The organism is Nostoc mirabile CHAB5784 (assembly GCF_020829645.1).
Lineage (GTDB): Bacteria > Cyanobacteriota > Cyanobacteriia > Cyanobacteriales > Nostocaceae > Nostoc > Nostoc mirabile.
The window spans coordinates 57,672-115,342 of sequence record NZ_JAIVFS010000005.1 but is presented as its reverse complement, the minus strand read 5'-3'; the positions used below and the strand labels follow the sequence as shown (position 1 = coordinate 115,342).

Here is a 57,671-nt window from a genome sequence, read left to right as displayed (position 1 = left end):
GCCCTTGGCGTCTCCCCTTGGGAGAAGACTCGCTAACGCTTCTCTACGAGACGCTACGCGAACGCTATCGGCGTCGCATTGTAAATCTCTGCTGCTAATTGGCGATCGCTTTCTGTAAAAATCTCTGCTGGAAGGGATCAGGCAGGTTTCTTAAGCAGGTTGATCTGGTTGCATCTGTAACTTTGTTAGAGCCAGAACTGCTAATGTATTATTAAACTATGGAATAGAGGTAGAAGATTCATTGATTCAGTTAGAGTTGAAAAAACATGGTGGCAATAGTTGATATTGGAACCCTAATTGTGAGGACACCTCAAATTTCTGGAGGACGCCCTTGCATTGTTGGTACGCGCATGACGGTTCAAAACATTGTAATGGATTCTCAAGCAGGCTTATCTCCTCAAGATATTGTGACAGAGTATCCACACTTATCCCTAGCACAAGTTTATGCAGCGCTTGCCTATTACTATGCTAATCAGGAAGCAATGGATAGAGAAATTGCTTTATATCAAGCAGAATGTAACACGCTGGAAACGAAGTGGATGTCAGGTAATTTTGCATGAGTCAAATTCGTTTCTATTTAGATGAAGATGCTGGCAAGAAATCTTTAGCTAATGGCTTACGCAATGCAGAGATTGATGTAATGACAACGGCTGAAGCAGATAGATTAGGAGCATCTGATGATAACCAATTAATCTGGGCAATGGAACAGAGGCGCGTTATTTATAGTTTCAATGTTGGTGATTTTTGTCGATTGCATAAAGCTTATCTCGAACAGCAACAAAAGCATTCAGGTATTGTACTTGCTGCCAAGCAGAGCTATTCAATTGGAGGACAGTTGCGAGGATTGTTGAAGTTGGTAGAAAGTATGGAAGCCGAGGATATGGCAAATCAATTAGTGTTTCTAAAAAAATATATTGAAAATTTTTAACCTGCTAACTTTTAACTGCATCGCACAGGATCATAGCTCTAGCCATTGTTGCCGATACTTGTTGAGTAGGAGTTGCTGATAGTTGCTGACTGGTTCAGGTGGAGATACGTCTAGGCAATCCACAGCCTCAAACCATTGTGACCATTTTCCCACAAGCGTTTCATCAGGCTAACTGTCAGCAATTTTAACTTGATGTTTCTGGATAACAAAATCAATGAAATCGGTCACTTCTTGCAGAAGTGGTTCGGAAAGTTGCTGCAATTTTGCGTTAGCGAAGCTCGCCGTTGGCGAAGCCTCTCGTAGAGAAGGCATCGTAGTTTCACGAATAGTCATGATAATTGCCTTTTTCCGTCCTCTTCATTTTTACTCAAAAATGTAAGAATGCCTGCTGGTTAGCGATCTGTCTTTACTAATGACTTGAGGATCTAACGTTACGCGGCGTTGATTATGCTGATTCTAGATGAGTGACCGGAATTTGTTCGGTTCTTTCAGGGGGTTTCGCTCCAGTTGCAACAGCATGAACCGCATGAAGAATATCGGCAGAATAGTACCGATTGCCACAGGTATCACAAACACCTATCGTCACATCTTCGAGGATGACAAATCCATCTCTATGTTTAAATGCCTCGCGCTTTACAATTCGAGGTTGAACAGTTCCTTCGCAATACTCACATCTATATCCATACATAATGCTAGCCTTGAGCTTCAGTGACTTCATAAACAGTGATAATCAAATAACGTCCGTTGCTTGCAAAACGCCCAACAATCCCAACAGGCGTTTGTTGATCTAATGCAGTTCCTACTACTATATATTTTGTTCCTCTTGGGTCATCTTTTTCAACTCGGATGACTTGACCTCTCAGAACCGCCTCTTCCACATCTAAAATCGTTAGCATATCCTCAGCCATTTCTTCCATTGCATGGGCTGACATATCATATTGGCGGAGTCTAATCTTTTCTCTTATGCGGTCAATATCACTGCGAGGCACTTGTTTGTTCAGATAACATTCAGCTAATCATACCAAGTCTTAAGTACAAAAAATTATACCTTGGTTAAGAGATAAACTAAATCAATTTGATAATAAAGATTAAGGTATTGCACTGTTAAGGATTGTATTAGTCATTTCTATAAAAATATATAAATTGTAGATTGTCAATACTTCCGTAACATACCAATTCTTGTCCAGCCAACCACTATTTTTTTTCCTGATGTAAAGTTTTCCTGCTGAAATATCTATACTTTTAATGTCTAACCAAGGTAGAGTAGCATTTTTAACTTTAATTCCCTTTTTGCTAATTGTTATTTCTCCAAAAACAACCTCTTTTCCTAGAGCATAATTAAACTTTAGGCTAGGCATCAGGTGTTTAAAAAGCTCATAATTTAAATATTTACCTAATTCATCGTTAGCAATTATTTCATCAATAATTGTTATTTTTTTATCTTTAGTTTCAATAATATATTCATAAGTTGTTCGACCATTAGGAATTACGTAGTATAAATAATACTTAGCAGCATACTGCCATAGTGCAACAATATCACTAAAATTTATAACTATTATTTTATTGCTGGACTGATACACTAATCCACTGTAATATATGAATAAACGGTATTTTAATATATTTATAACTCTGTATGCCAAAACACCAGACACTATGAGACATCCTAACGCTATAATGAGGCTGAAACTTCCTTGCGGCAACCCAACTATAAATAATGGAAAGACACCGAATACAAAACCAAACCAAATAAAACATAAGGTAATATTAATAGTCGTACTAAGTTTTCTAGAAAATTTTGGTCTAAATTCTTTGACCAACTTTCCTAATATAGGATGATTTAAGTGTTGCTTACTCTGGCTCATGTTTAATATACATCAAATATTATTAGACTTGTATTTATTGTTATACCCATTTTAAAAATGATTATTACAGACCTAGCAAACAAAAAAGCCCACATCAGTGGGCTTTCTAAATCAATTAGATTATAGCTTTACTTACCGTTTCGCCAACTTCTTCGACATCTTCCGCAGACGAATCGATTGGGGTGTAACTTCCACCAATTCATCGGGGCCGATATATTCCAAAGCACGCTCTAAGCTCATGTCTATCGGTGCTTGCAGTTGCACCAATTCATCGCCACCAGCCGCCCGGTGGTTGGTCAACTGCTTGGTCTTACAGATATTTAGTTCCAAATCTTGGGAACGATTGTGTTCTCCCACAATCATACCTCTGTAAACCTTTGTACCTGGAACAATAAAGAATGCTCCTCTATCTTCGGCATTCCTCATAGCGTAGAAGGTAGAAACACCTTCTTCAAAGGAGATTAAAACGCCTTTGTTACGGGCTTCAATATCACCACTGATTTGACGGTAGTCTAAGAAGCTGTGGTTCATGATGCCTTCGCCACGAGTCATCCGCATGAATTCACCCCGGAAACCAATCAATCCACGGGCGGGAATGACAAACTCTAGCTGGGTGCGATCGCCACTACCTGGTTGCATATCTTGCATTTCGCCTTTGCGTTGTCCCAGGCGTTCAATACAGCTACCCACTCCATCAGCAGGAATGTCTAACACCAAGAGTTCGTAAGGTTCGCAAGGTTGACCGTTGATTTCGCGGTAAATTACCTGTGGCTGAGATACCTGAAACTCGAAGCCTTCCCGACGCATGGTTTCAATTAAGATACCCAAGTGGAGTTCTCCACGACCGGAAACGAGGAATTTATCAGGAGAATCGGTTTCTTCGACACGCAAAGCAACGTTGGTTTCGAGTTCGCGGAATAGGCGATCGCGTATTTGTCTTGATGTCACCAATTTGCCTTCTTGACCAGCAAAGGGCGAATCATTCACCCAGAAGGCCATTTGCAACGTTGGTTCATCCACTTTAATTAGTGGTAAAGCTTGCGGTTCATTGGGGTCAGTAATCGTTTCGCCAATATAAGCATCAGCGAAACCAGCCACCGCAACAATATAACCTGCGGTTGCTTCTTCCATCTCTACGCGCTTCAGTCCATCAAAGCCCATCAACTTGGTAATTTTCCCCTTGACAATAGTGCCATTTTCTGTTACTAAAGCAGCTTGTTGTCCTGAGCGGATAGTACCGTTGTGAATTCTGCCAATCACAATCCGTCCCAGATATTCAGAATAATCTAGGGTTGTAACTTGCAATTGCAGAGGCTTATTGCTGTCGCCTACTGGTGGTGGAACGTGTTGCAGAATCGCGTTAAACAGGGGTTGCATATCTACCGATTCTGCTTCCAAGCTTTCCTTAGCGAAACCTCCCATACCGGAGGCAAACAGATAGGTAAAATCACACTGGTCTTCATCTGCTCCTAATTCCAAGAACAGATCCAAAACTTTATCGACAGCAACGTGGGGGTCAGTTTGACCACGATCAATTTTGTTGATTACAACGATGGGGCGCAGCCCTTTTTCTAAAGCTTTTTTGAGTACAAAGCGTGTTTGGGGCATGGGGCCTTCATTGGCATCGACAATCAGAAGACATCCGTCAACCATGCCGAGTACGCGTTCAACTTCGCCACCAAAGTCAGCGTGTCCAGGAGTATCAACAATATTGATTAGTGTTTCTTTGTAGCGAACTGCTGTATTTTTGGACAGGATAGTAATACCCCGTTCCCGTTCTAGGGCGTTGGAGTCCATAACGCAATCCGGAACGTCTTCGCCTTCGCGGAAAATGCCGGATTGTTTGAGGAGTGCATCAACCAGGGTGGTTTTGCCGTGGTCAACGTGGGCGATAATGGCGACGTTGCGAATTGGGAGCGTCATAGAAGCTTTTGGTGAACTTTAGAGGGGGTTTATAAGATTTACATTTGAATGCTAGGCTGTTTTAACAGAATTGGAAATGATCGGCAAATTCTGTAAAGAACCTTTAACAATTCTAGCGTAATCGTCACAATTGCGGTGAGGTTTGTAAACCCGGCATAAGACAGAAAGTTAGGCAGGCTGAATCATGTGCTTAATGTTGAATTATTTACCCGAGCTACTTAGAAAAGTTAACTCAGGTAGTTGAAGAGTGGGTAAATGTATGGTTAAAACTTCTAAGATATCTTTTCTTGCGTAAATTGCTCTAATTTAACCGATAATTGACACCAGTATTTTGGAACTTTGAATAATCGCTTAAGCATTAGGACAGCAATTTCAAGGTGGTAAATACAGGTCTTAAAAATTGCATTTTCCATCCCGATTTTTAACTATATTTTAAGCTTGATTTATTTCTTAACCGGATAAAAACTTACATAGATATTTGTGTGGCAGTGGATTTCGGTATTCCCCCAAAAACCTTGATTTTATAAGCATTACAGCCTTTTGCTCTTTCCTCTTTGTTTGAGAGGGCTAGTATGATAAGATACTTACGTCTAATATCAAACGAAGAGGATGCTTATATGTTTGGTAATTGGTCTTGGCGTAGAGTCTTAAAAACTTTTGGTGGGTTGGCTGTTGGCATTGCAAGTATTAGTACAGTTAACTACTTAACCACTAACCATCTAGCTTTAGCGACATCAAATTCTTCTAAACTCCAGAACAGCAATCAGTTAAGTATTAGCAAAGCCAAAAGTAGCCCAGAAAATATACTAGTTGCTCAAAATCCAGTTCTCTCAAGTCCTATTACTCGAACAATTAATGGTGCAGAAGTTACGGCATATGCGTTTTACCGTTACTATAATCCATCAATTGTTGACCATTTCTATACAGTTAATTTTGCTGAACTAGGAAATGGTAATGGCGGATATATCTCCGAAGGAATTGCCGCCTATATTTCTACACAACAATACCCTGGAACTATTCCTCTATATCGAGCTTATAGTGGATCAGCTACTGATCATTTTTATACCACGAGTCTTAGTGAATTGGTTGCTGCTGGTGGCTTAGGCTATGTCTATGAAGGTGTTGCAGGTTATATCTATTCTATACCTGTTACAGGTACTATTCCTCTATATAGATATTATAGTTCAGCAGGTACAGACCACTTCTACACTACTAATTTTGGTGAGTTGGGTGGTGGTAGAAATGGGTATGTGTTTGAAGGTATTGCTGGTTACGTTATTCCTAGCTAAGGCGTGACTGTGCCAATTATTATATGTTGAATTAAGATTTTGGCTTCAAAATTTTAATTCAACAAATACTAGTTTATAGTTTCGAGCCTTGAAAAAGGAATCAGACAGAAAAATATAATATAAAACTAGCATTTAAACTTTATCTATCGGGGGATGGAATACAGATTTAAATATTATCTATCTAAAAGTAGAAGAGCAGAAATTGTAACGAAAATTTATGTTTATCTATCTTGAGTTGTGAAGGCGATCGCTCAAAAGAAAGATGAAATATCGCCAACCCCTATGTCAAGGTTATATCAAGTAATAATGATGAACACTTTGCCGAGGAGAACACGGATGGTAGCTACTTTAGATGATACGAAACGCAATGCTATTGCTGTAAAACTTGCAAGTCTTAAAGCCCTCCAACAGTTGGTCATCGAAAATGAGCAATCACTTTTGACGCAAGGACTAGATGCAGAAATTGCTGATCGCATCCGAAATTTCATAAATGATGATCAAAAAAACCTTGGTATTCTTGAAACTGTAATTGGTCAGTATGGGATTCAGGCTGAACCCAAAAAAAATGTTACAGAATTCATCGAAAAAGCTGGCGAATTGTTCAAAGGTTCTGAATTGAGCCTATATGAAAAAGTATCTCAGCATGAATTGCTGAAACATCAACTAGTAACGAGTGGGTTGATAATTCACAAGGCTGCTCAAAAAGTTGGTGCTGATGTTTTGTTAGCGATCGCACCTTTGAATACCATTAACTTTGAGAACCGCGCTCACCAAGAACAACTCAAAGGCATTCTGGAAATTCTGGGTGTCCGTGAACTAACTGGACAAGATGCAGATCAAGGAATTTGGGCACGTGTTCAAGACGCTTTGGCTGCGGTAAGTGGTGTAGTAGGTAGCGCTGTCACCCAAACCAGTGACAAAAAGGATCTAAATATCCAAGATGTTATCCGCCTCGATCACAACAAGGTAAATACCTTGTTCACCGAACTGCTGCAAAGCAACGATCCGCAGAAGATCCAAGAGTACTTCGGTCAAATTTATAAGGATTTAACTGCCCATTCTGAAGCTGAAGAGGAAGTAGTCTATCCAAGAGTGCGTGCTTTCTATGGTCAAGATAATACCCAAGAACTGTATGACGAACAAGCTCATGCAAAGCAGGCATTAGAGGAAATCAAGGCCATTAGCCCATCTTCACCCCAATTCAAAGAGAAAGTTAAACAGCTATTGAATGAACTTGGCGATCATATTCGTCAAGAAGAAAGCACACTATTCGCTGCCATTCGCAATAACTTGACTACTGAGCAAACTGAGCAATGGGCTACCGAATTCAAAGCCGCTAAGACCCGAATTCAAGAGAAATTGGGCGTTGTTACTGAATCGAATGTGTAGGATGCTTTCGAGCATTTCTATATCCACTAAAAAAGGTTAGTTAAACAAAAACTCCCAGCGCTGATGTGCTGGGAGTTTTTGTTTAAAAATTTTGCTGACAGTATTTATAAGCTGTGTATGCCATAGTTACAACGCCGGTGATAATGGCAGATTCATCAACTTCAAACTGGGGATGGTGTAAGGGGTGGTTAATCATTCTTTCTTTATAGCCGACACCCAAGCGAAACATGGAACCAGGGACGTGTTGCAAATACATAGAAAAATCTTCAGCACCAAGAGAAGGTTCGGGTAAGACTTGAACGCGATCGCTACTCCAAGCTTCTTCTGCGGCTGATTGTAACAATTGCGTTAGGGTATAATCATTTTGGACACCGGGTACACCCTGGCGATAATTGACTTGATATTTTGCCCCATAGGTATGGCAAACATTAGCTACAATGTTTTCAATCCAGTTTGGGAGATGGGCACGGGTTTCGGGATGGAGCGATCGCACCGTTCCCAATAACTGCACTTTATCAGCAATTATATTCGGCGCTCTACCACCATTAATCTTCCCTATGCTCAATACGACAGGACGCAAGGGATTTTGTGTCCGGCTGATGGCTTGTTGCAGTGCAGTAATGACTTGGCAAGCAATCCAAATTGCATCAATCGCCTCATGGGGACGCGCCCCGTGCCCAGATTCTCCCATAATCAGAATTTCTAAATCATCAGCTGCGGCTGTCAATGCCCCGTAACGCACACCAATAGATCCTGCGGGTATAGAAGGAAAAACATGAACCCCTAATACAGCCGAGACATTTTCCAGCGCCCCATCTTTCACCATCCAGCTTGCCCCTTGGGCAATTTCCTCGGCTGGCTGAAATAAAAACCGCACTTTTCCACCCAACTCCTGTGCCAATTGGGACAGCACCATTGCCGTTCCTAACCCCACTGTGGTATGGACATCGTGACCACAAGCGTGCATAACACCCTCTGCGCGAGAGGCATATTCTAAATTAGTGTTCTCCTGAATTGGCAAGGCATCCATATCGGTGCGAATTGCCAATAAACGGCCATTTTGGCTAGTGCCTTGGAGTTCTCCAATTACGCCCGTTTTGCCAACTCCTTCTTGTACGTGCAAACCACTGGAAGACAAAACACCAGCGACAAATGCTGCTGTTTGGTACTCCTGACCGCTCAGTTCTGGGTGAGAGTGAATGTGGCGGCGAATTTCAATTAAGCGGGGCGCTAGTTTTGTTGCTAAGTCTTTAATATGGGTAAGCATGGATTTAATTAATCTATAGGCTTTTTTCCCATGATAAAGAACTGTTAACAAACAAAATGCTTTTGCTATACAAGGATAAGTCAAGCAAGAAGCAAAGGGGCAGGGGAGGATAAGGGAGATGAGGGAGAAATAATCAATGCCCCATTCCCTACTCCCCATTCCCTACTCCCCAATTTATTTTGAGTAGCAGGTTGTGCCTAGAGTATTTTCGGGTTTAAACTCATTACATTCTCTAGGATTTTGACGCTCTAACGACCAGCCATAGGGCTTGTCGGAGGTGACGACACCATTAGCTAGAGTTGTTAGTCGGAAGTTAGCCCCCCGAAAATTGGTAAACAGCAATTTGGCGTCTTTTAAGTTTGCTGCTTCCAAATTGGCGCTGATGAAACCGGCATTAGACAGATCGGCATTTTCCAGAGATGCTGATTTCAAATTGGCTCCTGTTAAGGAAGCACCACTGAGATTGACCCAATTTAGAATCGCACCTTCTAAATTTGCACCAGTGAGATCGGCATTCGTGAGATTAGCTTGAGATAATGTAGCACCACTCAAGTCAGCCCCTCGCAAATTTGCTCCAGTTAGATTAAATTTAGTTAGGTCAGCACCACTCAAATTACACCTGGGACAGGTACTTGTTGCCTTCAACTGATCCAAATCTAGCTGATTTGATGCCACGGCTTGCTCTGCAAACCCAAAACAAGCTAACAGAGCAACGGTAGCGACAATCTTGAGTTTCATATTTTTTACAGATATCCACAAAAATGACAAGTGACGCATACTGCGTACTGTCATACTTACATATACCGCCTCTCTAAGGAACAACAAGGATGAAGCATTGATTAAGAAGCTGTAAAAATACTATAAATTCTAATGGTAAGACTATTCAAATCGAAATATAGGCTATAAAATCGATTCGTAAGCAACTATACCGAACCTCTTATAGACTACCACATATGTGATCCCCCTAGCTCGATGAAAAACACGACTAGGGGGATCTTGTTTTTGGATATTGGGAGAAGAGAAGGCTTTAGGCTGCGCTGTGGCTATCGCTACGCTAACGCCAGTTCCTTTATACCCAGGAATCCATCCACTGGACTAGCTCACCGCTTTGCGTCTACGTTAAAAAAATTGACTTTGACAAAGATTTTAGCTTTTATCTGAGCCTCTGAAGTTTATTTATGGGCGGGCGATGATGCTAATCGAGAATGCTGCAAGATATCAGTTTTTGTGGACTTTGATATTATTCTTTATTCTAGTTGCAAATGGCTGTTTAGCAGGACAATAAAATGTTACATTTTCATTGCATTTACAGACAATTGATTTTTTGGAGAAATAGTTATCTTGGTAAAAGAGTATCATATTGTACAAAAATTATTGATATTGCCTAGAAGTATTAACTTGCCTGAAAAAGTTTAGACAAAATGCCAGCATTCCAGAAATTTGATTGCTATATTAGATTAGATCACTATTCTGGCAAGGATTGAAAAGCTGTGCGGGATGATTTACAGGGCTTGGAAATTAGTCAGTATGAACTGCAAAATCTGACTAATTTACCTGTCAATGATCAACTCTTAATCATTACAAATTCCCTGAAAAAATTAGCAGTTTTATACATTCAAAAACTTAAAAGCTCGGAAGGAGCAACTGTAATTTTTATTGGGTTTGCTACATTTGTTTTTGGCTATCTTTTATTTGATATATTTATAAAAATATTTGTAGCATGGATATCAATTCCATCCTGGCTATTATTAATAATATTAGTCCTATGGATTGGCGGTTTTACACAAACTATCTTATATTTAATATGGAAAAGTAGAATTAAAATTGTCAAAATTAACATGACAAATTCTCTGCAAATCCTGTTAGCCGATGTTGAAAGATATAATATTGTTATTAAAGCAATAGATATCAATGACCAAATAGAAGAAGCTGGTAATCCAGAAGTGCTTATAAAGGAAAGAGCAAGTGTTATCGAAGCTCTAAAACTGACCAAATCAGATTTAGTTCGCGCTTTAAAGACAGAAAGAATTTTGAGAGAAAATAAGAGCTTTATCCTTAGTAATACAGAATTATTCGTCAACAATTTAGCAACTTTAACAGCCATGCAAGTAAATGAACAGGCTACTGAGCATGGAAGGTTACTTAATGAAGCATTACAGATTGCATTAGATGTGCAACACGAAATGAAAAGATTACAGACTCAGCGTTAAGGTAATTCGTAATTCGTAATTCGTAATTCGTAATGAGGCTCTCTACGAGACGCTGCGCTCAGGTAATTAAGTTTTGTAATGGAGATTTAGAAAGCACTCCTGAATTCACTCAGTACTCAGTAAGAGTTGGAAAAAGCGTAGATGCTGCCTATAAGTCCATAGACGCTGCTGGGTGGGTTGACTTCCAACCTACTCGCCAGATATCCTCAATGGCTTTTTCCATAATCCTTCCCACGGTTGCGATCGCCGGTCTAACATAAAGAATATACAAAAAAGCGATCGCTTATCGGCATGGATTGGAAAGAAGTCAGAGGCAACTGGGTAATCATTCCCCGAAATCCCATAGGTATCATCCATTTTTTAGGAGGTGCATTTGTCGCCACTGCACCGCACATCACTTATCGCTGGTTACTCGAACAATTGGCAAGTAAAGGTTATGTTGTAATTGCTACGCCTTTCGTTAACACCTTGGATCATACTGCGATCGCAAAATCTGTGCTGCTAAACTTTGACCGTACCCTCGAACGTCTACAAGATTCTGGGGCATTACGCAAGCTTTACTACCCCATCTACGGCATTGGGCACAGTATGGGCTGTAAACTTCACTTGCTGATTGGTAGCCTCTTTAAAGTAGAACGCGCAGGCAATATTTTAATATCCTTCAACAACTACGCCGCTAAAGAAGCTATCCCCTTAGTAGAACAATTCAATTCTACTTTGAAAATCGAGTTTACCCCCTCACCATTGGAAACCAACCAGCTTGTCCAAGAGCGTTACGACATCAGGCGCAATTTATTAATAAAATTTAGCAATGATACCATTGACCAATCCGCAGCTTTAACCAAAATCTTACAACAACGCTTTGATGAGATGGTGACAACACAAACGTTACCAGGAACTCATACAACACCTCTAGGTCAAGACATTAAATGGCAAACTGGAACATCTTTCACCCCCTTTGATGCCTTAGGGCAATGGTTCAAACAAGAAGCATACCGCGACTTGAACCAGCTAAAAAATACCATCCTCTTGTGGGTGAACCCTCTTGCACCCCCATAATGTTTTATGACTATTAAAAATTCATCAATTCGACGGCAAAATAGAAATGAGTTAGTAGGATCTCTTTATTAGAACTACTAACTCATTAGCCCAGATCCTATTTTATTATCTATTTTTACAAAGAAAGGCAGGGGGCAGAAGGCAGGAGGCTCAGTTGGAAGAAAACACTCATTTGCTGGGTTATTGCCCAGTCAAAAAAAAGAATTGCATCGATAGCGCAGCGTAAAGCCAACTCTTAGAGAGGCTCCGCCAACGGCATGGCAACGCTATGAGCGAGTCATCCAGCGTCGCAGAAAGTGCCGTAAGATACAAAGTGCCCAGGCGAGTGTCTCCGCCTCCGCTCCTTGTTACAATCCTATGTTTTTAAACATGGGTTCCTCCTGCCTACTAAAAGCAATTTATTAATTAGTATTTACTACATTTTTTATGTTTCAAATATTAGTAATTGATGATGATTATTCAATAAAAATACTTCTGAAAAGGATGTTGGAAAAACAGGGTTATGAGGTAGTGACTGCCAGTAGCGGTGAGGAAGGGATAGAAAAAGCAGTGGCTTACCGTCCAGCACTAATTATTTGTGATTGGATCATGCCAGGGTTAACTGGTTTGGAAGTCTGCCACCACATTAAGAAAGATCCCAAATTTTCCACCACATTCTTTATTTTATTAACATCTTTAGATTCGGTTGCCGATTGTGTTAAAGGTCTAGATGCTGGTGCTGATGATTTTATTTCTAAACCTATCGAGCATAATGAATTACAAGCACGGGTAAGAGCGGGATTACGTCTGCATCAGTTGAGTAGAGATTTGCAGGCTCAAAAGTTGCTTTTAGAATCAGAAATGTCAGAAGCCGCAGAATATGTGCGATCGCTCCTGCCTCTTCCCATGACTGAACCCTTCAATATAAATTTCCGATTCATTCCCTCGCGGCAACTCGGCGGTGACTGCTTCGACTACTATTGGCTTGATGACGATTGTCTGGCAATTTACTTACTCGATACCGCCGGACATGGACTCAAAGCTACTCTTCCCTCTGTTTCAGTGCTAAATCTGCTGCGTTCCCGTGCGCTCAAAAGCCTAAATTATTATCAACCTAGCGATGTGTTGAAGGCTTTGAATGATACCTTTCAGATGAATTATCAAAATGACAAATACTTTACGATTTGGTATGGAGTTTACAACCGAACCAACGGCCAGTTAATTTATGCTAGTGCAGGTCATCCACCATCTGTTTTAGTAACTGGCACATCTCCAAGAAAGTCTGAAGTTCAACTCTTGAAAACCCCCGGTATGCCAGTTGGGATGTTTCCAGAAGCAAAATATGTTGATGGGTTTTACAATATTGAAAAATTCAGTACCCTTTACATTTTTAGTGATGGTGCTTATGAAATCACTAAATCAGATGGCACACTTTGGAGTTTGGATGCTTTTATTCAGCTATTAGTTAGCTTACAAAATCCGGTTGATTGCCAACTCGATCAGGTACTGAGTTATTTAATCGCTCTGAACTCCAAAGATGCTTTTGATGATGATTTATCTATCTTGCAAATTAAGTTTGATTAATTAAGTCTTTGAGACTAAAACTTGGTTAAATGCGTCTTGGCTAGGAAATATTTCAAACACTTTATCCATATTAGTCAGTTCAAATAATATCCGGACTTGCTCATTAATTGAGCATAGAACAAGCTTACTATCCGCTGCCCGCAAGGTTTTAAAAGCTAACACTAAAGCTCCCAAACCGGAACTATCCATAAATGTTACATCTTGAAAATCAACTAACACAATTTTTGTACCCAATTTTAAACTTTCAGTAATATTTTGTCGAAAATCTTGTGAAGTTGTAGCGTTTAAATTCCCGGTGAGCTTAATAATTTTCACTTGTTCTATCATAATTATGTCATGCTGATTTTTGTAAATGATGCTCTGATTTTGCTATTATATACCCATCATAGAAAATTTAAAAAGGCTTACAAAAAAATAATACTTTACTGCTGAATATTTATTGATAAGTAATACCAGAATAAGGGAAGATAAACTATAAATATTTTTATTTGATTATTTATCAAAAACTAATCTTTATTTAACTAAATATTGCCTGATTACTAGCAAATGACCAAGTAAAAGGAAACGAAATACATCTTATGTTTGGAGTCCAATATTGAACTACAAGCAAAATTTCTAGCTTTTCGGATAATTTGCCAAAAATTTTTTAAAACCTGAAATTTGTCCAATAAACATTATCAAAATAGTCGTCATTGCTGGGTAAAAACTTTTAATATCAATATAATGGTAATTTGCATTTTCATTTATTTATGTCCGATTACTTACATAATTGCAATAATTCCTATCTAGATTAAGAATCTCTACCAAAAAAATTTGCTTTCAGCAGCGCCAGGGTCAGCCCCAACTCTTGGAGACGCTATTCCCGTTCGCCTGTGTAGTAGCGAATTATATTCGCCTAATACTTTTCAAACAACCTCTAAGATACGGCATTCCTCCGTGAAGTTAGAGAAAGACGAAAATTTGCCTTCTAACTCTCTCTAAGAGGACTTACTTTAGCTCGATAAAGCAGCTTCTCACCTTGAAGGTAGCCAGTGTAGCGCACCTTGACTATTTCTCCAGGTTGTGCAGTTGCCTCCATTAATTGGTGCAGTTGGGGGTCATAAGGTAATTCTGCTCCTACGGGTGCGATCGCTTCCACTCCCCACGCCTGTAAAAGCTTTTCTAGAGGTTTTTGCACCAATGGTACTATTTTGACTGCTGCTAGCTGGGGATTTTCCTGCGCTTTCTGTGCTGCTGTTGGCCATTGCAATAATAAAGACTCCAGCAGTTGCAAACTTGACTGCTGGAGTTCTTGTAGTAATATCTCTCGCTGTTGTTCTATTTGTTGCTGCGATCGCTGGTACTCTTTTCTTAAATCTGCAATTTCTTCTAATAATTCCTGAGTAGGCGCTGCTTTCTCTGGTAACAACTCTACGGTTGAAAAAGTTGCGATTAATTCATTCAATGAAATTTGTAGCACTGGCGACAGCTTAAGCAGTATATCTACCCGCATCTGCTCAAGCTTTCCTTGGCGTAACCGCAAAAGCTGACGCTCTGAGACGCCAGCAGCGCGACTCAGCGCTTTGAAACTAGGAATCCCCGCCTGTTGCATTAAATCTTGCAACTTTTGGGAATTGGGCATTGAGAATTGGGAATTGGGCATTGGTATTGGGAATTGGGTATTGGGAATTGGGGATTGGGCACTTGTACTGAGCGACTTGTGCCGAGCGAACGCGAATAGCGTCTCCAAGAGTTGCCGAGGTAAGCCGAAGTATTGGGCATTGATTATTCTCTTATGCTCCCCCTGCCTCCCCTGCTCCCTACTCCCCATTCCCCATTCCCCAATACTATTCTTCCAGTAAACTTCTCAACATCCAAGCTGTCTTTTCGTGTACTTGCATCCGTTGAGTTAATAAATCGGCGGTAGGTTCGTCGTTAACTTCCTCTACCACGGGGAAAATAGAGCGTGCAGTTCGGACTACGGCTTCTTGTCCTTCCACTAGTAAACCGATCATTTCCACAGCTTTAGGAACGCCGGGAGTTTCTGGAATCGAACTCAGTTTGGCATATTCGCTGTAGGTTCCTGGCGCAGGATAGCCAAGCGCTCTAATCCTCTCGGCAATTAAATCAACTGCTAAAGCTAATTCTGTATACTGGGTCTCAAACATCAAATGCAATGTTTGGAACATCGGCCCCGTTACATTCCAATGGAAGTTATGAGTTTTCAGATAAAGTGTATAAGTGTCAGCCAACAGGCGAGATAAACCCTCGGCAATTTTAGCCCTACTCGCCTCGTCAATGCCTATATTTACATTTTTGACTGTTACTTTCGATGACATAATTTTCTCCTAATTAGGTTATATGTAATTGGGGATTGGGAATTGGGCATGGGGCATTGGAGAAGAGGAGGCAGGAGTTCTTCAATTTTGAATTTTGTTAGCGTAGCGTAAAGCCTTCTCTTCTTAGGCTGCGCCAACGGCATGGCAACGCTATGAGCGAGTCCGCGTACCCCTGCGGGGAAGCAAGCTAGCAAGAGCGTCTCGTAGAGAGCGTCATTTTGAATTTTGAATTGATTTCTCCCCACTCCCATTCTCTATGCCAAGTGCATCTTTAAAACGCTGCGGGGTGCTTTACGGACTCTGGCTAAAACGGTTTGTTTGCCTAAACGCTGGCAAGCCTCATACCGATGGCAACCAGAAAAGCCATAATATTGTCCATCTACTTCTAGGACATCTATAGGTTCTTGCTGCCCAATTTCCGCAATCGATTCCATTAAGGCTTGCACTTTATTTGGATCGTTTGCACGGGGTAAGGGCCGTTTTATCTGATTTAATGGAATTTCTTGGACTCTAACCATAAGGAGTTTATCCAACTAGTTCTGTTTTGTGTCTCTAAATAAATCATAGTCATTATGACTACGTTTTGCAACTACTTTGGGCAAAACTGCTAATGGTATCATTGGAGCACTCATGCGACAAAAAAACCGCACTACAAAGCAATTAAAAAATCAGCTCCAACACTGCATTAAGGGGCAGAAGACGCTCTCTATGAGACGCTGCACTTCGACAAAGCTCAGTGACCACGCAACGAACGATTACTCGCGATCGCAACTCTTAGAGACGCTGCGTGTAGCTTGCTTAAGAGTAGGGGTACGTTATCAGATAGCCATGAAATTTTCGCTTTGGCGTTTTTCCCACACTCTACTGGCCACATTTTGTCTATTGGGACTAACTGCTGCATCAGGGCCTGAAAGTAACATCCAGGGTATGGAACTGAAAATTGGGATTGTGCAGCGATTTGGCTCACAACCCACAGCCAAGCTGCAACTAGAACCCACAAAAGGCGATCGCTTAAAGCTAAAATTTCTTACGGGCAACAAGCAGCAAACCCTGGTTACCAAGAACCCTGTGAAGCTGGAAACAGTCATGCAGGCTTTACCCCAGCCAGCAGTCGAAGAAGTGATAGTTTTAGGCACATACCGCACCTTTGAAACTGCAGAAGACAGTGCTAATAAATGGCGTTCTCAAGGAATGGAAGTGGAAATAGCCCAGCCAGAACGTTGGCAGGTTTGGGCAAAACGAGATGTTTATAGCACTCCTTTACTGCGACGCTTGCTATTGCAAAACATCCAAGCTTCTACCAAAGAAAAAGTATATCTTGATACTAAGATTTTAAAACAAGTGCCGCGAGTTAGTTGGGTGGTGGATGGTAACCGCTATAGCCCGAATGATTTGGAAATTAGCACTGAGAAAAACTTGATTCGGGTGAATAAAAGCGAAAAACAAGAGTTTGCTCGTCTTTATGCCGGACGACTGAATTTGCAGCCTAATGCTTATGGCACATACACTCTAGTTAACCAAGTACCTTTAGAAACTTATTTGCGTGGGGTTGTGCCTTATGAAATAGGCACAAATGCACCAACAGCAGCGCTGGAAGCCCAAGCAATTCTCGCTCGGACTTATGCTTTAAGAAATTTACGCAGGTTTGCCGCAGATAACTATCAGTTGTGTGCTGATACTCACTGCCAAGTTTATTATGGGCTGAATGGAGCGGCGGCCAAAACAGACCGAGCGATCGCCTCAACCAGGGGTAAGGTAGTAACCTATAAAAACGAACTAGTAGACGCCCTTTATTCTTCCACGACTGGCGGCGTTACTGCCTCCTTCAGCGATGTCTGGAATGGCGATGATCGTCCCTATCTGCGCCCTGTACTGGATGCCGCGACTAATTTTTGGAACTTATCTAAGCAGAGTTTAGCAGATGAAAAGAACTTCCAAAAATTTATTAATACGCAACAAGGATTTAATGAAAGCAAGTGGGATATGTTTCGTTGGCACAAGGAAACCTCTTTAGAGGATATTACCAAGGACTTGCAGAAATTTTTGCAGGTAAAAAACAGTCCCTATGCCAAATTTAAGACAATTCAGGCTATGGCAGTAGTGAAGCGAAGCCAGAGTGGGCGTATCCTTGAACTTGCCGTTAAAACTGATAACAGCACCTTTGTTCTCCACAAAGACGAAGTTCGTAGTGCCTTTGCTGCTCCTAGAAGTACGCTATTTTACATAGAACCTTTAAACAAAGGAAAATCCGAACTGTGGGGATACGCCTTTATTGGTGGTGGATTAGGACATGGAGTCGGCTTGAGTCAAACTGGCGCTCAAAATTTAGCTAAATTAGGTTGGTCGAGTCAGAAAATTCTGCAATTTTACTATCCTGGTACTCAGATTCAGATTTTCAGCAAAGAGACTAAACTTTAAGCTAATCGGAAAATTCCATACTTAAAAAATCAAGCAGGAACACAGTAAATTTTGTGTTCCTGCTCAACACTAAATTAGGCTTTTTGTCAAAGTCGCTTTATAGACACGGCATTGAAAGGGCGTTGACAATAGATGCGATGCTTCTATTGTTTCAACATCACTAACTCTTGCAAGAGGTTTATTGTTGAGGGGCCTAACTCTTAGTAGAGTTCTTCTTCTTTGTGAGTTTGGATTGTCAGATCAGAAGTTGGGTAAGCGACACAGGTCAGTACATATCCAGCTTCTATTTGATCGTCATCTAAGAATGACTGGTCACTCTGATCAACAGTACCCGATACGAGTTTACCTGCACAGGTCGAGCAAGCACCAGCGCGGCAAGAGTAAGGCAGGTCAATACCTTGTTCTTCAGCAGCGTCTAGAATATATTCATCATCAGGAACTTCAATTGTTGTGTTAAGTCCTTCAGCCTCGTTGACTAGTGTCACTTTATAGGTTGGCATTGACTAATCCTCTCTTTTGCAAACGGTAGTATAAGTTATGTTTAGGCAAAGGTCACGGCTGTTCTGTGGGATTAGCCGTTGGTTCAAATTTGCTTCAATTCTGATACTACGAGAAAAATTAAACTATGTAACTGGAAATTGAACCCGATTAGTAATGAAATTTAGTTGCTTAATCCTGATAAGTTTTATTTATATTATTTCCTGCCCTAGTCAGGCTGTAATTAGAAAAAGTTATCTGAATCGATAAGAAATATGAATAGGATTAATGCCACTTGTATTTTGTAGGACTTACGCAGAAGAAATCCCCACTTCCCTTAAAAAGTAGGGCTGTTTCATTCGATCAGGTAGAGATTTTCTCAATTAGGACTTACGCAAAAAGTTCTAAAAAGCTTAATTGATCGAACCGCCATCTCTACGAGAGGCTTCCCAATACGGTTCGGATAAGACTCGATCCCCCCAACCCACGCCAGTCGCTCCACTTGGGGAGACCCCAAGACCGCGCTGGCTCCCCTTAAAAAAGGCTTGCTCAGAATGGCTCTATTTCCCCCAATTTATCGGGGGACTAAGGGGGATCTTTAAGGACTATGCACCTTAACCGAACCGTATTGAGAGGCTTCCGCCAACGCGCAGCGTCTCGTAGAGAAAAATCGTAGAGTTTGCGTAAGTCCTATCAATATCATGAGCAAGAAATAAGCATTGAGTTGGTAATTAAAAAAATACCGTAGCAACTCCGTAAATTTAAGTGTGTTGGCGTAGCCTCTGGTAGAAAAGCCTTGCTGTATCCCTACTCTTAAGCAAGCTACGCATAGCAAAGGCGCAACAGAAGGCGATGGCTGCGCCAACGTCTTCATTCTTTTGTAGTTATAGTTTTGAAAACCCGCCCTAGTACCAATGTTGTAGAGTCTAGACTGGTGAAGTTATTCGATTTTCCATGAAGAGAGAATCTCACCACTAGAAGCGTGAAAGAATCAAAAACAGAACTAGTGAGGATCATGTATAATTCAGAAGCAGCTTTGGAAAAAGCAAAAGTGCGTGTAGGTTTGGTGGGTACTGGGTATGCGGCAAAGTTTAGAACTGAGGCATTGCTCCATAATGAGGGAATGCGATCGCAGTTAATCGCAGCTGTTGGTCATACCGCAGAAACAACAGAAACCTTTGCCAAACAATACCAGATTGAAGCGTTGAGTTCTTGGCAAAAGCTAGTAGAGCGTGAAGATATAGACCTGGTGGTGATTTCTACTATCAATCGAGATCATGGTGTGATCGCTCGTGCAGCACTTACCAACGGCAAACATGTAATTGTAGAGTATCCTCTTTCGTTGGATGTAGTCGAAGCTGAAGAACTGATTGCCTTAGCCAAAGCACAACAAAAACTCCTGCACGTTGAACATCTGGAACTTTTGGGTGGTTTGCATCAAGCTTTGAAGCAAAACTTAGCCAAAATTGGTGAAGTGTTTTATGTTCGCTACAGCACCATCAATCCCCAGAATCCTGCACCCCGCAAATGGACTTATAACCATGAGCTTTTCGGCTTCCCTTTAATTGGTGCGCTGTCCCGCTTACATCGTCTCACCGATTTATTTGGTAAAGTATTGACTGTTAACTGTCACCAGCGATATTGGGAAATAGAACCAGAATATTACCAAACTTGTTTTTGCATTAGTCAACTGTACTTTACTAGCGGACTTTTAGCCCAAGTAGTCTATGGTAAAGGCGAAACTATTTGGCAATCAGAACGCAAGTTTGAAGTTCACGGTGAAAAAGGTGGTTTAATTTTTGATGGTGACACAGGAATGTTCATCCAGCCAGGGGAAACAACACCTATAGAGGTTGGCCCTCGCCGGGGTTTGTTCGCCAAAGACACGAGTATGGTGTTAGACCATCTTTTTGATGGCACTCCTTTGTACGTTACCCCAGAAGAGAGCTTGTATACCCTAAAGGTTGCTGATGCTGCACAAAGAGCTGCACAGACAGGGTTAACTATTTTTATGAAAGATACTTTAGATAAAAGTTAATGAAAACCGAACTAATTGTTATTTTATCGCAACGAGAATTAGACAAAATGCGTCAAGCTGGGCGTTTAGCTGCTAAACTTCTCCAGCATCTCGAACCGTTTGTGAAGCCAGGGGTTAGCACTCTTGAACTGAATGATGAAGCCGAACGCTGGACGCAAGCGCATGGAGCAAAAAGCGCACCCCTTGGTTATAAGGGCTATCCTAAGTCAATTTGCACTAGTGTAAATGAGGTAATTTGTCACGGCATTCCCAATGCCAAGCAAATTCTCAAGGATGGTGACATTATTAATATTGATGTAACGCCGATTGTTGAAGGTTATCACGGCGATACATCCAAGACATTCTTTGTCGGTACTCCTTCCCCAAAAACGAGAAAGCTGGTAGAGGTGACAGAAGAGTGTTTGCGCTTGGGTATTGCTGAAGTTAAACCTGGGGCACGTATTGGAGACATTGGTGCAGCTATTCAAGAGTATGCTGAAGGACAAGGCTTTTCTGTAGTGCGAGATTTCGTTGGACACGGCATCAGTAACATTTTTCACACTGCGCCGGATGTTCCCCATTATGGCACACGGGGTAAGGGTAAGCGCCTCAGACCAGGGATGGTTTTTACTATTGAGCCAATGATTAACGAAGGTACTTACGAAGTCGAGGTTCTGGGCGATAAATGGACTGCGGTAACGCGCGATCGCAAGCTTTCTGCTCAATGTGAGCATACCTTAGCTGTAACGGAAGATGGCGTTGAAATTCTCACCTTACCTGAAGGCGAGAATTACTAAACTGGTAGGGCTATTTCATTCTCATCTAGCCCGCCTCAGAATGAATTCTGAGGCTAATAGCAAAAGTTCACTAAAGTGGACTAAGAAAGGCTTTTAGTCCACTTTAGTGGACTTGGACTATTAGCGCGGAACTTCAGTTCTGGGCGGTTTATGTCTAGAACGAAATAGCCCTGCTAAACTGGTAGATTTTTCTACTACTTGATTAACATAATGGTTGAAACTCTTGCTGCCGAAAACTTCACACTTGAGCAACTAATATTGCTCTATGGATTAGAGTTAGTTGATTCGGAAGAATTCTTTCGAGAGTGGCAAGATGACCTACCAGAAGTGACAAACTTAAGAATTGCAGCTATTGGATCAAATAAAGGCAGGTTACATAAATTTACGAAACTATCCGCCTTTATTAGAAAATACAGTTAACACGATTGTTTTATCGCCACTGCTATTCATTGGCAAGTTTTATTTACCTCCTTTTCACCTCAAATTAGAGAAATCTATCGAGATTGAAACACCAGACAAGCAAACTATCATCAAAGGACGAATTGAGTTCTTACTTCTAAATCAAAAATTCTGGGTAACAGTTATTGAGTCTAAACAGGTTGCTTATTCAGTAGAAGCAGGACTTGACCAAATTCTGGCATATATGCTGGCTGCTCCTCAGTCACAAGATGTAGTATTTGGCATGATTACTTCTGGTGGCAGTTTTATGTTCATTAAACTGCTCAAAGGATCTCCTCCTCGCTATGCCACTTCGGATATTTTTGATGTCCGTAATCGTGGTAATGAGTTATATAATGTACTCCAGATTTTGAAGCGTATTAGTCAATTGACTTTTGCTTGATTGATTAGAATTAATTAAGAAGTTGTTTGAAAAGTCCTCTTCTGGGTAGCTAAACGTTTTAGATCCCCCTAAATCCCCCGATAAATTGGGGGACTTTGATTCCGGTTCCCCCCTTTTTAAGGGGGGTTAGGGGGGATCAATAAGTGCCTAAAATCACAGCCAAACACTTTTCAAACATCCTCTAAGAGCAGCAATATCTGCTCTAGTTCTGAACCTAGAAGGACAAATCTTGATGGTTTCAGCCACTATTAATATAAGCAATCTTAGCTCTGAGGCATTCGTTGCTGGCTATCTGGATGATGTACGCTACGAGTTAATTGACGGAGAACTAATCGACTTAAAATCTACTGGACTTCATGAACAAGTAGCAGGGTTAATTAATCGTAAACTCAATCTAGCAATTGATCTGCTCAACTTGCCTTGGTTTATTCCCATGAAATGCCTGATTAAACCATTAGGTCAAAATTCAGCTTTTAGACCTGATGTTGTGATTCTTGATCAGACGGCTTTGGCGAATGAGCCATTATGGAAAACTGAGCCAGTGATTACACTAGGCAAATCTGTGAAATTGGTCGTGGAGGTCGTTAGTACGAATTGGCAGAATGACTATGCCCGGAAAGTGGAAGACTACGAAGCTTTAGGGATTGGGGAGTATTGGATCGCAGATTATTTAGGGCTAGGAGGCAAACGCTACATTGGGTTATCCAAACAACCTGCGATCGCAATTTATCAGTTAGTCGATGGAATTTATCAAGGACAACAATTTAGGGGAACAGAACGCCTCATATCCCAAACATTTCCAGACCTGAATTTGACCGCAGAACAGATATTTGTTGCAGGTCGCTATAGTTAGGATTGGGGAATACGTGGCGCTCTCTGGGGAGAAGTATTTGAACTACTTAATAATTCGTCAGTGGCGGTTATGTTGGAAAAGCGCAAAAACGATATAACATGACTCTTGGCACTATTTTGATGTCAACATCATCAATAAATCCAGTGCTTCTTAAATCTTCAGAGTTAATAGCAAAGACCTGTTCAAATCGGGTGTAGTTCTGTTATCTCTTCGCACTCGTTATTTTTCCACCTTATTTTCTCGGTGTTGCTGAATGAAAGTGTGAAACTCCAGGATATGACGACAACGATACCCTCTTTGGCCTTGGTGGCAACGATACCCTCATAGGGGGTGGTTGCACTGATATTCTCTATGGAGGCGATGGCAACGATGTTTTCCAGTTCGACTCAGTTTCAGATAGTCAACCTGGTTTGTTACGGGATATTATCAAAGATTTTGTTGGAAACGGTAACTTACCAGGAGATCGAATCGATCTATCTCGCATAGACGCTAACACCAATATAACGGGCGACCAAGCCTTCACTTACATAGGAAGTGGCGCATTCACCGCACCCGGCCAGATCCGTTATTCAGGAGATATTCTCCAAGGTAATACTGATAGTAATCTATCGGCTAATTTCGAGATTCAGCTTGAAGGATCATCACTACTAGTGGCAAGCGATATTATCGTTTAATAGACTTCTTGCAAAAGTCCTTAATACCCCACCCCCAACCCCTCCCCTTGGTAAGGGGAGGGGAGCGTTTGCGTTAGAAATACTAACTGTAGGTTGGGTTAAGCGGAGCGAAACCCAACGTTTCCGCGCTTGTTGGGTTTCGTTCCTCAACCCAACCTACAAAAAATTAAATTTCGACCCTTTTTTAGGGTGACGTGTACTAAGTTCCTATATTGAATTCGGGCAGTCGTTGATTGAATTCGGACAGTCGTTTATTGAATTCGGGCAGTCGTTTATTGAATTCGGGCAGTCGTTTATTGAATTCGGGCGGTCGTTTATTGAATTTGGGTAGTCGTTTATTGAATTCGGGCAGTCGTTTATTGAATTCGGACAGTCGTTTATTGAATTCGGGCAGTCGTTTATTGAATTCGGACAGTCGTTTATTGAATTCGGACAGTCGTTGATTGAATTCGGGCAGTCGTTGATTGAATTTAGGCAACCCCCAAGAATTTACATAAAGCCATTTAATATATTTGTAATCCTAATCAACATTTATTGCATGATAAAGTAAAACATATATGGAGGTAAGATTATGACCCAAGCGTTGCCCAAATTACTAACCTTTAATGAATTTATCGAATGGTATCCCAACGATGGAAAACGCTATGAGTTGCACAAAGGAGTAATTATTGAAATGCCGCCTCCAACCGGAACACATGAAAAAGTTATTGCATTTTTGTCGCGGAAATTAACTGTGGAGTTCGATCGTCTCAATTTACCCTACGGAATTCCCAAAACTGCATTGGTCAAAACTCCTTCTGCCGAATCCGCTTATTCGCCTGATGTGTTGCTGCTAAATCTTGATAATCTCGACAATGAACCGCTTTTTCAAAAACAGTCAACAGTAAGCCAAGCAGCATCGGTTCCAATAGTCATCGAAGTTGTTTCAACCAACTGGCGAGATGATTACTACAATAAACTTAGGGATTATGAAGAAATGGGCATTCCCGAATATTGGATTGCTGATTATGCTGCATTGGGTGCAAGAAAGTTCATCGGCAATCCCAAACAACCCACTATTTTTGTATGCGAATTAGTTGATGGTGAATATCAAATGACAGCGTTTCAAGGTAACACCGCGATTTCATCACCTACCTTTCCCCAATTAAATTTAACTGCACAGCAGATTTTTAATGCGGCTAACTAATTTTTTATCTAGTCTTATAATTATCTTCCCAACTTATTAGGAATACCTTCACAACCACCAGGAATAGTACCTCTAGTTTTTTCACCACCCCAAGCGCAACAGTAGTTACGTGTAGACTCAGACATGCGCTGTACATTGGTGAAATCGGCATTTTCCACCACAGCGCCAGTGTGTTCGCCGGTTTGATAATTTGGTGGTTGAGTGCGACTACGGGGTGATGCTTTATCCACTACACCGTAAAATAGGCGAATCCCGTTGATGTCGGCACCACTGAGATTAGCACTATATAAAATAGTGCGGGAAAGGTTGGCTTTTACTAAATCACAATCGGCTAGGTTAGCGCGGACAAGATTAGCTTCGCTGAGATCAGTCCAACGTAAATCAGTACCAGAAAGGTCTGCTGCGGCTAGCGTTACGCCTAAATCGATGACACGCACACCTTCCAGGCGGTCTTCTGCATATCCGCCACTGCCGTCGAGAATGGCTCGACCTAATAGCCGATCGCGTTTTAGGGGTGAGAGCAACTTGGAACGTGAGAGAAAGCGGAGAATTTTCGCTTTACCACTGCCATCTACACTACTTAAAATTGCCGCAGTGCGTCCTTCGGCGATCGCTCTTTCTTGGGGCCAATCTTCTAACAATCCTTCTTGATCTAATACTAAGTCTGAAACGCCTTGGAAATAGGAATCAATTGTCTGCTGCTGGGTGATGATGTTTTGCTGAACTGTCAGCAGGTTTTGCTGAATTGTCAAGTCTTTGGAAATAACATATTGTCGCCACGCCACGTAAACGGCGATGACGGCGATCAGAATTTGCCCCAAAGCGCCAAACCATTCTGCTAGGGTTCCAGCAATGTCCCAGTTAATCTGGCGTCCCCAAACAAGCAAGCGATCGCCCACACCTGTAAACTTGATCAAACCGATGATCGCTACTATTAGTCCCAAAACAGCAACAAACAGGGTGCGTTCTTGGGGTGAAAACCACTCGTATAAGGCTTTTTGCAACCAAGGCAATAATATCGCTAGGGATAACAGCAAAGTTATCAGCGTTCCAATAATGCCGACGATCCAGTTATTGAGGATAACTCCAATGAAGGTGATGGCGATCGCTACGAGGATGAGCAGCAATGCCCTCGGCTTAACTATGAATTGGTTGGTAGTGGGTTGCTGAAAGTCAGAACGGGCAAGTTTTAGAGCAGTTGTATGTTGCGGAGATTGCAAAGATGCGTAGACGCGTAGCGACTTGTCGTTAGACATCGCCGCTAGTGCTTGTTGTGTCGCTAGTGCTTCTGAGCTTAGGTTCTTCTCACTTGCACTCCCGTCAAAGTCATCTGGTTGCAAGTCGTTTTCAGGGACTGGTTCTGGGGTTGGTAGATTAGAGGAATCGGATTCAATTGTCATGTTTTCTATTTTGACCCAGCAGATTCAGAACAACATCTGTTTTATTAGAAATTGCACTAAATGCAGAAACTGTGCTGGCAACATCAGTGGTTCCCGTTAAATCTGAAGTGGTTCCCGTTAAATCTGAAGTGGTTCCCGTTAAATCTGAAGTGGTTCCCGTTAAATCTGAAGTGGTTCCCGTTAAGTCTGAAGTGGTTCCCGTTAAGTCTGAAGTGGTTCCCGTTAAGTCTGAAGTGGTTCCCATTAAGTCTGAAGTGGTTCCCATTAAGTCTGAAGTGGTTCCCGTCACGACTGATATCATGTCCGCTTGATTACTTAACGCCGTGTGCAACTTTTACTCAAACCTAACCCCCCAACCCCCTTCCCTATGAGGGAAGGGGGAAAATTCAAAGCCTCTCTCCTTTTAGGAGAGAGGTTTGGAGAGAGGTCAAAATATTAAGTTGCACATCGCGTTACTTACTAAACCACAAGAACCCCAAAGAACCAAAGCTACGCTTCGTCTCCCCTAAGAGCAAGCCTACGGTGTACACACAAGTCGAATTACCCCCCTTAATGCCCCCGATATTTTGGGGGGAAACAGGAAATTTAGTTCCCTCCCCTTTATAAGGTCCGGGTTAGGGAGGGGTAAAACCTTGGTTAATCAGCTATTTCAGACTTGTGTGTACACCGTAGCCCAAAAAGCTCTTAGGGGTTAGGAGTGGGGTGTTAGAGACTTTTGCAAGAGGTCTACTATAACCGTATTGGCTAATTTATTTGTTGCAACTTCCAATATTCCGCACTCAATTAAGGTGCAAGCGCATTACCCCGAATTAGACTACCAATGGTTTTGGCAGTAATTTTCAGTTGGGTGATGGGATTCGCTGGGACAACCGTCTTATACAGATAGCTATCGAATGTTAGCCGTTGTACATCGAGGTCATCACACATTTCCACAAACGCCTCGCGGGTGGCGTTGGAACGATAGAACACGGTTTGCAGAATGTCCAGCACCTTGTAAGTGAGTCCATATCTTTTATCCCAACGCTTCAGGTAAACCTTAAGATCGCCTTCTGTAGGAATACGGCTACCACTGTTAGATGCTTCCACAATGGTTTCGGCACACATCCGCCCAGATTTAGCGGCAAAATAAATACCTTCGCCAGAAGACTTGGTAACGTAACCAGCAGCATCTCCCACCAAAGCGATGCGACCGACAACACGACGGGGACGGGGATGTTCAGGAATGGGGTGGGCTTCTACTTTGATAATTTTACCGCCTGCCAACTTCTCCGAAGCACGAGCGCGGATACCCGCTTGTAACTGTTTGATGCTGGCTTTATTGATCTGCATTGTACCAGTACCAACCGCTACGTGGTCATATTTGGGGAAAACCCAAGCGTAGAAATCGGTAGAAACGTCATCACCGACATACATTTCGGCGAGGTCGTTATAGTAGGCCATTTTGTCTTCGGGTAAGCGAATTCGCTCTTGGAAAGCGATCGCATAATTGTAATCCCCAGCGTCCATTTCTTTAGCAACGCGAGAATTAGCCCCATCTGCCCCAATAATTAGATCCACTTTCAGAGTTTTGGCAATACCCTGTGATATCCCTTCTGTATGGTCAACGTAATGGATGGTATAGGGATCAGTATTGTTTCCTGGTATATCAAGTTTATGAACAGTGGCATTAATTAAATTTGCGCCGATTTTTGCCGCGCGATCGCGCAAAAAGCCATCTAGTACTTCCCGGCGGCACATTCCTATATATTCTTCTTCATTTACCAGATTGATATCAACCTCCCGATTAGAAGGCGAAATCATTTTCATCTTCCGTACCCGGCGATCGATAATCTCTGGTGGCAAGTCAAACTCACTCACCATACATAGAGGAATTGCACCCCCACAAGGCTTTGCATTGTCTAGCTTCCGCTCAAACAAGTAGGTTTCAATCCCAGAGGCTGCCAGTGTTTCTGCGGCAGATGAACCAGCAGGGCCTGACCCAATAACAGCAACCCGTAGTGTCAAAGGTCTTTCTCCCAATCTTCACATTTACCGAGAGCATACTACCACGGTCTTTTGGGTGATTTGGCGCTTTACCTTCAGGTTTCTACTGAAATGCAATATTCCTTAATGTTTCGATACGAAAAGCGAGATGGAGAATTTGGTTAGTGACAACTCTCCCGCTAACCGCAGGCGGTGTAGCGGGAGCATCTCAGATTCACATAAGAGACTTGCTGCTTCACAGGACTTGTATCCAAGTATCCTCCACAGCCAGAAATCGGTAGTCCAACCGACCCATGCTTTAACACGGCAGTCGCTCCACTTGGGGAAACCCCAAGACCGCGCTGCCTCAGATTTAATGCACTGTTCCAGTCCCGATCTATAACTAGTCCACAAGAACAGCTATGAACACGAATTGCAAGGGTTTTCTCAACTCTTGCACCACACCTTGAACAGTTGATACTAGTTCCTCTAGGGTCAACGCCTCGTGTATGCTTGCCGCGTCTTACCGCTACTGCTTGCATGATTTGAAGGAATGCCGACCATGCAACATCTAGTATCGACTTAGCTAATCGCGTTCTAGCTAGGTAGGGTCGAGGTGTGCATTACAAATAATTAAGTCATAAGAATTAACCAACCAATGAGCAACAGACAAGTGAAACTCTTTTCTCTGCCTTGCAACGTGAAGATGAAGTCGAGTGGTAAGTGAGTAACATATAGTCATAATACCATTTGGTGGCATGACTTACAACGTAAGGCACACAGCGGTTTACAGTTTAAATATTCATTTAGTGCTAGTGACTAAATATCGCAGAAAAGTAATTAATCAGTCCATGCTATTAAGACTGCAAGAGATATTTGAAAACACCTGTACATTGAATCTTTTCTAACTGCGATCGCTAGTGGTGACGTAAAACTTACAGGTATAATTTTTGTAACCCAACCTAATTACTACCCTTAGTATTAATCGTTGTAAGGTTGTGGATCGAGAATCTCTACATCACTAGGTGATACTTCCCTCAGTCCACCAGTTGGATATAAGTCTTCTGAATTGAGAACTTCAACAATTATTTTAGAACCCTGACTACCCAATTGATATCCACCAAAAACTGCATATTCACCTGTACTCTTGATTCTTAAAATTAACTTGTAAATTTGCCCGGAAGTTCTAACAGCTTTGTACTCTTTACCTAACATCTGTTTCTCCTTATTCAAAAGCTCTTTCAGTAATTTTGCAGCTTGCTCATTACCTTTTGGTAGAAATTTGGGTAGCCAGTATGAAGCCTTACGTACTTCTTGAGGCTGTTCTGATAATTTGCCAGATAGGATGGCTATAACACGTCGAAAGCCAAGACGCGGGAGTAAATACTTTAGCCATAGTTCTATTTCACTAGCATTTGCTTCTGCGACTCCTCGCTCAAGCAGAATCTCAAAGTATCTTTTATTCTTCAATATGGCATTAGCTAACTTTAGACCGATGACAGAATTTCGATCTAAGATAGCGCTGATCTCATCGAACTGAGCTTCTTCGGGTAAACTCATCAGCCTCTGTTGTAAAGCTTTATGGTTTTCAAAATTTTTATCGGTAATAAATCGGCTAATCATATTATTTGTAACTATTAATCTCTGATAACATTTATCATCCGATTTAATTACACTCCAATGCGATCAAATGTCTTAATAATTACCAGGCATTCAATTGAGACTAATTAGACTTTTGAATTGACCTGGCTCAAAAAGTTCTTGAGGTAGTAAATCTGCGTTGCTCATCGATTCAGCAGCAGGTCGATAATGTCCAGATTCATTAGTCCATTTGCGAAGGATGCCTCTATTATTGCGTCCTGAAAAGTAGAGCCGACCAGCGTATTTTACATCCTCTCCCTTTGCTAAATCTATATGACCAATTGCTCTATCTGCAACCCTCGCACTGGCTCTACGAATAAACACTATTCCCTCTAGAGTGACAATAAAATTATAAACTCCTGATGCGGTGCGTTCTTCGCGTTTGTATGTAACCTCTCGCCATTTTCCTTCTTTGAGAACAAGCCGCGATTTTTGAATGATTCTTGGCGAGTCTTTGGGAAACAGGTTAGGGAATTTCTTTAACCCCAAGGCTCCTCACACTTTGTCCCTCATTGTAGCTTCCTCGATTGCAACAGTTGTGGTAGCTAAATCTTATTCATCCATAAATAAAGATGTATGGTATATATAAGACACAGTAATTCTATCAAGGATCTGTAGATTTAGTTGCAGAGGTATAGCGGCAGTGGGTATAGTAGTTGAGAATGTCTCCAAACAATTTGGGAGTTTCAAGGCAGTTGATCAGGTCAGCCTGGAAATTAAGAGTGGTTCGCTAGTTGCGTTGCTTGGCCCATCGGGATCAGGTAAATCTACGCTACTACGGTTAATTTCAGGTTTAGAAATGCCAGATAGCGGTAAAATCCTACTTACCGGTAAAGACACTACATACCAAAGTGTGCAACAACGAAATATTGGCTTTGTGTTTCAGCACTATGCCCTATTTAAGCATCTGACTGTCAGGCAGAATATTGCCTTTGGCTTAGAAATTCGTAAGGCACAGCCAAAGAAGATTAAGGGGCGGGTAGAACAGTTAATCGAATTGGTGCAATTGAGTGGACTAGGCGATCGCTATCCATCACAACTTTCTGGTGGCCAAAGACAACGGGTAGCATTAGCAAGGGCACTGGCAGTAGAACCTGAAGTATTACTGCTAGATGAACCCTTTGGCGCACTTGATGCTAAAGTCCGCAAAGACTTACGGGCATGGTTACGCCGCCTCCATGATGAGGTTCATGTTACCACAGTTTTTGTCACCCACGACCAGGAAGAAGCAATGGAAGTCTCCGATGAAGTTGTGGTCATGAATAAAGGGCGTGTGGAACAGGTGGGGACACCATCTGAAATTTACGATAATCCTGCCACCGCATTTGTAATGAGCTTCATTGGCCCGGTGAATGTGTTACCCAGCAACTCAAAGATTTTTCAAAGTAGCGGATTTGATGCGCCACACCCACAAGTATTTTTGCGTCCACAAGATGTGATTTTGGAAAAGGTTGCTAACGGTTCTACTACACCTGCGACAGTGAGCCGTTTGATACATTTGGGTTGGGAAATTCAGGTAGAATTAACTTTTGATGATGGGCAAGTGGTGATGGCGCATTTAACACGCGATCGCTTTAACCAATTAGAGTTAGAACCGAAACAGCGGGTGTATGTGAAGCCAAAGGATGCCAAGTCCTTCCCGCTGTCTTATTCAATTTAGTTGTCAATGTGGAAGTATTTATGCCTGCTGCTTTAGGTCGTAGCAGAAAAGCATTGCCAGAATATTTGCCAAATCCCCCAGTAGCCTGTGTAATAGCAGATGCTGATCAGATAAGGATATACAGAAGCACCAGTCCAGTATCATACTGAGGCTGGTGCGCTGGCTTTTCACACATTTATTGTGAGGATTAATTTAATGGGTCTTGCCCCTACTAGTCTGTCAAGTTTAAATTGATGGGTACGCAAGTTCGTAGCAAGGACTAAAGTCCTTATTTTCTAAGCACTAAAGTCCTTACTAAAAACCATCAAAACTAGCTTCACAGACTACTACTAACAAGGAGTCACATTAAACCGAATTCTATAACTCCCATTCAATCTAATTACAGTTCGCTGCCCCGCAGCTACATTTGTGGCACGCGCTATCAAAGTTGTGTTGATGCCGAAAACCGAATTCACTGGGTTAGCACATGCGTCTATTGTATCTGGTGTAATAGTTACATCTTTTAGCCATCCTCCTGAAAAGCCAGCCGGGAAGTTTGCGTTTGGATCATTACTAGAAATTGGAACTTGTCTCCCTTGAAACACTGCTCTAACCCTTAGGGCAGCACTGCCCCCCTGAGGCACATTTGCAAAACCAAAATACCTGAGGTTAATGGGCTGAACTCTATAGCCTCTAGGCACATTAAGCCCAATTCTGAGATTGCAAGATTGTGCTACCACTCTAGGAGATACAGCTACAGCCTGAAATCGAGGAAAAGTTACAGACAGAGTATTTCCTACCAAACTTGTTTGGGCACTTGCCGAGGGGCAACCATTTCCGAAAACAGTTACTGGAACACTTTCAAACTGAAATCCTTGTGTTTGAGGCTGTACTGTTTGAGCCTGTACTTCAGATAAACCCACAACATTTAAACTCAGTAGCGTCAAACTGGAAATAAGAGCAGTTAAAACTTTCATATCTTTCATCTCAAATAAGGAGAGCTTCTCAGGTTTGTTGTCAATACTATGTCTCAAGACACAGAGTCAAAAATTTCTTCAGAGCGATTGGAAGAAATATTTCGATAAGTTGGTAAAGCAGCTTTTGAGAGATCAGCTTTTGGGAAAAATTAAATGCAAAAGTAACTACGCATTTAAAAAACCTAACAAGGATTAAAAGCAAACTTTATTTGGAACAATACAGGGCCGATTTCTGTATCGATTTTATCAATTCGGATTTTGGTTTCTTGATTTGCAGGTATATCTCTAGCTCTTGCCGTCAGAGTTGAATTGATACCAAAAATCGAACTTACTGGGTTTTTACATGCATTTATTGTGCCTAATACAATACCTACATCTTTGCTCCAAGTAGCTGAAAAGCCAGGCCCAAACGTTGTGTTTGGATCATCGATAGTTGGAAGTTCTTGACCTTCAAAAAGTATTTTCACATTCAGGTCAGCACTGCCTGCTTGAGGCACATCTGCAAAGCCAACATACTTGAGGTTAATCGGCTGAACGCTCACTCCAGAAGGTACATTAAGACCGATCCGCAGATTGCAGGATTTTGATACAACCTTAGGAGGTGAAGCTAAAGCTTCAAACTCAGAAAATGTTATTGAAAGACTATCTGCATTCAAAATTCCCTTTGCTGTTCCGTTTGGGCAACCATTTCCGAAAAGAGTTACTGGAACTTCTTGAAGCTCAAATCCTTGTGTTTGAGCCTCTACCTGAGATAAACCCACAAGATTTAAACTCAGTAGCGTCAAACTGGAAATGATACCAGTTAAAACTTTCATCTAGTAACTCCCCGAAAATGTTTAATCTCCTATGAATATTACATGCAATATCAAACTCCTAAGATACTTTTAGACAAAGAAATTTTACCTTGCAGCCTCTTTGGGTTTTGGGGATTTCTAGCAGTTCTTAAATGTGTGCAATACGCTGTGGTTAAGGGAGACAGAGATAGGATAAAACAATCAATTTCTGACTCGGAAATTATTTATCAGCGTATTTCACTTCTCAGAAAATAATTCAGGAGTCAATATTTAGAATTCAGAATCGAATTCTGTACGATGGTTACTGAGCCTGCCGAAGTACTGGCGGATAGCGTAGCGGTAGCAAGTCTATCAGGGGATGAATAAATGGGTATTAAGGCCCCCACTAAATCTTCTCCTTTGGAAACGCACTCGGGTTCGATTTAATGTTCTGCAATAAAATAGCGAGGATTGAACCCCCCACTAATTGATTCTGACTCCTGAATTCTTACTTCTGAATTCTTCTTTAATTAAGAACTGCCCTCATGAGAAGTTTTGATAATATTGTACATCACAGACAAATATATTTTTCCTATCCAAAGACAGATATTTTGTAAATTTTGATTTCGTTAGATTTATCCGCTACTTTGGCTTGACCTAACTATTTATCAAGACAGAGAGTTAAAGACTTCTTCAGACCGATTGGAAGAAATCTTTCAAAAAGTTGGTAAAGCAGCTTTATAGCGAGTAGCTTTTGAGAAAAATTAAATACAAAACTAACTATGCATTTAAAAAACCTAACAAGAATTAAAAGCAAACTTGATGTCGATTGTATTAATTCGGATTTGGGCTTCTTGACCTCTAGGTAGATTTGTAGCTCTTAGCGTCAGAGTTGAATTGATACCAATAATCGAACTCCTAAAATCACAGCCAAATACTTTTCAAACAACCTCTTAGAGGGAGCAGGTTTTGGGAAAAATTAAATGCAAAACTGACTATGCATTTAAAAAACCTAACAAGGATTAAACTTAAACTTAATTTGGAACAATACAGGACCGATTGTTGTGTCGATTGTATTAATTCGGATTTGTGTTTCTTGATTTGCAGGTATACCTCTAGCTCTTGCCGTCAGAGTTGAATTGATACCAAAAACTGAACTCACTGGGTTACTACATGCATTTATTGTGTTTGCTATAACATTTATATTTTTGCTCCAAGTATCTGAAAAGCCAGCCGGAAACGTTTGGTTTGGATTATTGATAGTTGCAATACTTGCACCTTGAAATAATATTTCAACCCTCAGATCAGCACTGCCTCCTGTAGGCACATCTGCAAAACCAAGATACTTAACGCTAATCGGCTGAACGTTAAATCCAGAAGGTACATTAAGAGGGAACCGCAGATTGCAGGATACTGATACAACCCTAGAAGGTAAAGCTTTAGCTTCAAACGCAGAAAATGATACTGAAGCAGTATCTCCATTCAAAACTAGCTGTGCTGTTCCGTTTGGGCAACCATTTCCGAAAAAAGTTGCTGTATCTCTTATAAACGTAAATCCTGGTGTTTGAGCCTGTACCTGAGATAAACCCGCAACATTTAAACTCAGTAGCGTCAAACTGGAAATAAGACCAGTTAAAACTTTCATCTAATAACTCCGCGAAAATGTGTAATTTCCTATGGATATTAGCTGCAATGTCAAATTCCTAAAATACTTCTACAATAATAAATTTTACCCAGTAGCCTTTTCCAGGTTTGAGGATTTCTAGCAGTTCTTAATTGTCTGCAATACGCTCTGCTTAAGGGAGACAGAAATAGGATAAAACAATCAATTTCTGACTCGAAAATTATTTATCAGCGTATTTCACTTCTCAGAAAATAATTCAGGAGTCGAGACTTAGAATTCAGAATTGAATTCTGTATAAGTGGCGGATAGCGCAGCAGTAGCTAGTTTACCAGCAGAATGAATAAATGGGTTTAATACCCCCACGAAATCTTCTCTTTTGGAGACGCTACGCGAAGGATTTAGTGTTCAACAATAAAATGGTGGGTCTGACCCCCCCACTAAATTGATTCTGACCGGAGGCGGAGCGTCTCCGGCTCCGCTCCTGAATTCTTACTTCTGAATTATTCTCCAATTCAGAATTGCCATTACCATAATCCTTGAAAAAATTCAAAATCACAGAGAAATAATATATTTTACCTATCCAAAGACGTATGTTTGGCAAATTCTGATTTTGATAGATTTATCAACTACTTTGACTTGACCTAACTATTTATCAACACAGAGAGTCCAAGATTTATTCAAAGCGATTGGAAGAAATCTTTCGATAAGTTGGTAAAGCAGCTTTTGAGAGTTCAGCTTTTGGGAAAAATTAAATGCAAAACTAACTATGCATTTAAAAAACCTAACAAGGATTAAACTCAAACTTGATTTGGAACAATACAGGGCCGATTGTTGTGTCGATTGTATCAATTCGAATTTGGGTTTCTTGGCCTCTAGGTATACTTGTAGCTCTTGCTATCAGAGTTGAATTGATACCAAAAACCGAACTCACTGAGTTCCTACATGCATTTATTGTGCCTAATACAATACCTACATCTTTGCTCCAAACATCTGAGAAGCCAGCCGGAAACGTTCGGTTTGGATTATCGATAGTTTCAACTTGTTGACCTTGAAAAAGTATTTTCACGTTCAGGTCAGCACTGCCTCTTGTAGGCACATCTGCAAAGCCAAGATACTTGACGTTAACCGGCTGAACGTTAAATCCAGAAGGTACATTCAGGCCGATCCGCAGATTACAGGATGCTGATACAACCCTAGAACGTGGAGCTTTCGCTTCAAATTCACTAAATGTTATTGAAAGGGTATCTCCATTCAAAACTCCTTGTGCTGTTCCGTCCGGGCAACCATTTCCCGTAAGAGTCACTGGAACATCTTGAAACGAAAATCCTTCTGTTTGAGCTTGTACCTGAGATAAACCGACAACATTTAAACTCAGTAGCGTCAAGCTGGAAATAATGCCAGTTAAAACTTTCATACTTTTAGACTCCGCGAAAACGTGTAATTTCCTGTACAAATTAGCTGCAACTTAAAATTCCCTTAGATCCTTCTACACAAACTAATTTTATCCAACAGCCTGTTGGGGACTTATAGCAGTTCTTAATTGTCTGTAATACGCTTTGGTTAAAGCAGAGAGAAATAGGATAAAATAATCAATTTCTAGTTCTGAAATTATATTATCAGCTATTTCATTTATTTAAGAATTGCCATTTTGTTGCCAATACTATTTTTAACAACAGATAGCCAAAGATTTCTTCAGAGCGATTGGAAGAAATCTTTGGATAACTTTGGTCAAGCAACTTTAGAGGATGTTTTAAAAGGGTATTTTGCTCTCATGATAAATCACGGCGAACCATCTCAGTACATGGCTGAAATCGTATTTTTTTCGTCGCAGTTGACCTGAGCTAGAAAGGTAAAGTTATACCTTCCTGGACTTTTAAAACATCCTTTTAGAGGCATCAGCTGTTGTGAAAAATTAAATGCAAAACTGAATTATGCATTTAAAAAATCTAACAAGGATTAAAAGCAAACTTGATTCTGAACAATACAGGGCCGATTGTTGTGTCGATTGTATCAATTCGGATTTGGGTTTCTAGACCTTCAGGTTTAGTTGATACATTTGTAGCTCTTGCGGTCAGATTTGTATTGATACCAAAAATCGAACTCACTGGGTTCTTACACGCATTTATTGTGCCTAATACAATACCTACATTTTTGCTCCAAACATCTGAAAAGCCAGGGTTAAACGTTGCGTTTGGATTATTGTTAGTTGGAACTATTTGACCTTGAAATAGTATTCTAACGTTCAGGTTAGCACTACCTCTTGCAGGCACATCTGCAAAGCCAAGATATTGGACGTTAATCGGCTGAACATTCAATCCAGAAGGTACATTAAGACCGATTCGTAGATTGCAGGATGCTGATACAACCCTAGGAGGTGAAGCTTTAGCTTCAAACTCAGAAAATGTTACTGAAAGAGTATCTCCATTCAAAATTCCCTCTGCTGTTCCCGCTGGGCAACCATTTCCGAAAAGAGTTACTGGAACTTTTTGAAAAGTAAATCCTTGTGGTGTTTGAGCCTGTACCTGAGATAAACCGACAACATTTAAACTCAGTAGTGTCAAGCTGGAAATCAGACCAGTTAAAATTTTCATAATTTTCGACTCCGCAAAAACGTGTAATTTCTGGACATTAGCTGCAACTTAAAATTCCTAAGATACTTCTACACGAAGGAATTTTACCCAGCAGCCTGTTTGGGGTTTGGGGACTTTTAGCCGTTATTAAATATGTTCAATACGCTCTGCTAAGGCAGACAGAAATAGGATAAAAAAATCAATTTCTGGCTGTGAAATTATTTCTCAGCGTATTTCACTTACCAGACAAGAATTCAGGAGTTAAAATTGAGAATTTAGAATCGAACTCTGTACAACTGCCGGATATCGCAGGGGTAGCAAGTCTACGAGCGAATGAATAAATGGGTTTAAGACGGCGACTAAATTATTCGCCTAGCGTCATCCAAGGGAGAAGATTTAGTGGTCAAAAACAAATGGGTGGGTCTCAATCCCCCACTAATTGATTTTGACTCCTGAATTCTGACTTCTGAATTTTTCTATTGAGAATTGCCTGTACAACAAGTCTCGAAAGAAATAGTAAGTCATTTGAGAAATATTTTATATCTATCTAAAGGAATAGATCAAGTAAATTTTAACAAATAATTACGGGAAAGTACGTAGATATGTAACGGTGAGACAGCCTTTTGGTAGGGTTTCCCTCGGCAGATCCCAAGGAAGTGCATTGCAGCAACTGCTGTGAAGTCGCGTCAGGCGACTGCGCGGTAGCGAGTCAGACGCTCCCTATGGACGCTCGTTCTTTGCTAGCGCAACATTTACGAGCATCAGTACTTGTCTTCAGACATCGCTTTTACCTAAGATCCTCTCAACGGTGGTAAAATTTCCAAAACCGTAATGCTCAAATCAGGAAACTCTAAAGGTGAAATAGTCGCATCTTGTGCCAAAATTACTTCACTTTGATAGCCATCCTGAGTTGGTTCTCGAAAGACGTGCAATTGACGACGAACCACATCTAACACCCAATAATCTCTAATCCCCGCTTGCGAGTAGGCTTTAGCTTTGATTTCGCAGTCTAGTTTCAGGCTGCTATCTGCTACTTCAATAATCAGATAAACTTCTTTGGGAGTAGGATGGTGGTCTGCGTAGTCCAGCGGATCTACTTTAACTACAGCAATATCCGGTTCTGGTTCAGACCATTCATTCAACTTTACTGGGTCTTGAACACATATCAAAGCCCGATTCCTTAAACTATTTTGCAGTAATCTATCTGTTCTCCCCACTGCTGATCTATGGGCTGTCCCTTTAGCAATCATCCAAATTATCTTTCCTTCTAGCAGTTCTACTCGTTCATCTGCACCAAAAATCCCAGCCTCAGCCATCCGGTGGTATTCTTTAACTGTCCACAGGCGAAGTTGTAACGTCGTTTCTGTGTTTTGCATCGCTTGTTTAGCAACTGTGAGGAGCAATTAATATCCTAGCAGTTTTAACTTGACACACCAAAAATAGTATGATATGCAAGGGCACACATATATCATTGGTGTCAACTTAACGTGAAACCCTTGTCAAGACGTGATATTCAGTTCTCTGGCTTCCCATCACGATCCGCGTCACCCCACCCTAACCCTCCCCTTAGAAAGGGGAGGGAACTAAATTTCCTGTTTCCCCCCAATATATCGGGGGGATTAAGGGGGGTAAAACGCCTGTGGGACATGCATTTGAGCTTAAGTTGACACGCATGCACATATATACGCCCCTACTTCACGCAATTGAAAACTGCTATAAATTAATCTAATCTTCTAAAATCTGGATTTCATCAAGTTGATTAATCACCACATCCGCACCTCGGACGTTATCCGACTTACCCATCCAAGTGATACCAATACAACCTGCGGCTTTAGCATCACGCGCCATTTGCATATCACCAACGGAATCACCCACCATCAATGTAGCGCCTGGTTCGACTCCCAAAGCTTGGCAAGCTTGCAAAAATAGTACCGGATCTGGTTTACTCGGCCCCTCATCTACTCCCATTTCCAACTCGATATAATCATTTAATTGGTGATTCTTTACAAAGTTATGTACTTCATCGCTTGTTGCAGCTGAGAGGATACCGAGTTTCAAACCCCCTTTGTGTAGGTATTTCAACAAGTCTAAGCTACCTACAAACAGGGGTGAAGGAGTTTTTTCAATGTATTTTTCCGCTTCATCCAAAGCTTGACGGGCTATTTTTAAAGACTCAAACCATCCTCTTCCTGTTTCGGCAATATATGCCGCAGCCGCAACTTCTGTTTCACGGCGACTCGCTACCGATATCAAACCTGCCGGATCTAGAAGATTGCCATTGATGCCAAATGCCATTAATAGCGGTTCCCCAATACCGGGAACTTGAGCGTCTATCAACCTTGCTGCTCTTTGTGCGAGCGATCGCAAATACGTTTCTGAATCTTCTAGGGTACCGTTTTTGTCAAACAAAATTGCCTGGATATTATCAAAAGTGATGTTTCTACATTTAATAGTTGCCACAATATTTCATTCCATTTATTTAGTTAAAAGTGAAGAGTTATGAGTTTTTATGCTTAACTCCTAACTGTCCCCAATTCTCCACATAAAAAAAGAGGGTTTTTCCCTCTTTATAGTATGATTTAATACTCTTACTTAAAAATAAGTAAAACTATAAATGTATTATTCTTCAATAGCTGCTGGAATTTCTTCTTCAGTTTCCGTCGCTGCTGGAATATCTTCTTCAATTTCCGCAACTGGTGGAATTACTTCGTCAAGTTCCACTGCTGGTGGAATATCTTCGTCAAGTTCCGTTGCTGGTGGAATATCTTCTTCTGCTACAACATCCGCAAGTGCAGCAGGGGCAGCAGTAGCACCTTGTTGCTTGGCTAATAGCTGTTCACGATACTTAGCAGCCATTTCTTCCGCCTTATCGTAGACCAAATCCCGGTTTTTAATCATGTCGCCGGGTTCGGGTTCTAGCTGCTTGGTAGATAGGGAAATCCGACCCCTTTCTGCATCCAAGTCAATGATCATAACTTTTACTTCATCATTGACATTGAACACGCTATGAGGTGTATCAATATGTTCGTGGGAAATCTCAGAAATGTGCAGTAGACCACTGACGCCGCCAATGTCGATGAAAGCACCGTAGGGTTTGATGCCACGAACTGTACCAATTACTACTTCGCCGACTTCTAGGCGGTTCATCTTACGTTCAACCAGCGCCCGACGGTGAGATAGAACTAATCGGTTACGTTCTTCATCCACCTCTAGGAATTTCAATGGCAAATCTTCGCCTACCAATTCTTCTTTAGGTTTGCGGGTACTGATATGGGAGCCGGGGATAAAGCCACGTAATCCCTCAATCCGTACTAATGCTCCACCGCGATTGGTTGCAAATACGCCAGAACGGACAGTAGCATCTTCTGCTTGCAGCTGTCGCACGCGCTCCCAAGCCCGCATATATTCAATACGGCGAATGGAAAGGGTTAATTGACCATCTTCGTTTTCATCGGTGAGGATGAAAAATTCTCGGGTTTCGTTTGACTGTAAGACTTCTTCCGGGCTATCTACCCGGTTAATAGACATTTCTTGTATAGGAATATATGCTGCGGTTTTAGCACCAATGTCAATCAGAGCGCCGCGCGGCTCTATACTGAAAACTGTTCCTGGTACAACATCACCAGGGCTAAAATGATAATCGTATTTGTCAAGTAGAGCAGCGAAATCTTCGTGAGTGAATCCAATTTCTGTAGCGGTTAAATTCTGATTGACCATGCTGATTTGTTCCTGGTTCTAGTCTCCGTAAAGGTTGTGTGACAAGCGCGATGTGTTATGCAAACAGTTTTATGGCAGCCTACATTAACATCCATTTTCATCCTAGCGCAGAAAAGCTAGTATTAACACATATCTACTCCCAAGATTGGAAATTATATCACAACAATTAGTCATTAGTCATTAGTCATTGGTCATTAGTCATTAGTCATTGGTCATTAGTGAGAAACAACATAAAAGACAAAGGACAAAGGACAAAGGACAAATACAATAATATCCGTTGCTACTAAGGATCGTAGCAACGGATACTAACATCAAATCCGCTTAAAGGTCTGGTATATAGGATCTACTTATCTTTTGGTTTCTCAAAGCGAGGGGGTTCGCGAAATGCGATCGCAAAAAAGAGAGTACCTATACACAGAGTAAAAATCAAGATGTACGCAACGCTTTCCATATTACGATTTCCTGCCTATAGAGCTAGTAATTAAACTTTTTAGTGCTGAGTCAGAGCCTTAACTCATAACTCAGCACTGAAATTATAGAGCTTCCTTCCGGCGGGTTGACTTGTCACCCACTTTCTGGAATAGACCCCACTCAACTTGCTCTTCTAGATCGGCATCAACACCAGCAAATACATCTCGGTAGATTGTCCGAGAGCCATGCCAGAGATGGCCAAAGAAGAACAAGAGAGCAAATACTGCATGTCCAAATGTAAACCAACCTCTAGGACTGGTGCGGAATACACCATCAGAGTTCAAGGTTTCCCGGTCAAATTCAAAGATTTCACCGCCTTGAGCTTTCCGGGCATACTTTTTCACATCAGCTGGTTCTGTAAAGGTCTTACCATTCAGATTGCCACCATAGAAGCTGACGGTGACACCAGATTGCTCGAAGCTATACTTAGATTCTGCCCGACGGAAGGGAATGTCAGCGCGGACAATTCCATCTGCGTCGGTCAAAATCACTGGAAAGGTTTCAAAGAAGTTGGGGAGACGACGCACGGTCAATTCCCGTCCTTCAGAATCTTTGAATACGGCGTGACCTTGCCAAGACTGAGCAATGCCATCACCCTTAACCATCGGCCCTGTACGGAATAGACCGCCTTTAGCGGGGCTATTACCGACGTAATCATAGAAAGCCAGCTTTTCGGGAATCTGCGACCAAGCTTGCTCAAGGGTTGCACCTTGGGCAACACTTGTTTGGACGCGCTGCTGAATTTCTTGACGGAAGTAGCTTTGATCCCATTGATAGCGGGTTGGGCCAAACAATTCGATGGGAGTGGCGGCGTTACCGTACCACATAGTACCAGCAACAACGAAAGCAGCAAAGAAAACTGCTGCAATACTGCTAGAAAGTACTGTTTCAATGTTCCCCATCCGTAGGGCTTTGTAGAGCCGTTCGGGGGGTCTGACTGTGAGGTGGAATAAGCCTGCAATAATACCAACAACACCAGCAGCAATGTGGTGAGCCACAATCCCACCAGGGTTGTATGGGTTAAAACCATCTGGGCCCCATTCTGGTGCTACTGCTTGCGCTGCTCCAGTTATACCGTAGGGGTCAGTAACCCACATGCCTGGGCCAAATAGTCCGGTGAGGTGAAAAGCACCAAATCCAAAACAAAGTAGACCAGATAAGAACAGGTGAATGCCAAACATTTTTGGCAAGTCTAGGGCAGGTTCACCAGTGCGGGGATCTCTAAAGAGTTCCAAATCCCAGTAAACCCAGTGCCAAACGGCGGCTAGGAACAAAAGACCGGAAAGAACAATGTGAGCCGCAGCAACGCCTTCAAATGACCAGAAGCCAGGATCAGTTGCTGGGCCACCAGTCACGTTCCAACCACCCCAAGATTGGGTAACGCCCAAACGTGACATGAAGGGTAGAACGAACATCCCTTGACGCCACATGGGATTGAGAACCGGATCGCTAGGGTCAAAAACAGCCAGTTCGTAGAGTGCCATCGAACCAGCCCAGCCTGCTACTAAGGCTGTGTGCATTAAGTGTACAGAAATCAGCCGCCCTGGATCATTCAGAACGACTGTATGTACTCGGTACCAGGGTAGTCCCATCGACTACGCTCCTCCTCGATGAGTTAGTTTACAAAGCAATTTTCTTACTGAGATTCTGAGAAACGAAAACCGCCACTCAGAAAACTCTCTCTTGTTTTTTGTTATTGCCAGAGCCGAAGCCTTACCACAGCTTAGTCTTATAAGTTAGACGGCATGGGTGCTTTGGCAATGCTTACTCGCTTCGGGAGGTTTACCTTGTAGGGTAGCCACCGCCAAGCAAAAATGAGAATGTTTTAAAAAGTGTAACTATTGATGGAATTGTTTGCAAGCGTGTAAATTGATGCGATCGCGTAGCATGTCCAAGTTTTTTCGCTACCAATCGCTGTCGGGGATTAAATTTGCTTATCTTTTCTTTATGAGGGGAGTGGGGGAACAAGAGGAGGGGACAAGAATAATTATGTTGTTATGTTACTTGGCCTACTCCCTACTCCCTACTCCCTATTCCCCACTCCCCACTATCTACTGAACCACCAATTGGATGTTTTGCAGTTGACATTTCGTCTCAGCCTTACCCAGCCGTTCAATTACCTGTTCAGCACTCATCAGACGCTTGAGTACAACTTGTCCTATGGTCTGACTGGCAATTACTGGTGTTGTTGGCTTCACTTCCACGGTTAAAACGGCTTCTTCAACTCGATAAAGCCATAGCAATTCGTTTTGTTCCACTAAACAAATATTCATTCGCTGAATATCTGGTTGGCGTCGCCATGCGGTTATTTGCCAGAGTCCATCAGATGCCCAGACTCTAGCAACTGCCCATCCCTCAGATAGAAAGAAATACTTCACGTTTTTAGTCTCACTGTTAGACTTTCAATCTGCTGTTTACGATATCGTATATTATTTGTTAATAATGTATCACTAATGATATTTTAAATTAAGTTAATTAAATGATTATTGCCCACTTTATTAATAGGGAAAATACTTATTTATTTCATTGAACTTCAGTACAACAAATAACAACATCACAATATCTGATTTTAAGCTACTAGTTTTATTTTCTTGCAAAGGTGACAACAAATGTTTATGTATACTATAGTTAGCAAATACCGAACATAATTTTATGAATACTTTAGGTAATTATGAACAAACCTATAAACTCACCATTTAGATATCCTGGTGGCAAATTTTATGCTCGTAATTTGATTCTTAATCAGATTCCTTTCCACTCCTGTTATGCTGAACCTTTTGCAGGGGGTGGATCTATCTTTTTTGTAAAAGATAAAGTAAATATTAATTGGCTCAATGATATTGATGAATTATTAATAAATACCTTGTTAATAATTCGAGATAAACCCGAAGAATTAATAAAATTTTTAGAAGGTGAATCTGCTACTAAAGAAAGACATACATATTACAAAAATGAATTCATACCACAAAATAAACTAGAACAAGCTGGTAGATGGTTTTACCTCAACAGAACCTCCTACTCTGGGATCATGAAGCATCAGAACTGTTATTGGGGATATGGTGAAAAATACAGTATGCGTCCAGAGAATTGGCCCAGAAATATCCGTCGAACTTCTGAGAAACTTCAAAACGTTAAAATTACTAATTTTGACTTTGAAGAAGTTATCAAATCTGTACCTGATGGATCTTTCTTATTTATTGATCCTCCTTATTTCAATGCAGATCAAGATAAATTTTATGTTCATTCATTTTCTAAAGACGATCATTTCAGGCTATGCCAAATATTAAACAGACATAAGCAGAGAATAAAATTTCTTATAACTTACGATAATAGCGAAGCAATTAGAAAATTATATGAATGGGCATTGGAAATACACGACAAAGAATGGAATTATACAATTAATAGAACCGACGATCAAAAAAATGGAAAAAGTAAACAAGATAACTTTAAAGGCGAACGATATAAGGGGAAAGAAATTTTTATATTAAACTACTATTCTCTTGACTCTACTTCTCAAAAATCTGAACAGTTAATTTTAAAATTTTGAATTATTATCTAGAAATAATTAATGTAAATGAGGTGAAAATCTAAACTTTTAGAAGTAATTCATCGAAGAAAGGTTCGCATTTTTCTATTTCTATCCATTTATTTTTTGGAGAAGGAACTTCTGTTAATTCTAAATTTTGAACCTTGCCAAAATTAATAACTGGGTTGTTCTTTAAGCATTTTTAATTAATATCTTTTAATAATTCATCTACAGCTATAGCCAGCGCCTTAGCTATTTTTCCAATATTTATAAGAGTGATGTTTTTTTCGCCTCTTTCAATCATTCCTATGTATGTGCGATGAAGTTCTGCTTTTTCGGCTAATTCCTCTTGGGATAGTCCTCTCTGCAATCTTTCATCTCTGACTCGTTTTCCAAATTTATCAAGTATCTCAGCTCTCATAGAATTTTGCTAAGACAACTAAAGATAGTAGTAAACTTATGCATACTAAAGTTCTACATACTATAGTTAGCATCAAAGTATTTTTACTTAATCATCCTGAATAAACATAATCTATCTATCCGAGCAAAGCCCTCTATAAAAAGTATGTAGATTAGTAAGCAATTGTAAAAATTGCTATAAAACTAGCGAATATATAGTAAAATCACTCACCGCTAATCAGATAAAATTTAACTGTATGACCTGGTTTTCCTTGTCCGTGAAACGGTGGGGTCGGATTACACAATTCCTATCTTTGTTCTGTCTATGTTTATTTTTAGTTGTTAGTTGCGCTCCTCGTCCACAGACTACTACGCCACCATCGGGTTCTGTGAATAGCCCTACAGGTGATGGTCGTATTACTATAGGTACAACAGCAAAGCCGAGAACCCTTGATCCGGCTGATACTTATGAGTTAGCATCCTTAGGTTTGGTGTTTAATATGAGCGATCGCCTCTACACCTACGAACCAGGAAGCACAGAAATTAAGCCCCAGCTAGCTACAGCATTACCCAAAGTCAGTCAAGATGCCTTAACTTATACCATTCCCTTACGTCAGGGAGTGGTTTTTCACGATGGGACTCCCTTCAATGCCCAAGCAATGGCGTTTACCATCAACCGCTTTATTCAAAATAAAGGAAAACCCTCATTTTTACTAGGTGATATAGTAGATTCGGTAAAAACTCCAAGCGAGTATGAATTAACTATTAAGCTGAAAAAGCCCTTTGCAGCGTTTCCTTCATTGCTGGCGTTTCCTGGGGTGTGTGCAGTTTCGCCAAAAGCTTACGAACTTGGTGCTGGTAAATTCAAACCGAATATTTTTGTGGGGACTGGCCCTTACAAATTAGGACAGTATGGTACTGATTCAATTCGATTTGATGTGTTTGATAAGTATTGGGGAGAAAAACCAGTTAACAAGGGTGTTAACCTGCAAATTCAAACTAGTCCGGTTAATCTGTTTAATGCTTTCCGTACAGGCGCAATCGATGTAGCTTATCTGTCGCTACAGCCAGATCAAAATCGTAGCTTAGAAGAAGGCGGTAAAAAAGGGGATTGGCAAGCGATCGCAGCTCAAGGTAGCGTAGTAAGTTATCTGGTATTAAACCGGAATCAGCAGCCTTTAGATAAATTAGAGGTAAGACAAGCGATCGCATCAATAATTGACCGTCCACTGTTAAATGAGCGGGCATTACTTGGTCAAGCAGATCCGCTTTATAGCATGATTCCCACAACGTTTAATGTTTCTGTGCCATTATTTAAAGATAAATATGGCGATGCTAACTTTGATCAAGCTAAAAAATTATTAACTACTGCTGGTTTTTCCAAAGAGAATCCTGCAAAAGTACAAATTTGGTATCCTTCTAGTTCACCTACTCGGAGTTTGGCAGCACAGACGCTCAAATCTCTTGTGGATGCGAAAATGGATGGAATACTGCAATTTGAAGTCACCCAAGCAGAAGGGCCTGCCTTTTTTAAAGACATTTCTAAAGGTTTATATCCAGGAGCTTTACTTGATTGGTATCCAGACTTTTTAGACCCAGATAATTACGTCCAGCCGTTTTTGTCTTGTGATAAAGGTTCAGTTGCTAAAGGATGCGAAGATGGAGGCAGTCAAACTCAGGGTTCGTTTTACTATAGCGAAGCCATCAATAAACTGATTGATCAGCAACGCAAAGAACTAAATCCCGAAGTGCGTCAGAAAATTTTTGCAGAAATTCAAACGCAAGTAGCTACTGATGTACCTTATGTTCCTTTATGGCAAAGCAAAGACTATGTATTTGCCCGAAATGGTGTGAACAGCGTACAACTTAACCCGACCCAAATTCTGGTTTACCAGACAATTAAAAAGTAGTCATTAGTCATTAGTCATTAGTCATAACTGTTGACCATTGACTTTTGACTATTAGAGGGTGTTTGAAAAGTCATGATTGATGTATCAAATATTTTTTTACCCCACCCTAACCCTCCCCGATATATTGGGGAGGGAACCGGATTTTCTTGTTTCCCCCCAATATATCGGGGGGACTAAGGGGGGTAATAATTCGATTAAAATCACAACATACCACTTTTCAAACATCCTCTTAAATAAAATATTTTTTGTTCAATATAGCAAACCTATCTGATTTGTGAAAAATAATTTTTTATAATGTAGACGCAGAGTGGCTTGGCGTAGGCTACCGCAGAGGCACAGAGAACGCAGAGAGAATAAAGAGAGATTTTCACGAATGATTTAGGATTGCTATATATATCTAGTTAATAGCTAAAATAGTTTCATTTCAAAACTGCATTTATAATTTTAAATTGCTTATGTCTCGCTCTAAAGCTTTACAATATTACATTGTTTCTCGGTTGCTTCTTGCGCCACTTCAGCTATTAACTATTATCACCATTGTATTTCTTTTACTAAGAGCAACACCAGGAGATCCAGCAGATGCAATTCTCGGCGGACGTGCGCCAGAAGCTGCTAAAGAAGAATTGCGAAAACAACTAGGTTTAAACCTTCCTTTGTGGCTACAGTACCTCAATTATTTGGGAAGCATACTACGTTTTGATTTGGGAACGTCTTTAATGAGTCGAGGACAAAATGTTTGGGACATAATTGGACAATATTTCCCAGCGACGGTGGAGTTAGCAGTATGTAGTATGGCGGTTGCACTCATCGTTGGAATTGCGGTTGGGACTCTTTCCGCTTCTCGTCCTGGGACATATTTTGATGTTGGTGGGCGCTTATTTGGTATCATCACCTACGCACTCCCCATGTTTTGGGCGGGAATGCTTTTGCAGTTGATTTTCTCAGTCCAACTGGGTTGGTTTCCCAATTCCAACCGCTTTCCGCCCAATCTTCCGGCTCCCACTACTGTCACTGGATTGTATACAATTGATAGCTTGCTCGGTGGAAATTTCACTCAGTTTTTCACATCTTTGCACCATCTTGCCTTACCGAGTCTCACACTAGGAATTTTGCTCAGTGGGATTTTTGAGCGAATTGTACGAGTGAATTTAAAGCAAACCTTACAAGCAGATTATGTAGAAGCCGCTAGAGCCAGAGGTATTGGTGAAAATAAGATTTTAGCCTCCCATGCCTTAAAAAATGCGTTAATTCCGGTAATTACAGTCTTGGGATTAACCTTTGCGTCTCTGTTAGGTGGAGCGATTTTGACGGAGGTAACATTTTCTTGGCCTGGGTTAGCTAATCGACTCTATCAAGCGATCGCCGATCGCGATTATCCCACAGTTCAGGGAGTGCTAGTATTTTTTGGTGCGATCGTTGTGAGTGCCAGCATTTTAATTGATATTTTAAATGCTTATGTAGATCCGCGAATTCGATATTAGCCAAGAATTATTCACTCTTGATAATTTGGGTGCGGCTCTTATCAAAAGACGATACCAAGTTAAACACAAAATGGATATCACTGGCGCGAGGTTGAGCCTAACAGGTGCAGAAGCTGCTCTCTTACTCCACCATCACTCCCAATGGTTGTCTAACTTCATTAGACCTCTTGCAAAAGTGGAACATCCGCCCGAAAATAAATTTTCGGGCTAATAGCTCAAGTCGGTTTAAACCGACTAATAACAATAATTTTAGTCCGTTTAAACGGACTTTTGCTATAAGAGAGGGACTTGAGTCCCTGGCGGATCAAGGATTTTCGCAAGAGGTTTATTGTTTCTCTTTTTAAAAGAGCCGCACCCTATTACTTTATAAATAACCTCTAATAATCTCTTGTTTATAACCCCCAACGTAATTTGAGGCTTTTTAATGCTTAAAAAGGAATTTTTAATTTTAATTTTATTGGGATGCTGCTAAAAAGGTTCAGCTTCTAAATGCAGCCTCAATCGTTTTCCCACGATTCGTCACTCAATAGGTCGATAATTCTATCTCTGAGCAGAAATTCGTTTTTTTCTAACTCAAGTTCAAAATTAAGCCAGTCACGATAAGGAATATATTTACACAGGGTATAAATTGACTGCTGACGGTTAACAAGTCTCTTTTTAACAAGTTTAAGTGCTTCTTCCTTGATAACCTCAATGTTGTATTTTACCGTAGTATCCATAGCTCGTTCCTTTGTTTTCAATTAAGGAATTAAAAATCAAAACAATAGTTGCTTTGGCTCTACCTTAAACTTATCAAATAAAATTGACGATAATTGTAAAGAATCAAGACATTAACCCTTGCAGGAAGTTAGATATAGCGATTCTCAATTGAATGAGGGCATGTGCCTACTAGTATCTGTGGTTAATGATTTTTTTGTACCTTACCCATACGGGAATCGCTATATGTCAGTAAGATCCTCTTTGAGTCCCCAAGTATACCCCCTCTAGAGAGATTCTTGCAGAGTAAGAAGGCTGGCATAACAAGCTGTAAACACCAAGAGAGGATATGATGCTCTCTGGGGGACTTGCCAAAAGGTAGGCTAGGGTAAAGAACATTCTCCAAAAAACTTATACTATGCTCCTGAATCTTGATAAAGTTCGGCAATATTTTCCCGCCCTAGCTGGTGAATGGACATTTTTTGATAATGCTGGCGGGTCACAAACCCTGAAAAAAGTAGTAGATAGAATTAGCGAATTTCTTCTGAGTTCTGATGTCCAGTTGGGAGCTTCTTATGCAGTTTCTCAACTTGCAGGAGAACGATTGGCTTTAGCAATTAGGGGAATGGCTACTTTGATTAACGCCAATTCTTATAAAGAAGTGGTTATGGGCCCATCTACTACAATGATGTTGAAAGTTCTTTCAATTTGTCTTGGTCAAACCTTTACACCTGGTGATGAAATTATTGTTACTAATTGTGACCATGAGGCCAATATTGGTGCTTGGGTTGCTCTCGAAAAACAAGGAATGAAGGTTAAAGTGTGGCAAATTCGCCCAGATAGCTTGGAACTTAATTTAGCAGATTTGGAACCATTGATGAGTCAGCGCACCAAACTAGTAGCCTTGACTCATGCTTCTAATGTTCTGGGAACCATCAATCCTATCAAAGAAATTGCTGCATTTGTACACGATCGCAACGCGATGATTTGTGTGGATGGTGTAGCTTATGCACCCCACAGATTAGTTGATGTCCAAGATTTAGATGTTGATTTCTATGCTTTGAGTTGTTATAAAGTTTACGGGCCACATCATGCTTTACTTTATGGCAAAGAAGAACATTTATTAAGATTACCTGGTCTTAATCATTATTTTATTGACCAGACAGATATACCTTATAAATTTCAGTTAGGGAATGTCAATTTTGAATTAAGTTATGGAATGTTGGGTTTATGTGATTATCTAAGTGAATTAGCACAATTGCACTACGGCAATCAAACTGCACCTGATTTGAGAAATCAAATGGTGCAGACGTTTGATTTAATTAGCATACATGAAGAACATATTAGCGATCGCCTTCTAAATTACCTCAACAGCAAGTCTAATGTGCGAGTGATTGGTCAATCAAAAGCTAACCGTAAATTCCGTGTGCCAACTATATCTTTTGTAGTAGATGGAATGAATAGCTCAACCATTCCGGCAAAAATTGACCAACATTATATTGCGATTCGCTACGGAGACTTTTATGCTAAACGGCTGATTGAATACCTGGGTTTAGCATCGCAAGGTGGAATAGTCCGGGTGAGTATGGTACATTACAACACCCTTGAGGAAGTTAACAGCTTGATTGAGGCTTTTGAGCAGGTATTTTAGACAGAGCTATTTCATTCTCATCTAGCCCGCCTCAGAATGAATTCTGAGTCTAATAGCGAAAGTCATCTAAAGATGACTGAGAAAAGGTTCTAGTCCGTTTTAACGGACTTTAGCTAAAAGCCAAAGAACTTTAGTTCTGGGCGGTTTATGTATAGAATGAAATAGCCCTATATTTTAGACTAGCCATTTGTAATTTGTCATTTGTCATTTGTCATTTGTAATAGGTTATTTTGCTTGTCCACATTCTCTATTACCCATTACTAAGCTGCAAAACTTGCACCTCTTCTTGTGGGTAAATTAATGTTTTACCCACCGGGAGAACAGCTAAAGCATTGGTTTGAGCTAAATTAATTAAATTGCCGGAACTTTGACTACCATTAGCTTGATGAAATTCGTAAACTCCATCAATTAAATGCAATTTACCCCAAAGGTAAGTTTCGCGCTTGCCGTTTGATCGCAACTCATGATGCGATCGCACTTTCAAAAACACTGGTTCCCAACCTTCAGTAATTCCCGAAAGTTTCTTGATTGCTGGTAGCACAAACCGCCAAAATGTCACCAACACAGCAGCAGGGTTTCCTGGTAAACCAAAGTAGAGTGGGGAGTGGGGAGTGGGGAGTGGGGAAGTAGGGGGAGATGAGGGAGATGAGGGAGTAGGGGGAGTGGGGAATGTGGCGACGGTGAGGGGTTTTCCTGGCCTCATTTCTACAGCCCGAATGTGGATTTTTGCTTTTAGTGACTCTAGAATTTTATCAACATAGTCATAATCTCCTACTGAGACACCACCAGAAGAGAGAACTATATCAGCGATCGCAACGGCGTGGGCAATAACTTTCTCCAAAGCAACTGGATCGTCTTTGACTATGCCTAAAAGTATTGGTTCTGCACCACTTTGTCTCACCAAAGCTGCTAGCGCATACTGATTAGAATCTACAATTTGCCCCGGTTGCAACGGTTGTTCAACTGTCATCAACTCATCACCAGTGGAAAAAATTGCCACACGCGGACGGCGGTAAACACTTAATTGCGGACATTGTGCTGCTGCCAATACGGCAATTTCTGGAGCATTTAACTTAATTGCTGCTGGTAATAGTTGTGTTCTGGCTTGGTAAAAAGATGCTTTTTGTCTGACAAATTCTTGCGGTTTTGGCGCATCCAGGATAAATACACGGTTTTCCTCGCGGCGTGTCTTTTCTTGCATGACTACAGTATCCGCACCTGCTGGGATCACCGCACCTGTGAAAATCCGCGCGGCTTGCCCTGGTTGAATGGTAGACTTGGGCTGATACCCAGCCGGAATATCTTCAACAATTTCTAAAACGGCTGGGTTTTCGCTGCTATGCTGTACATCTTCATAGCGAACTGCGTAGCCATCCATTGCCGAATTATCCCAATGGGGAAAATCTAGCGGACTGGTGACAGGCACTGCCAAAATCCGACTATCTGCTACTAATAAATCGACAACTTCTGTATCACGCTGGTGATCCAACGGTTGTACTAAATTTAAAATAATTGCTTGTGCATCGCTGACTGATACCATAGCGATCGCCTCCGACTTTTGTTTTTATCCCTTTGACACTGACCAGTTTTAGATTTTAAATTTTAAATTTTGGATTGAATTTCTGCTTGAGGCTAAATCCCAAACTACACACTGCTAGTAAACCTATAATTATGCTTCCTTCGGGGACTTTAGATACCTGAACCGAATTGTTACTTAAATCTAGTATTTGCTTTGTGCCTGCTGCATTTCTATTGTTGAAACCAAATTCTTTAGCTAGAACCTCATCACTCAAACCTTCGTCTATGAGTGCGAGATTATTATTGAGCCATGTGTCACCAGGAAGCTCATCATCCTTGCCAACATCAAAGGGGCCAAAGATTTCCTCTTTAGTGCTATCAAAGTTGAATCTCAAAAAGCTGTAGTTAGATACACCACTAAGCACTGGAGTGAAGCTATTTATTAAAGTACTCAATGGATCAAAGAAGGAAATTGAGAAGGACTGCAAGTTATTTGTAGCTCCCAAACCTGACTCAGAAATGACGCTTGGAGCAGCTGTTGTATCGTAATTAAATGAACCTTTAGCTGAATAACCAGTGTCTCCTTTCCAGTTAAAATTGAACTCAGCAGCATGAACTAGGTCGTTAGCGGTTATAGCGATCGCTAACCCTAAAGCAGTAATCGTCACCATACTAATAGCGGTTTTAGTAAACAGATGTGTCATGGATAAAACTTCCAAATTTATTAAAATTCAGTTTCTACAACAATACAATATTTCCCAAAAATACAATGAAAGCTCAAGTCATTAGATAGACCTCTTGCAAAAGTCCCTAACCCCCAACCCCTCCTCGCTTGCGGGGCTACGGTGTACACACAAGTCTTGTCGCAGCCTAATAAATCTCACACTGCGTTTCTATCCCGCCTCGGAATGAATTCCGAGTCTCATAGCTGAAGTCCACTTAAGTGGACTAAATTGATCGTTCAGTCCACTTAAGTGGACTTCAGCTATTAGCCCTGAACTTTAGTTCTGGGCGGGATGTCGCTGGGTGTGACAGTTTAACTCTGACAAAAATGTGGGTAAAAGAGTTGAAACGTATGTGGACAGAACTTGTGTGTACACCATAGGCTTGCGGGGCGGGGTGGGGTTCTTATTTTGGATTTATGCAAGTTCTGCCTCCTGCGTTCTTCAACAGTTATCAGTTATCAATTTTTAACTGATAACTGTTCACTGTTCACTGATTTAACGCCACCCTAAAAACCGCAATCCAGGGACAATTAGGTAGTAAGTCACTCCTAACCAGAAGCTGATAAAAAAGCCCACAGAACCAAAAAAAATCAGAGGTAACTGTAACTCTGACCAGCCTGGTTGACTAGAGAATTGGAAGATCGGAGGTGCTAACCTCAAAAGAATCAAAACTGCATAGGCGATCGCACTTCCAAAGGCCGCGAACACAGCATACACTATATGATGGCTGCGAAGCCCTAAACTTAGGGTAAGTAGGCAAACTGCCACTAAAATCACTGCCACTAAGCCCTCACCGCTATCTTTGGGTGTGATTAATTGCAAAATCAACCAACCGAAGCCATAGCTAATCATGCCCATCAGCGACGCTACTAAAAAGCGTCGCTGTTGACCAAAACACCCGGATACTGTCAGTCCCCAAGCGGTTCCCCAACCTGCGGCGATGAATACCAAAATATCTGCCCCCAAGACGGGTTGAGTATTTGGCACTAATTGGTTTTGCTGACTCCAAATAAATTCCACAACCTGACGACCCAAGCTTGTGTGATATGCCAAAATAAAACCAGCGATCACACCAAAACAAGCGCCAACATAAGCCAGGATCATTGCCCAAATCGTTGCCAAACAAGCTTGCAAAATTTTGATGATTGTCTGAGCGATAAAAATAACGGTTTTGTTGACAGCTTGGCTAAAGTTAGCTAGGGCTTGTTCAATAGCTTGTGTTAGCAGTGTAAATCTCTGGGAAACTTGCCTTGAGGCAAGCTTCCCGTTGTCTCGCAGTTGGGCAAATAATCCTGGCGGCGGTAATGTTTGAGAAATCTTCGCCAAACGTTTTTGAATTATAGCTGCATTTGCCGGACGCGATCGCACATCCTCCTGTACCATCTCGTCCAGCAAATCTGCTAATTGGGGGTTGACATTTACCGCAGTTCGCCAGCGCAATTTCCCCGTTTGCTGATCTTCCAACTCTAGCGGGTACTTGCCTGTTAGTAGTTCAATCACTGTTCGACCAAGGGCATAAAAATCGGCACTTGGCCCGACAATTCCGCCAGTCACTTGTTCTGGTGGACTGTAGCCTGAAGAAAATAATCGGGTGGAACTAGACTGAGAACGCAGCTTAGAGGGGCTAAATTGTTTTGCTCCTCCAAAATCAATTAGTACTAAGCGATCGCCCCCTGTTTGCCCTTGAGACGGGGTTAAAGATGGCGAAGAAGTGCCCAGCATTAAATTAGAAGGTTTGATATCCCGGTGAAGAATCTGACGTTTGTGTAATTCTTGTAAAATCTCTACAGCTTGGGCAAACCAGTTTAAAACCAAATCCTCTGGACATCCTTGGGGAAACTTTTTTAATATCTCCTCTAAAGTCCGCCCATTGATTTTTTCCATTACCAGACAAGGCAATTGGTGCGGTTTGGGGTTAAACAGTTGTAGCTGAAAATACCCTTCGGCATCGACTCTAGGGACACCCGGATGGTGCAAACTGGATAAAACCGCCGCTTCTTGGGTAAATAACTCCAGTGCCTTTGGTGAATCTTCTACCAACACCTTCAGCACTTTCTCTGTTTGAGTTTTTTCATCCCAAACCGTGTAAATTTGAGCAAATCCTCCCGACCCCAAAGGCTGAAGTGGAACATAGCGGTCTAACAGTTCTAGCGGTGTGCCACAACTGTTGCAAAATTTGTTTCCCCAAGGCTGAGGATAAGGACGTTGACAATCAGGATTTATGCAGTGAACCGCACTCTGAGTGATGTGGGACACAACCGCTACAATACAAAGGCTGACTTGATTTTAGCGTTTCTTTAGGTTTCCTGATTTTAAAATAGGCAAAAGGAAAACCCTCATAAAATCTATGAGGGCATTCGTTTATATCTGATATATCTGAATACGCTGCTTGGGTTAAGACTTGATCCTCCCTAACCCTCCTTAAAAAGGAGGGGATTAAGCCCCCCAATTTATCGGGGGGTTGGGGGGATCTTCCGAGACGAAATATCACTAAACCAAGTCTATTCGTTTATATCTATGTCAGCCCTTAGTTACGGAAACTTCTCTTACTCTGCCTGTGCTTGGCAACTTCTTTGCGCTTGCGTTTTTCTAGGGGCGTTTCAAAATGACGATGCTTTCTCATGTCTGGAAAAATTCCAGCCTTGGAAACTTCTCGCTTAAATCGCCGTAAGGCTGACTCAATGTGTTCATTGTCACCTACGATTACTTGGGTCATTATTTCTCCTACTAAGTTGACTTCATCAATGGCTATGGAAGCAGTAACATTGCAAAAAAAAGACAGACTCCTTGTCTGACCTTAAGACTCTAGGCAAATTTTTTTGTTTCCAAGGTTAGTAGCGGTTGCGTCCACCGCCGCCACCACCGCCGTATCCTCCTCGGTTACCACCGAAGGAACCTCTGTCACCTCTGTCACCTCTATCTTCTTTAGGTTTAGCCTTATTCACTTTCAGGTCACGACCCATCCACTCAGCACCATCAAGAGCTTCAATGGCAGCTGCTTCTTCAGCTTCGGTTCCCATTTCGACAAAAGCAAAGCCGCGTGGACGACCTGTTTCACGGTCAGTAGGTACTTGAACCCGCTTTACAGTACCATATTCTGCAAAAATACCACTTAAATCTTCTTGTGTAACGTCATAAGAGAGGTTACCTACATAAATTGACATCGATTCTCTCCAAAATCATCACTGTGTAGAGATTTTAATTTCTCTGAGTAGTCTGTAAATACTAAAAGGAAAAAGCCTTTCAATACTAAAACCAAAGACATCACCGAATTAACTCTCCTAATCTAGGATGACATACGAGCCAACTCTCTGCATCCAGTAGATCGTTAACAGATCATTAACTAGTGATGCGATCGCGTCGGTGCGATCGCCTGCCCCCACCTACCATAAGTACAGCCCACCGCAAAAAAGGGTTGGAAATGGAAGAAGATAAATCCTGTAGGGTGATCAAGGAAATCAGACATGCAGGGGCGTATCTTTAATATCCGAATTGAACGTTTGACTGTATTAACCATAAAGTATTACTCCCAAATTTTAATATGAAAGGCAAAGTCAGGCAACAAATAAAGGCTATGCCGACTTATACTCTTTTGGAGAACCCACTATGAAAGCAACTGCGATCGCCTACCCGCCTACCGTCATGGGTGTCATCGTCAACAAAATTGGAACTGAGTCTTTCTCACAAGTTTCACTTATGTGAGGCAAAATGTTTAAAACCCTTCTGCCTTCTGTCTTCTGGCTCAAAGCGCGTAACCTTCAATCATCACCAAAAGTTGCCAAGAACCGAATTTTCGTGCAATATTACTTGCCAAAATTGTTAAGCAATGTTTCGCAAACAGTGTCTACGCTATATTTACCCCTATTTGGGGAATTCGCCAACGGTATCCGGTATCCGGCCGGATCTCGGCTCAATACTAA

The 57,671-nt window shown here is 41.3% G+C and carries 57 protein-coding genes and 2 pseudogenes; 21 read left to right on the top strand and 38 right to left on the bottom strand.

All coding sequences use genetic code 11. From position 1 onward, the window contains the following. Positions 1-266: 266 nt before the first annotated feature. On the top strand, positions 267-560 hold the full coding sequence (locus tag LC653_RS05970; protein WP_229493316.1) for a DUF433 domain-containing protein: 294 nt from the start codon (positions 267-269) through the stop codon (positions 558-560). After that, positions 557-928 carry a DUF5615 family PIN-like protein gene (locus LC653_RS05965; RefSeq protein WP_229493315.1) on the top strand — a complete coding sequence of 124 codons (372 nt, stop codon included), beginning with the start codon at positions 557-559 and terminating at the stop codon, positions 926-928. Before LC653_RS05970 ends, LC653_RS05965 begins: the two co-directional genes overlap by 4 nt. 30 nt (positions 929-958) lie before the next feature. Here the strand turns inward: LC653_RS05965 and LC653_RS46125 are convergent, their stop codons facing one another. The 6 genes from LC653_RS46125 to typA all read right to left on the bottom strand — a co-directional run bounded on the left by LC653_RS46125 (position 959) and on the right by typA (position 4,713). After that, positions 959-1,081 (bottom strand): hypothetical protein, encoded by a 123-nt coding sequence (locus LC653_RS46125; RefSeq protein WP_267922963.1) that lies wholly within the window; start codon positions 1,079-1,081, stop codon positions 959-961. Between the two features lie 15 nt (positions 1,082-1,096). Further along, positions 1,097-1,261, bottom strand: a complete 165-nt coding sequence (locus LC653_RS05960) for a DUF2281 domain-containing protein (protein ID WP_229493313.1) — start codon at positions 1,259-1,261, stop codon at positions 1,097-1,099. A 112-nt stretch (positions 1,262-1,373) separates the two neighbouring features. Continuing rightward, complete coding sequence (locus LC653_RS05955; RefSeq protein WP_229493312.1) at positions 1,374-1,616, bottom strand: YgiT-type zinc finger protein; 243 nt, start codon at positions 1,614-1,616, stop codon at positions 1,374-1,376. 4 nt (positions 1,617-1,620) lie between these two features. Then, entirely contained in the window at positions 1,621-1,917 is a 297-nt protein-coding gene (locus tag LC653_RS05950) for a DUF4258 domain-containing protein (RefSeq protein ID WP_229493311.1), read from the bottom strand. Positions 1,918-2,016: 99 nt separating this feature from the next. Then, positions 2,017-2,790, bottom strand: coding sequence for a DUF6585 family protein (locus tag LC653_RS05945; RefSeq protein WP_229493310.1), 774 nt, complete (start codon positions 2,788-2,790; stop codon positions 2,017-2,019). A gap of 132 nt (positions 2,791-2,922) precedes the next feature. Then, positions 2,923-4,713, bottom strand: a complete 1,791-nt coding sequence (gene typA, locus LC653_RS05940; protein ID WP_229493309.1) for a translational GTPase TypA — start codon at positions 4,711-4,713, stop codon at positions 2,923-2,925. A gap of 572 nt (positions 4,714-5,285) precedes the next feature. Between typA and LC653_RS05935 the strand changes: the two genes are divergently transcribed. Continuing rightward, on the top strand, positions 5,286-6,002 hold the full coding sequence (locus LC653_RS05935; RefSeq protein WP_229493308.1) for a hypothetical protein: 717 nt from the start codon (positions 5,286-5,288) through the stop codon (positions 6,000-6,002). A 336-nt stretch (positions 6,003-6,338) separates the two neighbouring features. Beyond that, the gene (locus LC653_RS05930; protein ID WP_229493307.1) at positions 6,339-7,391 is read left to right on the top strand and encodes a hemerythrin domain-containing protein; all 1,053 of its coding nucleotides are present in this window, start codon (positions 6,339-6,341) and stop codon (positions 7,389-7,391) included. Positions 7,392-7,473: 82 nt separating this feature from the next. On the opposite strand, the gene LC653_RS05925 is transcribed toward LC653_RS05930, so the two are convergent. Then, entirely contained in the window at positions 7,474-8,658 is a 1,185-nt protein-coding gene (locus LC653_RS05925) for a M20 family metallopeptidase (protein ID WP_229493430.1), read from the bottom strand. Positions 8,659-8,832: 174 nt separating this feature from the next. After that, on the bottom strand, positions 8,833-9,396 hold the full coding sequence (locus LC653_RS05920) for a pentapeptide repeat-containing protein (protein ID WP_229493428.1): 564 nt from the start codon (positions 9,394-9,396) through the stop codon (positions 8,833-8,835). Between the two features lie 752 nt (positions 9,397-10,148). Here LC653_RS05920 and LC653_RS05915 point away from each other — a divergent pair. From LC653_RS05915 to LC653_RS05900, 4 genes are all read left to right on the top strand, one after another. After that, on the top strand, positions 10,149-10,868 hold the full coding sequence (locus LC653_RS05915; RefSeq protein WP_229493306.1) for a hypothetical protein: 720 nt from the start codon (positions 10,149-10,151) through the stop codon (positions 10,866-10,868). A 32-nt stretch (positions 10,869-10,900) separates the two neighbouring features. Further along, positions 10,901-11,128 (top strand): hypothetical protein, encoded by a 228-nt coding sequence (locus LC653_RS05910; protein WP_229493305.1) that lies wholly within the window; start codon positions 10,901-10,903, stop codon positions 11,126-11,128. Between the two features lie 31 nt (positions 11,129-11,159). Next, positions 11,160-11,927 (top strand): DUF1350 family protein, encoded by a 768-nt coding sequence (locus LC653_RS05905; protein WP_229493304.1) that lies wholly within the window; start codon positions 11,160-11,162, stop codon positions 11,925-11,927. A 426-nt stretch (positions 11,928-12,353) separates the two neighbouring features. Next, a complete protein-coding gene (locus LC653_RS05900) occupies positions 12,354-13,490 on the top strand; it encodes a PP2C family protein-serine/threonine phosphatase (RefSeq protein WP_229493303.1) in 1,137 nt (378 codons plus the stop codon). Here LC653_RS05900 and LC653_RS05895 read toward each other — a convergent pair whose 3' ends face one another. The 4 genes from LC653_RS05895 to LC653_RS05880 all read right to left on the bottom strand — a co-directional run bounded on the left by LC653_RS05895 (position 13,491) and on the right by LC653_RS05880 (position 16,326). After that, positions 13,491-13,817: an STAS domain-containing protein gene (locus LC653_RS05895; protein ID WP_229493302.1), complete on the bottom strand. Its 327-nt coding sequence runs from the start codon at positions 13,815-13,817 to the stop codon at positions 13,491-13,493. Positions 13,818-14,457: 640 nt separating this feature from the next. Then, positions 14,458-15,132 (bottom strand): nucleotide exchange factor GrpE, encoded by a 675-nt coding sequence (grpE, locus tag LC653_RS05890; protein ID WP_229493426.1) that lies wholly within the window; start codon positions 15,130-15,132, stop codon positions 14,458-14,460. Positions 15,133-15,316: 184 nt separating this feature from the next. After that, the gene (locus LC653_RS05885; protein ID WP_109009651.1) at positions 15,317-15,808 is read right to left on the bottom strand and encodes a Dps family protein; all 492 of its coding nucleotides are present in this window, start codon (positions 15,806-15,808) and stop codon (positions 15,317-15,319) included. A 254-nt stretch (positions 15,809-16,062) separates the two neighbouring features. Beyond that, entirely contained in the window at positions 16,063-16,326 is a 264-nt protein-coding gene (locus LC653_RS05880; protein ID WP_229493301.1) for a ParB N-terminal domain-containing protein, read from the bottom strand. Between the two features lie 310 nt (positions 16,327-16,636). Here LC653_RS05880 and LC653_RS05875 point away from each other — a divergent pair, with 310 nt between their 5' ends. Next, on the top strand, positions 16,637-18,226 hold the full coding sequence (locus tag LC653_RS05875) for a SpoIID/LytB domain-containing protein (RefSeq protein WP_229493424.1): 1,590 nt from the start codon (positions 16,637-16,639) through the stop codon (positions 18,224-18,226). Positions 18,227-18,426: 200 nt separating this feature from the next. Here LC653_RS05875 and LC653_RS05870 read toward each other — a convergent pair whose 3' ends face one another. Continuing rightward, positions 18,427-18,726: a ferredoxin gene (locus LC653_RS05870; protein ID WP_229493300.1), complete on the bottom strand. Its 300-nt coding sequence runs from the start codon at positions 18,724-18,726 to the stop codon at positions 18,427-18,429. A gap of 992 nt (positions 18,727-19,718) precedes the next feature. Here LC653_RS05870 and LC653_RS05865 point away from each other — a divergent pair. The 6 genes and pseudogenes from LC653_RS05865 (at position 19,719) to LC653_RS05845 (ending at position 25,071) form a co-directional block, all read left to right on the top strand. Further along, positions 19,719-20,741 (top strand): Gfo/Idh/MocA family protein, encoded by a 1,023-nt coding sequence (locus LC653_RS05865; RefSeq protein ID WP_229493299.1) that lies wholly within the window; start codon positions 19,719-19,721, stop codon positions 20,739-20,741. Continuing rightward, positions 20,741-21,517: a type I methionyl aminopeptidase gene (gene map, locus LC653_RS05860; RefSeq protein ID WP_229493298.1), complete on the top strand. Its 777-nt coding sequence runs from the start codon at positions 20,741-20,743 to the stop codon at positions 21,515-21,517. Before LC653_RS05865 ends, map begins: the two co-directional genes overlap by 1 nt. Before the next feature lie 352 nt (positions 21,518-21,869). After that, positions 21,870-22,358: a restriction endonuclease subunit R gene (locus LC653_RS05855; protein WP_308189042.1), complete on the top strand. Its 489-nt coding sequence runs from the start codon at positions 21,870-21,872 to the stop codon at positions 22,356-22,358. A 232-nt stretch (positions 22,359-22,590) separates the two neighbouring features. After that, positions 22,591-23,211: a Uma2 family endonuclease gene (locus LC653_RS05850; RefSeq protein ID WP_229493297.1), complete on the top strand. Its 621-nt coding sequence runs from the start codon at positions 22,591-22,593 to the stop codon at positions 23,209-23,211. 284 nt (positions 23,212-23,495) lie between these two features. Then, positions 23,496-23,885, top strand: a pseudogene (locus LC653_RS47240) (M10 family metallopeptidase C-terminal domain-containing protein); the annotation flags it as partial. Positions 23,886-24,456: 571 nt separating this feature from the next. After that, positions 24,457-25,071 carry a Uma2 family endonuclease gene (locus LC653_RS05845; protein ID WP_229493296.1) on the top strand — a complete coding sequence of 205 codons (615 nt, stop codon included), beginning with the start codon at positions 24,457-24,459 and terminating at the stop codon, positions 25,069-25,071. Positions 25,072-25,091: 20 nt separating this feature from the next. Here LC653_RS05845 and LC653_RS05840 read toward each other — a convergent pair whose 3' ends face one another. From LC653_RS05840 to LC653_RS05825, 4 genes are all read right to left on the bottom strand, one after another. After that, positions 25,092-26,471 (bottom strand): pentapeptide repeat-containing protein, encoded by a 1,380-nt coding sequence (locus LC653_RS05840; protein ID WP_229493295.1) that lies wholly within the window; start codon positions 26,469-26,471, stop codon positions 25,092-25,094. Beyond that, complete coding sequence (locus LC653_RS05835; RefSeq protein WP_229493294.1) at positions 26,461-26,772, bottom strand: hypothetical protein; 312 nt, start codon at positions 26,770-26,772, stop codon at positions 26,461-26,463. The genes LC653_RS05840 and LC653_RS05835 overlap by 11 nt, the downstream gene beginning before the upstream one ends. A 482-nt stretch (positions 26,773-27,254) precedes the next feature. After that, complete coding sequence (gene chlP, locus LC653_RS05830; RefSeq protein WP_229493293.1) at positions 27,255-28,475, bottom strand: geranylgeranyl reductase; 1,221 nt, start codon at positions 28,473-28,475, stop codon at positions 27,255-27,257. Positions 28,476-28,633: 158 nt separating this feature from the next. After that, positions 28,634-28,975 carry a zinc ribbon domain-containing protein gene (locus tag LC653_RS05825; protein WP_229493292.1) on the bottom strand — a complete coding sequence of 114 codons (342 nt, stop codon included), beginning with the start codon at positions 28,973-28,975 and terminating at the stop codon, positions 28,634-28,636. Between the two features lie 213 nt (positions 28,976-29,188). Between LC653_RS05825 and LC653_RS47235 the strand changes: the two are divergent. Further along, a pseudogene (locus LC653_RS47235) lies at positions 29,189-29,323 on the top strand (transposase); the annotation flags it as partial. A 91-nt stretch (positions 29,324-29,414) separates the two neighbouring features. Here LC653_RS47235 and LC653_RS05820 read toward each other — a convergent pair. Together LC653_RS05820 and LC653_RS05815 are read right to left on the bottom strand one after the other, a co-directional pair. Continuing rightward, positions 29,415-30,056: a hypothetical protein gene (locus LC653_RS05820; RefSeq protein ID WP_229493291.1), complete on the bottom strand. Its 642-nt coding sequence runs from the start codon at positions 30,054-30,056 to the stop codon at positions 29,415-29,417. A gap of 90 nt (positions 30,057-30,146) precedes the next feature. Continuing rightward, on the bottom strand, positions 30,147-30,563 hold the full coding sequence (locus tag LC653_RS05815; protein WP_229493290.1) for a hypothetical protein: 417 nt from the start codon (positions 30,561-30,563) through the stop codon (positions 30,147-30,149). A gap of 154 nt (positions 30,564-30,717) precedes the next feature. Between LC653_RS05815 and LC653_RS05810 the strand changes: the two genes are divergently transcribed. After that, entirely contained in the window at positions 30,718-31,734 is a 1,017-nt protein-coding gene (locus LC653_RS05810) for a sulfate/molybdate ABC transporter ATP-binding protein (protein WP_229493289.1), read from the top strand. A gap of 329 nt (positions 31,735-32,063) precedes the next feature. Here the strand turns inward: LC653_RS05810 and LC653_RS05805 are convergent, their stop codons facing one another. The 11 genes from LC653_RS05805 to LC653_RS05755 form a co-directional block, all read right to left on the bottom strand. Next, positions 32,064-32,690: a DUF4360 domain-containing protein gene (locus tag LC653_RS05805; RefSeq protein WP_229493288.1), complete on the bottom strand. Its 627-nt coding sequence runs from the start codon at positions 32,688-32,690 to the stop codon at positions 32,064-32,066. A gap of 182 nt (positions 32,691-32,872) precedes the next feature. Next, the gene (locus tag LC653_RS05800; RefSeq protein ID WP_229493287.1) at positions 32,873-33,505 is read right to left on the bottom strand and encodes a DUF4360 domain-containing protein; all 633 of its coding nucleotides are present in this window, start codon (positions 33,503-33,505) and stop codon (positions 32,873-32,875) included. 970 nt (positions 33,506-34,475) lie between these two features. Continuing rightward, positions 34,476-35,108, bottom strand: a complete 633-nt coding sequence (locus LC653_RS05795; RefSeq protein ID WP_229493286.1) for a DUF4360 domain-containing protein — start codon at positions 35,106-35,108, stop codon at positions 34,476-34,478. Positions 35,109-35,868: 760 nt separating this feature from the next. Further along, positions 35,869-36,501, bottom strand: a complete 633-nt coding sequence (locus LC653_RS05790) for a DUF4360 domain-containing protein (protein ID WP_229493285.1) — start codon at positions 36,499-36,501, stop codon at positions 35,869-35,871. Positions 36,502-37,033: 532 nt separating this feature from the next. Next, a complete protein-coding gene (locus LC653_RS05785; protein WP_229493284.1) occupies positions 37,034-37,678 on the bottom strand; it encodes a DUF4360 domain-containing protein in 645 nt (214 codons plus the stop codon). 770 nt (positions 37,679-38,448) lie between these two features. After that, entirely contained in the window at positions 38,449-39,033 is a 585-nt protein-coding gene (locus LC653_RS05780; RefSeq protein ID WP_229493422.1) for a Uma2 family endonuclease, read from the bottom strand. A 349-nt stretch (positions 39,034-39,382) separates the two neighbouring features. Beyond that, positions 39,383-40,117: an HAD family hydrolase gene (locus LC653_RS05775; RefSeq protein ID WP_229493283.1), complete on the bottom strand. Its 735-nt coding sequence runs from the start codon at positions 40,115-40,117 to the stop codon at positions 39,383-39,385. 159 nt (positions 40,118-40,276) lie between these two features. Next, the gene (locus LC653_RS05770) at positions 40,277-41,374 is read right to left on the bottom strand and encodes a 30S ribosomal protein S1 (protein ID WP_229493282.1); all 1,098 of its coding nucleotides are present in this window, start codon (positions 41,372-41,374) and stop codon (positions 40,277-40,279) included. Positions 41,375-41,717: 343 nt separating this feature from the next. After that, entirely contained in the window at positions 41,718-41,825 is a 108-nt protein-coding gene (locus LC653_RS05765) for a photosystem II reaction center protein T (protein ID WP_084227385.1), read from the bottom strand. Between the two features lie 82 nt (positions 41,826-41,907). After that, positions 41,908-43,437, bottom strand: coding sequence for a photosystem II chlorophyll-binding protein CP47 (gene psbB / locus LC653_RS05760; RefSeq protein WP_229493281.1), 1,530 nt, complete (start codon positions 43,435-43,437; stop codon positions 41,908-41,910). Positions 43,438-43,896: 459 nt separating this feature from the next. Then, positions 43,897-44,223 carry a hypothetical protein gene (locus LC653_RS05755; RefSeq protein ID WP_229493280.1) on the bottom strand — a complete coding sequence of 109 codons (327 nt, stop codon included), beginning with the start codon at positions 44,221-44,223 and terminating at the stop codon, positions 43,897-43,899. A 293-nt stretch (positions 44,224-44,516) separates the two neighbouring features. On the opposite strand from LC653_RS05755, the gene LC653_RS05750 reads away from it, so the two are divergent. Then, positions 44,517-45,392 (top strand): DNA adenine methylase, encoded by an 876-nt coding sequence (locus tag LC653_RS05750; RefSeq protein ID WP_229493279.1) that lies wholly within the window; start codon positions 44,517-44,519, stop codon positions 45,390-45,392. A gap of 181 nt (positions 45,393-45,573) precedes the next feature. Here LC653_RS05750 and LC653_RS05745 read toward each other — a convergent pair whose 3' ends face one another. Further along, on the bottom strand, positions 45,574-45,792 hold the full coding sequence (locus LC653_RS05745) for a helix-turn-helix domain-containing protein (protein ID WP_229493277.1): 219 nt from the start codon (positions 45,790-45,792) through the stop codon (positions 45,574-45,576). A 235-nt stretch (positions 45,793-46,027) separates the two neighbouring features. Here LC653_RS05745 and LC653_RS05740 point away from each other — a divergent pair, with 235 nt between their 5' ends. Then, positions 46,028-47,680 carry an ABC transporter substrate-binding protein gene (locus LC653_RS05740; protein ID WP_229493275.1) on the top strand — a complete coding sequence of 551 codons (1,653 nt, stop codon included), beginning with the start codon at positions 46,028-46,030 and terminating at the stop codon, positions 47,678-47,680. Between the two features lie 455 nt (positions 47,681-48,135). After that, positions 48,136-49,161, top strand: a complete 1,026-nt coding sequence (locus tag LC653_RS05735; protein WP_118169532.1) for an ABC transporter permease — start codon at positions 48,136-48,138, stop codon at positions 49,159-49,161. 497 nt (positions 49,162-49,658) lie between these two features. Here LC653_RS05735 and LC653_RS05730 read toward each other — a convergent pair whose 3' ends face one another. Further along, positions 49,659-49,880, bottom strand: a complete 222-nt coding sequence (locus LC653_RS05730; protein WP_229493273.1) for a DUF4327 family protein — start codon at positions 49,878-49,880, stop codon at positions 49,659-49,661. A 395-nt stretch (positions 49,881-50,275) separates the two neighbouring features. On the opposite strand from LC653_RS05730, the gene LC653_RS05725 reads away from it, so the two are divergent. Then, positions 50,276-51,508: a cysteine desulfurase-like protein gene (locus LC653_RS05725; protein WP_229493271.1), complete on the top strand. Its 1,233-nt coding sequence runs from the start codon at positions 50,276-50,278 to the stop codon at positions 51,506-51,508. 250 nt (positions 51,509-51,758) lie between these two features. Here LC653_RS05725 and LC653_RS05720 read toward each other — a convergent pair whose 3' ends face one another. The 6 genes from LC653_RS05720 to LC653_RS05695 all read right to left on the bottom strand — a co-directional run bounded on the left by LC653_RS05720 (position 51,759) and on the right by LC653_RS05695 (position 57,268). Further along, positions 51,759-53,048 carry a molybdopterin molybdotransferase MoeA gene (locus tag LC653_RS05720; RefSeq protein ID WP_229493270.1) on the bottom strand — a complete coding sequence of 430 codons (1,290 nt, stop codon included), beginning with the start codon at positions 53,046-53,048 and terminating at the stop codon, positions 51,759-51,761. A 55-nt stretch (positions 53,049-53,103) separates the two neighbouring features. Then, the gene (locus LC653_RS05715) at positions 53,104-53,730 is read right to left on the bottom strand and encodes a PEP-CTERM sorting domain-containing protein (protein WP_229493268.1); all 627 of its coding nucleotides are present in this window, start codon (positions 53,728-53,730) and stop codon (positions 53,104-53,106) included. Positions 53,731-54,246: 516 nt separating this feature from the next. Continuing rightward, positions 54,247-56,007 (bottom strand): protein kinase domain-containing protein, encoded by a 1,761-nt coding sequence (locus LC653_RS05710; protein ID WP_229493266.1) that lies wholly within the window; start codon positions 56,005-56,007, stop codon positions 54,247-54,249. A 271-nt stretch (positions 56,008-56,278) separates the two neighbouring features. Then, the gene (rpsU, locus tag LC653_RS05705; RefSeq protein ID WP_012407716.1) at positions 56,279-56,467 is read right to left on the bottom strand and encodes a 30S ribosomal protein S21; all 189 of its coding nucleotides are present in this window, start codon (positions 56,465-56,467) and stop codon (positions 56,279-56,281) included. A gap of 115 nt (positions 56,468-56,582) precedes the next feature. Beyond that, positions 56,583-56,915 carry an RNA-binding regulator gene (gene rbp, locus LC653_RS05700; RefSeq protein WP_229493264.1) on the bottom strand — a complete coding sequence of 111 codons (333 nt, stop codon included), beginning with the start codon at positions 56,913-56,915 and terminating at the stop codon, positions 56,583-56,585. Positions 56,916-57,094: 179 nt separating this feature from the next. Then, positions 57,095-57,268, bottom strand: a complete 174-nt coding sequence (locus LC653_RS05695; RefSeq protein WP_229486128.1) for a hypothetical protein — start codon at positions 57,266-57,268, stop codon at positions 57,095-57,097. Between the last annotated feature and the right edge of the window lie 403 nt (positions 57,269-57,671).

Bases quoted from the DNA above. Each gene is read 5' to 3' on its own strand.
- rpsU (WP_012407716.1), bottom strand. From the start codon at position 56,467: ATGACCCAAGTAATCGTAGGTGACAATGAACACATTGAGTCAGCCTTA.
- LC653_RS05730 (WP_229493273.1), bottom strand. From the start codon at position 49,880: ATGGATACTACGGTAAAATACAACATTGAGGTTATCAAGGAAGAAGCA.
- LC653_RS05735 (WP_118169532.1), top strand. From the start codon at position 48,136: ATGTCTCGCTCTAAAGCTTTACAATATTACATTGTTTCTCGGTTGCTT.
- rbp (WP_229493264.1), bottom strand. From the start codon at position 56,915: ATGTCAATTTATGTAGGTAACCTCTCTTATGACGTTACACAAGAAGAT.
- LC653_RS05825 (WP_229493292.1), bottom strand. From the start codon at position 28,975: ATGCAAGCAGTAGCGGTAAGACGCGGCAAGCATACACGAGGCGTTGAC.
- LC653_RS05750 (WP_229493279.1), top strand. From the start codon at position 44,517: ATGAACAAACCTATAAACTCACCATTTAGATATCCTGGTGGCAAATTT.
- LC653_RS05895 (WP_229493302.1), bottom strand. From the start codon at position 13,817: ATGATAGAACAAGTGAAAATTATTAAGCTCACCGGGAATTTAAACGCT.
- LC653_RS05790 (WP_229493285.1), bottom strand. From the start codon at position 36,501: ATGAAAGTTTTAACTGGCATTATTTCCAGCTTGACGCTACTGAGTTTA.
- LC653_RS05765 (WP_084227385.1), bottom strand. From the start codon at position 41,825: ATGGAAAGCGTTGCGTACATCTTGATTTTTACTCTGTGTATAGGTACT.
- LC653_RS05970 (WP_229493316.1), top strand. From the start codon at position 267: ATGGTGGCAATAGTTGATATTGGAACCCTAATTGTGAGGACACCTCAA.
- typA (WP_229493309.1), bottom strand. From the start codon at position 4,713: ATGACGCTCCCAATTCGCAACGTCGCCATTATCGCCCACGTTGACCAC.
- LC653_RS05865 (WP_229493299.1), top strand. From the start codon at position 19,719: ATGTATAATTCAGAAGCAGCTTTGGAAAAAGCAAAAGTGCGTGTAGGT.
- LC653_RS05930 (WP_229493307.1), top strand. From the start codon at position 6,339: ATGGTAGCTACTTTAGATGATACGAAACGCAATGCTATTGCTGTAAAA.
- LC653_RS05720 (WP_229493270.1), bottom strand. From the start codon at position 53,048: ATGGTATCAGTCAGCGATGCACAAGCAATTATTTTAAATTTAGTACAA.
- LC653_RS05955 (WP_229493312.1), bottom strand. From the start codon at position 1,616: ATGTATGGATATAGATGTGAGTATTGCGAAGGAACTGTTCAACCTCGA.
- LC653_RS05880 (WP_229493301.1), bottom strand. From the start codon at position 16,326: ATGGTTAGAGTCCAAGAAATTCCATTAAATCAGATAAAACGGCCCTTA.
- LC653_RS05740 (WP_229493275.1), top strand. From the start codon at position 46,028: ATGACCTGGTTTTCCTTGTCCGTGAAACGGTGGGGTCGGATTACACAA.
- LC653_RS05910 (WP_229493305.1), top strand. From the start codon at position 10,901: ATGAGGCTCTCTACGAGACGCTGCGCTCAGGTAATTAAGTTTTGTAAT.
- grpE (WP_229493426.1), bottom strand. From the start codon at position 15,132: ATGCCCAATTCCCAATTCTCAATGCCCAATTCCCAAAAGTTGCAAGAT.
- LC653_RS05795 (WP_229493286.1), bottom strand. From the start codon at position 35,108: ATGAAAGTTTTAACTGGTCTTATTTCCAGTTTGACGCTACTGAGTTTA.
- LC653_RS05770 (WP_229493282.1), bottom strand. From the start codon at position 41,374: ATGGTCAATCAGAATTTAACCGCTACAGAAATTGGATTCACTCACGAA.
- LC653_RS05725 (WP_229493271.1), top strand. From the start codon at position 50,276: ATGCTCCTGAATCTTGATAAAGTTCGGCAATATTTTCCCGCCCTAGCT.
- LC653_RS05925 (WP_229493430.1), bottom strand. From the start codon at position 8,658: ATGCTTACCCATATTAAAGACTTAGCAACAAAACTAGCGCCCCGCTTA.
- LC653_RS05965 (WP_229493315.1), top strand. From the start codon at position 557: ATGAGTCAAATTCGTTTCTATTTAGATGAAGATGCTGGCAAGAAATCT.
- LC653_RS05695 (WP_229486128.1), bottom strand. From the start codon at position 57,268: ATGGTTAATACAGTCAAACGTTCAATTCGGATATTAAAGATACGCCCC.
- LC653_RS05805 (WP_229493288.1), bottom strand. From the start codon at position 32,690: ATGAAAGTTTTAACTGCTCTTATTTCCAGTTTGACGCTACTGAGTTTA.
- LC653_RS05820 (WP_229493291.1), bottom strand. From the start codon at position 30,056: ATGATTAGCCGATTTATTACCGATAAAAATTTTGAAAACCATAAAGCT.
- LC653_RS05905 (WP_229493304.1), top strand. From the start codon at position 11,160: ATGGATTGGAAAGAAGTCAGAGGCAACTGGGTAATCATTCCCCGAAAT.
- LC653_RS05870 (WP_229493300.1), bottom strand. From the start codon at position 18,726: ATGCCAACCTATAAAGTGACACTAGTCAACGAGGCTGAAGGACTTAAC.
- LC653_RS05800 (WP_229493287.1), bottom strand. From the start codon at position 33,505: ATGAAAGTTTTAACTGGTATCATTTCCAGTTTGACGCTACTGAGTTTA.
- LC653_RS05745 (WP_229493277.1), bottom strand. From the start codon at position 45,792: ATGAGAGCTGAGATACTTGATAAATTTGGAAAACGAGTCAGAGATGAA.
- psbB (WP_229493281.1), bottom strand. From the start codon at position 43,437: ATGGGACTACCCTGGTACCGAGTACATACAGTCGTTCTGAATGATCCA.
- LC653_RS05875 (WP_229493424.1), top strand. From the start codon at position 16,637: ATGAAATTTTCGCTTTGGCGTTTTTCCCACACTCTACTGGCCACATTT.
- LC653_RS05945 (WP_229493310.1), bottom strand. From the start codon at position 2,790: ATGAGCCAGAGTAAGCAACACTTAAATCATCCTATATTAGGAAAGTTG.
- LC653_RS05785 (WP_229493284.1), bottom strand. From the start codon at position 37,678: ATGAAAATTTTAACTGGTCTGATTTCCAGCTTGACACTACTGAGTTTA.
- LC653_RS05780 (WP_229493422.1), bottom strand. From the start codon at position 39,033: ATGCAAAACACAGAAACGACGTTACAACTTCGCCTGTGGACAGTTAAA.
- LC653_RS05900 (WP_229493303.1), top strand. From the start codon at position 12,354: ATGTTTCAAATATTAGTAATTGATGATGATTATTCAATAAAAATACTT.
- LC653_RS05715 (WP_229493268.1), bottom strand. From the start codon at position 53,730: ATGACACATCTGTTTACTAAAACCGCTATTAGTATGGTGACGATTACT.
- LC653_RS05845 (WP_229493296.1), top strand. From the start codon at position 24,457: ATGACCCAAGCGTTGCCCAAATTACTAACCTTTAATGAATTTATCGAA.
- LC653_RS05840 (WP_229493295.1), bottom strand. From the start codon at position 26,471: ATGACAATTGAATCCGATTCCTCTAATCTACCAACCCCAGAACCAGTC.
- LC653_RS05885 (WP_109009651.1), bottom strand. From the start codon at position 15,808: ATGTCATCGAAAGTAACAGTCAAAAATGTAAATATAGGCATTGACGAG.
- map (WP_229493298.1), top strand. From the start codon at position 20,741: ATGAAAACCGAACTAATTGTTATTTTATCGCAACGAGAATTAGACAAA.
- LC653_RS05935 (WP_229493308.1), top strand. From the start codon at position 5,286: ATGATAAGATACTTACGTCTAATATCAAACGAAGAGGATGCTTATATG.
- LC653_RS05850 (WP_229493297.1), top strand. From the start codon at position 22,591: ATGGTTTCAGCCACTATTAATATAAGCAATCTTAGCTCTGAGGCATTC.
- LC653_RS05920 (WP_229493428.1), bottom strand. From the start codon at position 9,396: ATGAAACTCAAGATTGTCGCTACCGTTGCTCTGTTAGCTTGTTTTGGG.
- LC653_RS05960 (WP_229493313.1), bottom strand. From the start codon at position 1,261: ATGACTATTCGTGAAACTACGATGCCTTCTCTACGAGAGGCTTCGCCA.
- LC653_RS05835 (WP_229493294.1), bottom strand. From the start codon at position 26,772: ATGATATCAGTCGTGACGGGAACCACTTCAGACTTAATGGGAACCACT.